52 protein-coding genes and 1 pseudogene (1 of these 53 running past the window's edge) are annotated in these 57,671 nt (G+C 60.8%); 24 read left to right on the top strand and 29 right to left on the bottom strand.

What is annotated here, in order from left to right:
- The first annotated feature begins 66 nt into the window (after window positions 1-66).
- Window positions 67-1,425, top strand: coding sequence for a 3-oxoacid CoA-transferase (locus HDE79_RS22215; protein WP_184601555.1), 1,359 nt, complete (start codon window positions 67-69; stop codon window positions 1,423-1,425).
- Between the two features lie 95 nt (window positions 1,426-1,520).
- On the opposite strand, the gene HDE79_RS08850 is transcribed toward HDE79_RS22215, so the two are convergent.
- From HDE79_RS08850 to HDE79_RS08860, 3 genes are all read right to left on the bottom strand, one after another.
- Window positions 1,521-2,540, bottom strand: a complete 1,020-nt coding sequence (locus tag HDE79_RS08850) for a HAMP domain-containing sensor histidine kinase (protein WP_255488338.1) — start codon at window positions 2,538-2,540, stop codon at window positions 1,521-1,523.
- 21 nt (window positions 2,541-2,561) lie between these two features.
- The gene (locus HDE79_RS08855) at window positions 2,562-3,293 is read right to left on the bottom strand and encodes a response regulator transcription factor (RefSeq protein WP_184601556.1); all 732 of its coding nucleotides are present in this window, start codon (window positions 3,291-3,293) and stop codon (window positions 2,562-2,564) included.
- A gap of 147 nt (window positions 3,294-3,440) precedes the next feature.
- Window positions 3,441-4,076 (bottom strand): arylesterase, encoded by a 636-nt coding sequence (locus HDE79_RS08860; RefSeq protein WP_184601557.1) that lies wholly within the window; start codon window positions 4,074-4,076, stop codon window positions 3,441-3,443.
- On the opposite strand from HDE79_RS08860, the gene HDE79_RS08865 reads away from it, so the two are divergent.
- The 5 genes from HDE79_RS08865 to HDE79_RS08885 all read left to right on the top strand — a co-directional run bounded on the left by HDE79_RS08865 (window position 4,075) and on the right by HDE79_RS08885 (window position 9,517).
- Window positions 4,075-4,791 (top strand): ATP-binding cassette domain-containing protein, encoded by a 717-nt coding sequence (locus HDE79_RS08865; protein ID WP_184601558.1) that lies wholly within the window; start codon window positions 4,075-4,077, stop codon window positions 4,789-4,791. The genes HDE79_RS08860 and HDE79_RS08865 overlap by 2 nt on opposite strands.
- On the top strand, window positions 4,788-7,271 hold the full coding sequence (locus HDE79_RS08870; protein WP_184601559.1) for an FtsX-like permease family protein: 2,484 nt from the start codon (window positions 4,788-4,790) through the stop codon (window positions 7,269-7,271). The genes HDE79_RS08865 and HDE79_RS08870 overlap by 4 nt, the downstream gene beginning before the upstream one ends.
- 69 nt (window positions 7,272-7,340) lie before the next feature.
- Window positions 7,341-7,679 (top strand): hypothetical protein, encoded by a 339-nt coding sequence (locus tag HDE79_RS08875; RefSeq protein ID WP_184601560.1) that lies wholly within the window; start codon window positions 7,341-7,343, stop codon window positions 7,677-7,679.
- A 17-nt stretch (window positions 7,680-7,696) separates the two neighbouring features.
- Complete coding sequence (locus HDE79_RS08880; RefSeq protein ID WP_184601561.1) at window positions 7,697-8,326, top strand: glutathione S-transferase family protein; 630 nt, start codon at window positions 7,697-7,699, stop codon at window positions 8,324-8,326.
- Between the two features lie 48 nt (window positions 8,327-8,374).
- Window positions 8,375-9,517, top strand: coding sequence for an SLC13 family permease (locus tag HDE79_RS08885; RefSeq protein WP_184601562.1), 1,143 nt, complete (start codon window positions 8,375-8,377; stop codon window positions 9,515-9,517).
- A gap of 18 nt (window positions 9,518-9,535) precedes the next feature.
- Here HDE79_RS08885 and HDE79_RS08890 read toward each other — a convergent pair whose 3' ends face one another.
- The 4 genes from HDE79_RS08890 to nudE all read right to left on the bottom strand — a co-directional run bounded on the left by HDE79_RS08890 (window position 9,536) and on the right by nudE (window position 12,652).
- Window positions 9,536-10,309 (bottom strand): DUF4097 family beta strand repeat-containing protein, encoded by a 774-nt coding sequence (locus HDE79_RS08890; protein ID WP_184601563.1) that lies wholly within the window; start codon window positions 10,307-10,309, stop codon window positions 9,536-9,538.
- Window positions 10,310-10,425: 116 nt separating this feature from the next.
- Window positions 10,426-11,235: a nucleoside triphosphate pyrophosphohydrolase gene (mazG, locus tag HDE79_RS08895; RefSeq protein ID WP_184601564.1), complete on the bottom strand. Its 810-nt coding sequence runs from the start codon at window positions 11,233-11,235 to the stop codon at window positions 10,426-10,428.
- Window positions 11,236-11,271: 36 nt separating this feature from the next.
- Complete coding sequence (cysQ, locus tag HDE79_RS08900; RefSeq protein WP_184601565.1) at window positions 11,272-12,087, bottom strand: 3'(2'),5'-bisphosphate nucleotidase CysQ; 816 nt, start codon at window positions 12,085-12,087, stop codon at window positions 11,272-11,274.
- A 7-nt stretch (window positions 12,088-12,094) separates the two neighbouring features.
- Window positions 12,095-12,652, bottom strand: a complete 558-nt coding sequence (gene nudE, locus HDE79_RS08905; protein ID WP_184601566.1) for an ADP compounds hydrolase NudE — start codon at window positions 12,650-12,652, stop codon at window positions 12,095-12,097.
- 321 nt (window positions 12,653-12,973) lie between these two features.
- Here nudE and HDE79_RS08910 point away from each other — a divergent pair, with 321 nt between their 5' ends.
- Together HDE79_RS08910 and HDE79_RS22220 are read left to right on the top strand one after the other, a co-directional pair.
- Window positions 12,974-13,930, top strand: a complete 957-nt coding sequence (locus tag HDE79_RS08910) for a triacylglycerol lipase (protein ID WP_255488339.1) — start codon at window positions 12,974-12,976, stop codon at window positions 13,928-13,930.
- A complete protein-coding gene (locus HDE79_RS22220) occupies window positions 13,927-14,961 on the top strand; it encodes a lipase secretion chaperone (RefSeq protein WP_184601567.1) in 1,035 nt (344 codons plus the stop codon). The genes HDE79_RS08910 and HDE79_RS22220 overlap by 4 nt, the downstream gene beginning before the upstream one ends.
- Before the next feature lie 52 nt (window positions 14,962-15,013).
- On the opposite strand, the gene HDE79_RS08920 is transcribed toward HDE79_RS22220, so the two are convergent.
- From HDE79_RS08920 to HDE79_RS08930, 3 genes are read right to left on the bottom strand one after another with little or no spacing between them, the layout of a single operon-like run.
- Window positions 15,014-15,361: a hypothetical protein gene (locus HDE79_RS08920; RefSeq protein WP_184601568.1), complete on the bottom strand. Its 348-nt coding sequence runs from the start codon at window positions 15,359-15,361 to the stop codon at window positions 15,014-15,016.
- Between the two features lie 2 nt (window positions 15,362-15,363).
- Entirely contained in the window at window positions 15,364-16,161 is a 798-nt protein-coding gene (locus tag HDE79_RS08925; protein ID WP_184601569.1) for an inositol monophosphatase family protein, read from the bottom strand.
- 2 nt (window positions 16,162-16,163) lie between these two features.
- Window positions 16,164-16,961: a type II secretion system protein N gene (locus tag HDE79_RS08930; RefSeq protein WP_184601570.1), complete on the bottom strand. Its 798-nt coding sequence runs from the start codon at window positions 16,959-16,961 to the stop codon at window positions 16,164-16,166.
- 67 nt (window positions 16,962-17,028) lie between these two features.
- Here HDE79_RS08930 and HDE79_RS08935 point away from each other — a divergent pair, with 67 nt between their 5' ends.
- Window positions 17,029-18,399, top strand: a complete 1,371-nt coding sequence (locus HDE79_RS08935) for an adenosylmethionine--8-amino-7-oxononanoate transaminase (RefSeq protein ID WP_184601571.1) — start codon at window positions 17,029-17,031, stop codon at window positions 18,397-18,399.
- 47 nt (window positions 18,400-18,446) lie between these two features.
- Here the strand turns inward: HDE79_RS08935 and HDE79_RS08940 are convergent, their stop codons facing one another.
- Entirely contained in the window at window positions 18,447-18,770 is a 324-nt protein-coding gene (locus tag HDE79_RS08940) for a hypothetical protein (RefSeq protein WP_184601572.1), read from the bottom strand.
- A 212-nt stretch (window positions 18,771-18,982) separates the two neighbouring features.
- Between HDE79_RS08940 and HDE79_RS08945 the strand changes: the two genes are divergently transcribed.
- Window positions 18,983-19,717, top strand: a complete 735-nt coding sequence (locus HDE79_RS08945) for a 16S rRNA (uracil(1498)-N(3))-methyltransferase (protein ID WP_184601573.1) — start codon at window positions 18,983-18,985, stop codon at window positions 19,715-19,717.
- A 45-nt stretch (window positions 19,718-19,762) separates the two neighbouring features.
- Here the strand turns inward: HDE79_RS08945 and HDE79_RS08950 are convergent, their stop codons facing one another.
- The 7 genes from HDE79_RS08950 to pilG form a co-directional block, all read right to left on the bottom strand.
- Window positions 19,763-20,293 carry a chemotaxis protein CheW gene (locus HDE79_RS08950; protein WP_184601574.1) on the bottom strand — a complete coding sequence of 177 codons (531 nt, stop codon included), beginning with the start codon at window positions 20,291-20,293 and terminating at the stop codon, window positions 19,763-19,765.
- Window positions 20,290-22,074, bottom strand: coding sequence for a chemotaxis protein CheB (locus HDE79_RS08955; RefSeq protein ID WP_184601575.1), 1,785 nt, complete (start codon window positions 22,072-22,074; stop codon window positions 20,290-20,292). The genes HDE79_RS08950 and HDE79_RS08955 overlap by 4 nt, the downstream gene beginning before the upstream one ends.
- Window positions 22,071-28,142: an Hpt domain-containing protein gene (locus tag HDE79_RS08960; RefSeq protein WP_184601576.1), complete on the bottom strand. Its 6,072-nt coding sequence runs from the start codon at window positions 28,140-28,142 to the stop codon at window positions 22,071-22,073. The genes HDE79_RS08955 and HDE79_RS08960 overlap by 4 nt, the downstream gene beginning before the upstream one ends.
- Before the next feature lie 107 nt (window positions 28,143-28,249).
- Complete coding sequence (locus HDE79_RS08965; protein WP_184601577.1) at window positions 28,250-30,280, bottom strand: methyl-accepting chemotaxis protein; 2,031 nt, start codon at window positions 30,278-30,280, stop codon at window positions 28,250-28,252.
- 129 nt (window positions 30,281-30,409) lie between these two features.
- Entirely contained in the window at window positions 30,410-30,949 is a 540-nt protein-coding gene (locus tag HDE79_RS08970; protein WP_184601578.1) for a chemotaxis protein CheW, read from the bottom strand.
- Entirely contained in the window at window positions 30,946-31,317 is a 372-nt protein-coding gene (locus tag HDE79_RS08975; protein WP_184601579.1) for a response regulator, read from the bottom strand. The genes HDE79_RS08970 and HDE79_RS08975 overlap by 4 nt, the downstream gene beginning before the upstream one ends.
- 22 nt (window positions 31,318-31,339) lie before the next feature.
- Window positions 31,340-31,753 carry a twitching motility response regulator PilG gene (gene pilG, locus HDE79_RS08980; protein ID WP_343205934.1) on the bottom strand — a complete coding sequence of 138 codons (414 nt, stop codon included), beginning with the start codon at window positions 31,751-31,753 and terminating at the stop codon, window positions 31,340-31,342.
- A gap of 392 nt (window positions 31,754-32,145) precedes the next feature.
- Here pilG and gshB point away from each other — a divergent pair, with 392 nt between their 5' ends.
- From gshB to HDE79_RS09015, 7 genes are all read left to right on the top strand, one after another.
- Complete coding sequence (gshB, locus tag HDE79_RS08985; protein WP_184601580.1) at window positions 32,146-33,123, top strand: glutathione synthase; 978 nt, start codon at window positions 32,146-32,148, stop codon at window positions 33,121-33,123.
- A 38-nt stretch (window positions 33,124-33,161) separates the two neighbouring features.
- A complete protein-coding gene (locus tag HDE79_RS08990; protein ID WP_343205941.1) occupies window positions 33,162-34,019 on the top strand; it encodes an energy transducer TonB in 858 nt (285 codons plus the stop codon).
- A gap of 34 nt (window positions 34,020-34,053) precedes the next feature.
- On the top strand, window positions 34,054-34,623 hold the full coding sequence (locus HDE79_RS08995; RefSeq protein ID WP_184601581.1) for a YqgE/AlgH family protein: 570 nt from the start codon (window positions 34,054-34,056) through the stop codon (window positions 34,621-34,623).
- Window positions 34,620-35,063 carry a Holliday junction resolvase RuvX gene (gene ruvX / locus HDE79_RS09000; RefSeq protein WP_184601582.1) on the top strand — a complete coding sequence of 148 codons (444 nt, stop codon included), beginning with the start codon at window positions 34,620-34,622 and terminating at the stop codon, window positions 35,061-35,063. The genes HDE79_RS08995 and ruvX overlap by 4 nt, the downstream gene beginning before the upstream one ends.
- Before the next feature lie 32 nt (window positions 35,064-35,095).
- Complete coding sequence (locus HDE79_RS09005; protein ID WP_184601583.1) at window positions 35,096-36,022, top strand: aspartate carbamoyltransferase catalytic subunit; 927 nt, start codon at window positions 35,096-35,098, stop codon at window positions 36,020-36,022.
- Between the two features lie 147 nt (window positions 36,023-36,169).
- Window positions 36,170-37,966 (top strand): hypothetical protein, encoded by a 1,797-nt coding sequence (locus tag HDE79_RS09010; protein WP_184601584.1) that lies wholly within the window; start codon window positions 36,170-36,172, stop codon window positions 37,964-37,966.
- Between the two features lie 296 nt (window positions 37,967-38,262).
- Window positions 38,263-38,637, top strand: a complete 375-nt coding sequence (locus HDE79_RS09015) for a BON domain-containing protein (RefSeq protein WP_184601585.1) — start codon at window positions 38,263-38,265, stop codon at window positions 38,635-38,637.
- 88 nt (window positions 38,638-38,725) lie between these two features.
- Here the strand turns inward: HDE79_RS09015 and HDE79_RS09020 are convergent, their stop codons facing one another.
- Both HDE79_RS09020 and HDE79_RS09025 read right to left on the bottom strand, forming a co-directional pair.
- Complete coding sequence (locus tag HDE79_RS09020) at window positions 38,726-39,898, bottom strand: PilT/PilU family type 4a pilus ATPase (RefSeq protein ID WP_184601586.1); 1,173 nt, start codon at window positions 39,896-39,898, stop codon at window positions 38,726-38,728.
- Between the two features lie 111 nt (window positions 39,899-40,009).
- The gene (locus HDE79_RS09025) at window positions 40,010-41,047 is read right to left on the bottom strand and encodes a type IV pilus twitching motility protein PilT (protein WP_184601587.1); all 1,038 of its coding nucleotides are present in this window, start codon (window positions 41,045-41,047) and stop codon (window positions 40,010-40,012) included.
- Between the two features lie 400 nt (window positions 41,048-41,447).
- Between HDE79_RS09025 and proC the strand changes: the two genes are divergently transcribed.
- Together proC and HDE79_RS09035 are read left to right on the top strand one after the other, a co-directional pair.
- On the top strand, window positions 41,448-42,272 hold the full coding sequence (gene proC, locus HDE79_RS09030) for a pyrroline-5-carboxylate reductase (protein ID WP_184601588.1): 825 nt from the start codon (window positions 41,448-41,450) through the stop codon (window positions 42,270-42,272).
- Complete coding sequence (locus tag HDE79_RS09035; RefSeq protein WP_184601589.1) at window positions 42,269-42,844, top strand: YggT family protein; 576 nt, start codon at window positions 42,269-42,271, stop codon at window positions 42,842-42,844. Before proC ends, HDE79_RS09035 begins: the two co-directional genes overlap by 4 nt.
- A 339-nt stretch (window positions 42,845-43,183) precedes the next feature.
- Here the strand turns inward: HDE79_RS09035 and HDE79_RS09040 are convergent, their stop codons facing one another.
- The gene (locus HDE79_RS09040) at window positions 43,184-43,957 is read right to left on the bottom strand and encodes a glucose 1-dehydrogenase (RefSeq protein ID WP_184601590.1); all 774 of its coding nucleotides are present in this window, start codon (window positions 43,955-43,957) and stop codon (window positions 43,184-43,186) included.
- Between the two features lie 479 nt (window positions 43,958-44,436).
- On the opposite strand from HDE79_RS09040, the gene HDE79_RS09045 reads away from it, so the two are divergent.
- Window positions 44,437-46,086, top strand: a complete 1,650-nt coding sequence (locus tag HDE79_RS09045; RefSeq protein WP_184601591.1) for a recombinase family protein — start codon at window positions 44,437-44,439, stop codon at window positions 46,084-46,086.
- Here HDE79_RS09045 and HDE79_RS21810 read toward each other — a convergent pair.
- On the bottom strand, window positions 46,060-46,518 hold the full coding sequence (locus HDE79_RS21810) for a hypothetical protein (RefSeq protein ID WP_221437436.1): 459 nt from the start codon (window positions 46,516-46,518) through the stop codon (window positions 46,060-46,062). The genes HDE79_RS09045 and HDE79_RS21810 overlap by 27 nt on opposite strands.
- 776 nt (window positions 46,519-47,294) lie before the next feature.
- Here HDE79_RS21810 and lexA point away from each other — a divergent pair.
- From lexA to HDE79_RS09070, 4 genes are read left to right on the top strand one after another with little or no spacing between them, the layout of a single operon-like run.
- Window positions 47,295-47,915 (top strand): transcriptional repressor LexA, encoded by a 621-nt coding sequence (lexA, locus tag HDE79_RS09055; protein ID WP_184601663.1) that lies wholly within the window; start codon window positions 47,295-47,297, stop codon window positions 47,913-47,915.
- On the top strand, window positions 47,915-48,538 hold the full coding sequence (gene imuA / locus HDE79_RS09060) for a translesion DNA synthesis-associated protein ImuA (RefSeq protein WP_184601592.1): 624 nt from the start codon (window positions 47,915-47,917) through the stop codon (window positions 48,536-48,538). Before lexA ends, imuA begins: the two co-directional genes overlap by 1 nt.
- A 12-nt stretch (window positions 48,539-48,550) precedes the next feature.
- Window positions 48,551-49,954: a DNA polymerase Y family protein gene (locus HDE79_RS09065; RefSeq protein ID WP_184601593.1), complete on the top strand. Its 1,404-nt coding sequence runs from the start codon at window positions 48,551-48,553 to the stop codon at window positions 49,952-49,954.
- Window positions 49,951-53,022: an error-prone DNA polymerase gene (locus tag HDE79_RS09070; protein WP_184601594.1), complete on the top strand. Its 3,072-nt coding sequence runs from the start codon at window positions 49,951-49,953 to the stop codon at window positions 53,020-53,022. Before HDE79_RS09065 ends, HDE79_RS09070 begins: the two co-directional genes overlap by 4 nt.
- A gap of 296 nt (window positions 53,023-53,318) precedes the next feature.
- Here the strand turns inward: HDE79_RS09070 and HDE79_RS09075 are convergent, their stop codons facing one another.
- The 7 genes and pseudogenes from HDE79_RS09075 to HDE79_RS22230 all read right to left on the bottom strand — a co-directional run.
- Window positions 53,319-53,702: a hypothetical protein gene (locus HDE79_RS09075; RefSeq protein ID WP_184601595.1), complete on the bottom strand. Its 384-nt coding sequence runs from the start codon at window positions 53,700-53,702 to the stop codon at window positions 53,319-53,321.
- Window positions 53,703-54,055: 353 nt separating this feature from the next.
- Entirely contained in the window at window positions 54,056-55,042 is a 987-nt protein-coding gene (locus tag HDE79_RS09080) for an aldo/keto reductase (protein WP_184601596.1), read from the bottom strand.
- A 72-nt stretch (window positions 55,043-55,114) separates the two neighbouring features.
- A complete protein-coding gene (locus HDE79_RS09085) occupies window positions 55,115-55,528 on the bottom strand; it encodes a cupin domain-containing protein (protein ID WP_184601597.1) in 414 nt (137 codons plus the stop codon).
- Between the two features lie 69 nt (window positions 55,529-55,597).
- Window positions 55,598-56,356 (bottom strand): SDR family oxidoreductase, encoded by a 759-nt coding sequence (locus HDE79_RS09090; protein ID WP_184601598.1) that lies wholly within the window; start codon window positions 56,354-56,356, stop codon window positions 55,598-55,600.
- A gap of 107 nt (window positions 56,357-56,463) precedes the next feature.
- A complete protein-coding gene (locus HDE79_RS09095) occupies window positions 56,464-56,838 on the bottom strand; it encodes a DUF2255 family protein (RefSeq protein WP_184601599.1) in 375 nt (124 codons plus the stop codon).
- A 35-nt stretch (window positions 56,839-56,873) separates the two neighbouring features.
- The gene (locus tag HDE79_RS22225) at window positions 56,874-57,479 is read right to left on the bottom strand and encodes a zinc-binding dehydrogenase (protein WP_343205935.1); all 606 of its coding nucleotides are present in this window, start codon (window positions 57,477-57,479) and stop codon (window positions 56,874-56,876) included.
- A 79-nt stretch (window positions 57,480-57,558) separates the two neighbouring features.
- Window positions 57,559-57,671: pseudogene (locus HDE79_RS22230) on the bottom strand (alcohol dehydrogenase catalytic domain-containing protein) (its annotated part continues 412 nt past the right edge of the window); the annotation flags it as partial.

Raw genomic sequence — 57,671 nt, forward strand, 5'->3', positions numbered from 1 at the left:
ACGAGGCGACCGCCGATCAATCCGTCGTATCCTAGGCAGCTGACTCTTTACTGCAGGAACCCGGCAATGGACAAGGTGTTTGCAAGCGCGGCAACCGCTCTCGATGGGCTGCTGGTCGATGGCATGACCATCGCAGCCGGAGGCTTTGGTCTGTGCGGGATTCCCGAAAACCTCATCGGCGCCCTGCTGGCAGCCGGCACCAGAGAGTTGACCATCGTCGGCAACAACGCCGGCGTGGACGACTTTGGTATGGGTCCGCTGCTGAAGACACACCAAGTCAAGCGCGTATACGCCTCGTACGTCGGCGAGAACAAGGAGTTCGAGCGACAGGTGCTGGCCGGCGAACTGGAGCTGCATCTCACACCACAGGGCACGCTGGCGGAAAAGCTTCGCGCCGGCGGCGCCGGTATTCCTGGCTTTTACACGCGCACAGCGTTCGGCACCAAGCTGGCCGAGGGCAAGGAGACCAAGGTCTTCGGCGACAAGGAGTACGTGCTGGAAGAGGCGATTCACGCTGACCTGTCGATCGTCAAGGCATGGAAAGGCGACGCACACGGCAATCTGGTGTTCCGCGAAACCGCGCGCAACTTCAATCCGATGATCGCCACCTGCGGCAAGATATGCGTGGCCGAGGTCGAGCATCTGGTCGCTGTGGGCGAACTGGAGCCAGACAACATCCACGTGCCAGGCATCTATGTCGACCGCATCATCCAGGGCGAGAAATACGAGAAGCGTATCGAGTTCCGCACGATTGCTGGCGCCAATACCGGCAAGGAAAGCCCGGTGCGAACCGCCATGGCGCAGCGCGCCGCGAAGGAACTGCAGGATGGGTTCTACGTCAACCTCGGCATTGGCATCCCGACCCTGGTGGCCAATTTCATTCCCGACGGCATCGACGTGACGCTGCAGTCCGAGAATGGCCTGCTGGGCATTGGTCCGTTTCCGGATGAGGCCAACGTCGACCCGGATCTGATCAATGCCGGCAAGCAAACCATCACCACACTACCGGGATCGAGCTTCTTCTCCAGCGCCGATTCGTTCGCAATGATCCGCGGTGGCCATATCGACCTGTCGATTCTCGGCGGCCTTGAAGTTTCAGCCACCGGTGATCTGGCCAACTGGATGGTGCCTGGCAAGATGGTGAAAGGCCCGGGCGGCGCGATGGATCTGGTCAGCGGGGTGAAGCGCGTGGTTGTGCTGATGGAGCACAACGCCAAAGACGGCACGCCAAAGATCCGTGAGGAATGCGAGTTGCCGTTGACCGGCAAACAGGTGGTCGACCTGATCATCACCGACCTGTGTGTGTTCAAGGTCGAGAAAGGTCAGGGGCTGACGCTGATTGAGCTCAATGAGGGCGTGACTGTCGATGAGGTCAAAGCAAAGACTGGCTGCGGCTTTACTGTTGATGCGACCTTGCAGCACTGACTATTGATAGTCTCGCGCCGGCCACGCCGACGCTAGCGAAGAACAGGTTGAATTCCCGGATTGCTACCGCTTCGAAGCCTTGAATCAGATCAACGTCAAGCTTCGACCGGCCGGGCCGGCAACGGCTTGGGAAAGCGGATGCGGGCGACGTTCTCGTGCCCAGGGCGGGTCTGCAGTTCCAGCGGCCAGGCAAAGCGCTCACTGATGCGCTGAGCGATGGCCAGTTCGAACCCATGGCGATCGGCGCCGAACACTCGCGCCGATTGTGCTGCAGCGTCCACAGGATGGGGGCCAGCGTGATTGCTCACCGTGACCGCGCCAGGCAACACAGTGATCACCACGCGGCCTTGTTCGGTCTGCTGGCAGGCGTTGCGGATCAGCTGCCAGCACAGCACCGAAAACACCCGGCGCGATCCCTGCAGCGCGAAGCGTGCGGGCTCTTCCAGCTCAAGTACGATGGGCCGACCGGCGAGCAGGATACGGGCGGCGTCCAGCTCGTGGACCAATACGTCATTCACCACGAAGCGTTCGGAGTCCATGCCCGTATCGGATTCGCGCGCCAGAATCAGCAGCGCGTCGACCACCGTCTCCATCTCACGGGTGGCACGCTGGATGCGGCGTACCGAACGCTCGCCGAAATCGCTGAGGTTTTCCTCATCGGCCAGCATGTCGACCGACATCTTGATGACGGTGAGTGGACTGCGCAATTCGTGGCTGGCGTCGCGGGTGAAGTTGCGTTCGCGCTGGTTGTAATCGGCAATACGCGTGACGAAACCGTGCAATCCCTTCGACAGCGAAGCAATATCCGCATCCGTGCCGCGCGCAAGAAGCTCGGGGCGCAGTGCATCCGGATTTCCCTGCGACTCGTCCCAGCTGCTGATCATCACGGCGAGCGCGCTCACCGGGCGCCATTCGCGCTTCGTGGCCATCCAGCCGAGAACGATCACGATCACGGCCATCACCGCCGCCAACGGCGCGACGTTGTACGCGCCCATCACGCATGTAATCAGTACAGCCGCCAGCTGCAGCGCGAAGACCCACGCGATGCGCCGCTTGAAGGCGCCGGTGCGAAATGCTGTCACTGGGTCGCCCTTGCTCGTCATCAACTCAACCATGGTGGCATGCCAACATAGGCATCAAGCCGATTGCGTGGACGATGCCACCTCCGACTCGAGTTCGGCGAGGCGATAACCTGCCGAATGAATCGTGTGTAACAGAGGTTGTGCGAAGGGTTTGTCGATAACGCGACGCAGGTTGTACAGATGCGAGCGCAGCGTATCCGAATCAGGCAACGTGTCGCCCCAGATTTCGCGCTCGATATCCCGACGACTGACCACTCGCGGTGACTCGCGCATCAGGATGGCCAGCAGCTTCAGGCCGATCGGCGATACGGTCAGTTCCTGGCCTTCGCGGGTCAGACGCAGTGTGGCGGTATCGAGCGTCATGTCGCCCACGGTCAGCACTTCGGTCGATACCTGACGACGGTCCCGGCGAATCAACGCACGCAGGCGCGCCTCCAGTTCGCGGACTTCGAACGGCTTGACCAGATAGTCATCGGCGCCCGCTTCGAGACCGACCAGCTTGTCATCCAGCGTATCGCGCGCGGTCAGCATCAACACCGGCGTGGACTTCTTCGCCTCCTTGCGCAGCTTGCGGCAGACTTCCAGACCATCGAGGCCGGGCAGCATGAGGTCAAGCACGATCACGTCGTAGCTGTTGGACACCGCCAGATGCAGGCCACTGACGCCATCAGCCGCGTAATCCACCGAATAACCCCGGCGCTCAAGGAATTCACCCACCATTTCGGCGATCTGGCGGTTGTCTTCAACCAGCAGAATCAGGCCGGCTTGATCTTCATGTACGGTCATATCTCGTCCTCGTCGCTCTGGCTTCAACTATGTGGATTTTCACAAATGTGAAGGACGAAGACTAAACGCCCGCACGGTGATCGAAATGTGAAGTACGCCCGGGCGACTCGTCACACCAGTGGCTGAGCGCAAGTCTGGTTTACGCCGTCATTTCAGCAGCGGTTGCAGCTGCGGCCACACCGTATCGAGTACTTTCGGCTCGGCGCTGGCGACGGGATGCAGCCCGTCGTCCTGCATCATGGCGGGATCGAGTGCCACGCTTTCGAGCAGGAACGGCACCAGTCCGGTGCGCTTGGTCTTTGCCAGATCGGCATAGATGGCCCGCAGGCCGTCACGGTACTGCGGACCGTAGTTCACCGGCAGCTCGATACCCAGCAGCAGCACGCGGATTTTCTGCTTCTGCGCCACGTCGATCATCGCGGCGAGATTGTCGCGCAGCGCCGGCAGCGGCAGTCCCTGCAGGCCGTCGTTTGCACCCAGTTCGATCACGAGTACCGACGGATGATATTTCTGCAGCAATGCCGGCAAACGGTTGCGTCCGCTCAGCGACGTTTCACCACTGATGCTGGCATTGATCGCTGCAGCCTTCGGCACCATGTTGGACAGGCGCGCGTTCAGCAGGAACACCCAGCCGGATTCGATCGGTATGTTGTGTGCGGCGGATAGCGAGTCACCCAGCACCAGTACCGTATTCACTGCAGTTTTCGGCGCCGCCGCACCGGCGCTGCCGATACCACCCAGCAACAGCCCGCAACACATCATCAAACCAAGGCATCGACGCATGACTGATTCTTCCCGCGCGCTTCTAGAGACCCGCGATGTTAGCAAGTCGGTCAGCGGTCCCGAGGGAAAGCTCGACATTCTGCACAACGTCAGCCTGCAGATCATGTCCGGCGAAAGTTTCGCCATCGTCGGCGCCTCCGGCTCCGGCAAGACCACCTTGCTCGGCCTGCTGGCCGGGCTGGATACGCCCAACAGCGGCAGCATCCTTCTCGACGGCAATGCGCTTGAACAGATGGACGAGGAAGCGCGCGCGGATCTGCGCCGTCGCCTGGTCGGCTTCGTGTTCCAGTCGTTCCATCTGCTGCCCGCCCTCACCGCCGAGGAAAACGTGATGCTGCCGCTGGAGCTGGAAGGCAGCAGCGACGCCCGCGCACGTGCTCGTGCCGCGCTCGAAGCAGTGGGGCTCAGTGCACGGCGTAAACATTATCCCGCCCAGCTTTCCGGCGGTGAGCAGCAGCGCGTGGCGATTGCCCGCGCCTTTGTGCACAGGCCGCGCGTGCTGTTTGCCGACGAACCCACCGGCAACCTCGACCAACGCACCGGTCACCACATCTGCGACATGCTGTTCGCACTCAATCGCGATCACCACACCACCCTGGTACTGGTCACCCACGACGCTACGCTGGCCGCACGCTGCGATCGACGAATCGAACTGGAAGAGGGCCGCGTGGTGTCCTCGAACGAGGCCACAAAATTCACGAGCGCCCGCGCATGAAGTTGCTGCTGCTCGCCCTACGCACGGTTCGTCGCGAATGGCACCTTCCGGAGCTGCGCACATTGGCCGCGTCTCTGGTGCTGGCGGTGGTTGCGCTCGGCGTGGTCGCCACGCTGTCGACGCGGATCGAACGCGGCATGCTGGCCAGCGCGGCCGAATTGATCGGCGGCGATATCGGCATTGAATCCCCGCAGAACCTGCCCGATACGTTTGCCAATGAAGCCCATCAGCGCGGATTGAACACCACTGTCACCGCCAGCTTTCCCAGCGTTGCGTTTGCCAACCAGAAGACACAACTGCTCGACGTGCAGGCCAGCGATCAGCACTACCCGCTGCGTGGCACGCTGGAGCTGGGCGACGCGACCGGACGCTCGCACAACGGCCAAGCGCCGGCAGCGGGCAGCGTCTATCTCGACCATCGCGCGCTGGTCGCGCTGAACCTCAAGGTTGGCCAGCAACTGCAACTCGGTGGCCGCCAGCTGACCATCACGGCCGAGCTATTGCGCCAGCCCGACGGTGGTGAGCTGTTTGCGCTGGCACCGCGCGCGCTGATGAGCCTCACCGACGCCGAACAGGCCGGACTGCTCGGCGTCGGCAGCCGTGCGCGCCATCGCCTGCTGTTGGCCGGTGATCCGACAGCGGTGCAGAGCTGGCGCGACTGGGTGCAGTCGACAAAACTGCCGCAGGGCGCCGAGTTGGTGACCACCGAACAGACGCAGGAGCGCATGCGCACCGCGTTCGATCGCGCCGGCGCCTTTCTAAGGCTGACCGCGCTGCTGTCGGCACTGCTGGCGGGTGTGGCCATCGCTCTGGCGGCGCAACGCTACGCACGGCGCAAGACAGCCGAAGTCGCCTTGCTGCGCGCGCTGGGCACCTCACGCAAACGCGTGCTGGGCCTGCTGGTTTACACGCTCGCCGCACTAACCATCCCCGCCGCAGCCATTGGGCTCGTGCTGGCATTGGGGCTGTCCCAACTGGCGTGGCTGTTTGCCAGTCAGCTGTTCGGCAGCGTGCCGACCGTGCTGCCGCTGGGGCCATCGTTCGCCGCCGCAGCGATGGGCATTGCCGTGCTGATCGGCTTTGCGCTGCCGCCGCTGGCGAGGCTGGCCGAGGTGCCGCCGGTGGCGGTGTTCCGTCAAAGTATGGAGCGGCGTGTACGGCGCTTCGATGCGCTGTATCTGATCCCGCTGGTGGTGGCGCTGGCCTTGATCTGGACGCAGAGCGGTTCGGTGCAGCTGGCCGGCATTCTCGCAGCAAGCTTGTTCGGCGTTGCCGTTGTCGCGGCGCTGCTGGCCGCGCTGCTGCTGTTCATTGCCCGACGCGTCGCACCCGGCGCGCATCCCGCGCTGCGCCTCGGGCTGGCCGCGCTGGCACGACGGCGCACGCTGAGCCTGATCCAGGCCACCGCGCTGAGCCTCGGACTCTGCGCCCTGCTGCTGCTTGCCATCGTGGCGCCTTCGCTGCTGCAGGGCTGGCGACAGGAGTTGCCGACCGATACACCGAACTGGTTCGCGCTGAACCTGCAGGATGACCAGCGCGCCGGCTTCGAACACGCGCTGGCAGGCATTGGCGGCGAGAAGCTCAACATGGCGCCGCTGGCAGTGGGCAAGCTCACTGCGATCAACGGCAAGCCGATCGATTCGATCAAGTTCGCCGATGAACGCTCGAAGGACTCGGCCGATCGCCAGCTGCGGCTGTCATGGGCCAGCGAGCTGCCGCCGGCCAACCAGATCGTCGCCGGCCAGTGGCCAAATGCACACCCCGCGCAGGCGATGGTGTCGATCGACACGATGTGGCGCGACATGTTTTCGCTGAAATTGGGCGACACGCTGAGCTTCAACGTCGGCGAAGGCAACCTCGACGCGAAGATCGGCAGCATCCGCAAGGTCGACTGGAGTTCATTCCGGGTCAACTTCTTCCTGCTGCTCGATCCCGACCACGCCAGCAGCTTGCCGCATACCTGGCTCGCCAGCTTCTACCTGCCGCGCACGCAAGCGAATCAGCTGGCGCAGCTGTCGCGCGACTACAGCAACCTCAGCCTGATCGACGTCGATTCGTTGCTCGATCGCGTGCGCGAGATCGTCGATCGCGTAGGCAATGCCGTGCGCTGGATCCTTGGTTTCAGCCTGCTCGCCGGCGCGCTGGTGCTGTCGGCGGCGCTCGCTGCCAGCGCCGCCGAACGCCGTCACGAAGCGGCCCTTCTACGCACCCTGGGCGCGCGTCGCAATCAACTGCGTGCGGCCGCCGCTTGTGAATTCGCCTTGCTCGGCCTTGTCGCCGGACTCACCGCAGCACTTGGTGCCGCCGGTGCGGGCTTGTGGATGGGGCATGCTGTCTTCCATATCGATGGCTTCGTGCCTCCGCTATGGCCGCTTGCGCTTGGCGCATTGAGCGCGGCCATCGTGGTGATGCTGCTGGGCCTGGCCGGCACGCGCAAGGTGACTCAAACATCGCCGATGCGGTTGTTGCGGGAAGGCTGATGCATCCATTTCTTGCGAGTCAGCAGTCCAACGTGAGCTAATTCATCACCGTTGCAATGGAAGATCGATGTGACCGATGAGCAGTATGCGAAGCAGTGGCTTCGATATCGTCGCTGGAATCGCTTAGCTATCGGTTTGTTTTTGGGATTTATACCTTTCGTTATTTTTATCGTCTCGGCATCCGACTATTTTTCTACCGCAGGAAAACTAGTGCCGATGGTTGCTGCGGGCTGGCTAGTTGCAATGGGATATTCGATATCCCGCATCTTCTTCTTTCGGTGTCCACAGTGCGGGCATATCTTTGCGTTGGCCTCTTGGCTATACCTCACTAACGGGCAAAAGTGCGCGCACTGCGGCCTGAAACGCTACGAAAACTCCGGCATCGAAAGCGCTTCAAAAATTCACTAAATTGAGCACAGCCATCCATGTATACGCTCTACTACTCCCCCGGCACCGCCAGCATGGTCGTGCACCTCGCACTGCTGGAAATCGGTGCGCCGCATGAGTTGCGGCTAGTCGATTTCGACGCGGGCGAGCAACACGATCCGGACTATTTGAAGCTCAATCCCGGTGGTGTCGTACCGACACTGGTGATAGACGGTCGGGCGTTGACCGAATCTGCTGCGCTGTTGATGATTCTGGCCGAGCGTCACCCTGAAGCGAAGCTGGCACCGTTATCGGGTACGCCTGCGCACGACGCCTGGACACAGTGGATCGTGTATCTCAGCAATACGCTGATGTCGACCTATCGGCTGTGGTTTTATCCAGCCGAACTGGGCAGCGACGAACACGATCCGGCAATACGCGCGGCGCTGCAAAAAAAGATCGAAGGCATATGGGATCGGCTGGATGCGCATCTCGAAGCCAATGGTCCGTACTTGCTGGGCGCCGAATTCACTGGCGCCGACCTGCTGCTGGCGATGCTGATGCGCTGGTCGCGCAATATGCCGCGACCGGTCAGCGAGTGGCCGGCATTGAATCGGTTGGCGGCGCTGATTCGTGCGCGCCCGAGCTGGCAGAGGCTTTACCAGATCGAAGCGCTGAGCGGATGGTGATGGTGATGGTGATGGTGATGGCGGCAGTTTCGACGGATAGGCCACCACATGAGTGATGCAGCCAATCCCGACGCCGCGCCGTTTTCCTGGCGACAAAAGCTGAAGAGCGAATGGTTGCTACTGCTGTTTGGCACACTGACGATTGCATTGGCACTGTTCGATCCGCAACCACTGGCAAACTATCAACACTGGCTGCAGCTGCCGACGCTGGCCGGGTTGATGGGCCTGCTGATTGCGATCCAGGGCATTCGCGACAGCGGACTGGTGCAGCACGCTGCCGTCAGCATCGCCGCACGCGCGCATTCGCTGCGTGGACTCGGCCTGCTACTGGTAGCGGCGACAGCACTGCTGTCGATGGTGCTGACCAACGACGTGAGCTTGTTCCTGATCGTACCGCTGACGGTGGTGATCGGCGGCATATCCAACCTGCCGGTGCTGCGCATGGTGGTGCTGGAAGCGCTGGCGGTGAATGCGGGCTCCACACTGAGTCCGATCGGCAACCCGCAGAACCTGCTGCTGTGGCAGCACGCGCGGTTGCCTTTCCTGCATTTCGTCGTTGCGATGCTGCCTGCAGCTGTCGTGATGTTTGCGCTACTGGTGGCATTCACCCTGCTGTGGCTACCGCGCGACGGCATCCAGCTGAGCATGGACACGATGAGCGGCCAGACGACGTCAAGGCGACTTGGCGCAGCGTCGATGATCGGCCTGGTCGGCATGGTCGTGTTGATGGAGTACGACTACGCGCTGCTGGGTGCTGTACTGCTGCTGGTGCTGTTTGCGCTACTGGCACGCGCAAGCCTGACGCGAATCGACTGGCTGTTGCTGGTGACCTTTGCAGCGATCTTTCTGGGGCTGGGGCATTTCGCCGAACTGCCACTGGTGAAACACGGGCTGGATCAGCTCGACTTCAAGCAGCCACTGACGGTCTTCATCAGCGGCGTTCTTGCCTCACAACTGATCAGCAATGTGCCGGCGACCGTGCTGCTGCTCGATCGTGCGCCTGATGCGATTGCGCTGGCGGTGGCAGTCAATGTGGGTGGTTTTGGTCTGGCGATTGGTTCGCTGGCCAACCTGATCGCCCTGCGGCTTGCCAAACAGCCGCACGGCTTGCGGTTGCTGCACCTGGTCTCGATTCCGTTTTTGCTGGTTAGCGCACCGCTGGTCTATCTTGCGTGGCACTGGCTCGGATGATTCGGTAACACCTGCCGCTCAATCATCATCGCGCGGCAGGCTGAGCTTGCCTTTGACGCGGGCATGGGTGACGTCGCCACTACCCATGGCACCGAGGCTGAAGCTGCCACCGACATCCTTGACGCCAAGATCGCCCGAGCCCAGCGTGTCGGCATGCACGCTACCGCCGACCCTACGTAGCATGACGTCACCCGAGCCGATGCTGCCGATCTTCGCATCACCCTTGATGCCCTCGATCTTGACGTCGCCGGACCCCACCGAACCCAGCTCGAGACTGCCGATATCGCTTGCATCGATATCGCCCGCCCCCAGGCTCGCGGTGAACTTGCCCGACACGTGGCGCACGTGCAGATCGCCCGAGTTGACTCGGCTCTGCAACTGTCTTACGCCGTTGACCGTGGCGTTGCCCGAGCCGACGCTGAGCGTGACCGGCAAACGCGCCGGTAGCTGCATGTTGATATCCAGGTAGGCATACGAACTGCCAAATAGGTTGGAAGGTGCCTGGCTGTCGGCGCCGATATCGATCAGCAGTTGATCGCCCGCCAGCTTCTGGGTGACCTGCAAGCTGTTGAGCACGGCGTTGTCGGATGTACACGCGTGGCCGGTGACGATCACCTTCTGCGCGGCATCAGTCGCGGTGAGATGCAGATTGTGGCTGTGCACGTCGATCTGTACCGCATGCACACCAGTCAGGTTGATTTGCAGATTGCGCGGCGCCTGATATTTGCACGGGGCGGCAGCGAACACGGACGCAGGGGCCAGCAATAAAATGGCGATAAAAAGGCGGCGCATGGTGGAATCCGTGGAAGGTCGACAGCTGTAGGATGCCATTGTCAGCGGAAAGGTTGCACGCCGATGTTTATCGCTGTGCATTGGAGCACGTCAGCGGTGACTTGCCCAACAACCGATCACCCGCGCTCGACGGCCTTCGCACGTTGCCATAGTGCTTCCTGCGCGGGCAGACTCTGCTGCGCAAAGATTTCACCATCAGCCGCCGCCAACTGTTCCATCTGACGAAAACGTCGCTCGAACTTGCGGTTGGCATGCCGCAGCGCACGGGAGAAATCGACTTTTGCATGTCGTGCCAGATTGACCATTACGAACAGCACATCACCGATCTCGTCCTCCAGCCGCGCAGGATCGGCGCCATCGGCGAACTCGGCATGCACCTCGTCCACTTCTTCAGCCAGCTTGGTGAGCACCGACCCCGGCTCGGGCCAGTCAAAACCAACGCTGGCCGCGCGCTCTTGCAGCTTTCGTGCGCGCTGCCATTCCGGCAGGCCCGAAGAAATGCCGGCCAACGCGCTGTCGTCCGCCGACTCGCCTCTGGCCATGCGTTCGGCCGTCTTGCTGTCTTCCCATGCCTGTTTTCGCGAGGCGTCATCGGCAAATTGCGTGTCGCCGAATACGTGCGGATGACGACGGCGCATTTTGTTGCTGATCGCGTCAGCAACGTCGGCAAAGTCGAACAACCCCGCTTCCTTTGCCATCTGCGCATGGAAAACGACCTGCAGCAGCAGATCACCCAGCTCGTCACGCAGATCATCCCAGTGACCGCGATCGATCGCATCGACAACTTCGTAGGCTTCTTCAAGCGTGTACGGTGCGACGGAGGCAAAGTCCTGTTTCACATCCCACGGGCAACCGTGTTCGGTATTGCGCAGGCGTGCCATGATCGCCAGCAGGTCGTCGAGGCTGTAACGTGTGGTATCAGTCATCTATGGCTCTTCCATGGGTGCAGCCGAGTTTGCTGATTACACGTAGCCGGTGGCACGTAAGCGCGCCGCCCAATCCACGCTGGTATCGCCGACGGCGATGAACTCGGGGTTGAGCAGCGACTCGCCGCGGTTGTAGGTGAACGGTTTACCCTGCAAGTCGAGCACTGCGCCGCCCGCTTCCTGCAGCACGCATTGCGCAGCCGCCGTATCCCATTCGCTGGTCAGGCCCAGCCGCAAATAGACGTCCGCCGCACCACGGGCTATCAAACAAAACTTCAACGACGAACCCAGCGGAACGAGTCGATGGTCGTCGCCAAGCAGCGTCTGCAACATGGCGGTCTGTTCGTTGCCGTGCGAACGGCTGCCGGCCAGCACCGGCGGCTGCGCCAGCGCGCGCGCCTGGATGCGCTGCCATTCACCGCCCACCTGCGTCTGCAACCACGCGCCCTCGCCATGTTCGGCGACGTAAAGCTCACCAGTGACCGGCGCCAGCACTACGCCAAGCACCGTCTGCCGATCGTCGATCAGCGCAATGTTGACGGTAAATTCGCCGTTGCGCTTGACGAATTCGCGTGTACCGTCGAGCGGATCGACCAGCCAGTAGCGCGCCCAATGCTGACGCTGCGACCAGGCCAGCGCTTTCGCCTCTTCGGATAAAACCGGCAGCACAGTCTCCAGCGAGGACAGGCCATCCATGATGACCTTCTGCGCCGCGAGATCGGCAGCCGTGAGCGGCGACGCATCGGCCTTGGTCTGCACCGAAAAATCGCTGCGGTAAATCGTCATGATGGCTTCGCCGGCAGCACGTGCAATCTCACCGATGTGCCGGGCGAACTCGGGTACAGAACTCATGAATGGCTTACTGCCGCTCGAAGCGGCCAGCGAGGTATTCGCGGGCCATGAACAGCGCGGCGATCGAGCGCCCTTCGGTTACATCATCGCGACCAATCAGGGTATGCAGCTCGGACATCTTCCACGGCACCACGTCGAGTTCTTCCGGCTCGTCGCCAACCAATCGCTCGGGATACAGGTCTTGTGCCAGCACAACATGCGCCATATGCGTCATGTAGGACGGCGAAAGTGAGAGGTTGTGCAGGATCTTGAGCTTGCGCGCGCCATAGCCAACCTCCTCCTTCAATTCGCGCTCGGCGCCTTGTTCGGCGGTTTCGTCCTGGTCAAGCCGGCCTTTTGGCAAGCCTAGCTCGTAGCGCCCCACACCGGCGCCGTATTCGCGCACCAGCAAGACGGTTTCGTCGTCGAGCATCGGCACGATGATCACCGCACCCAGCCCGCTGCTCTTCAATCGTTCGTAGGTACGACGCTCACCATTGGAGAACTCCAGATCAAGCTGCTCGGCACGCAAAAAATGGCTGTTCTGAATGTCTCGCGTGGCGTGGATGATGGGTGGTTTGCGCATTTCTCCATTCTAGCCTGCCATCGTCAGAATTCGCCGGTAAGTCGCTCGACGTAGACAGATCGAGACACTTGATTATCGAGACCAGGCGTGTGCGTATGCACATCGCTCGGGCAACCTGTATTCATTGAATGGCGCCTTGGTTATTAGCCCTATTCTTTTGCGACGCACAATATAAATGACGGATATTTATGAAGTTTTATTTGACCGCCCTACAGGTCGAATGGATACTCCGGCGTACGGACAGTCACGCTGATACATGCCGGGGGGCAGCGGTGCAGTGGCCGTGAGGTCTAACTGACATCCATCTCAAAGGGGAATTGCATGCGTTCGCTACGATTAGCCTTGCAGGCCATGTTGATCACGCTGCTTATTTCGTTCGCCGCGTCCGTCGGTGCCCGAACCACCACTGCCGCCAGCAGCAGCGGCTACACCCAGACCCGCTATCCGATCGTGCTGGTGCATGGCCTGTTCGGCTTTGATCAGCTATTTGGCACGATCGATTATTTTTACGGCATTACGGATGGCCTGCGCAGTGGCGGCGCCACGGTTTACGCAGTCGAACTCAGCCAGCTGGGTAATGACGTCACCCGCGGCAACCAGCTGATCGCCCAACTGGAAAACCTGCAAGCGGTTTACGGCTACAGCAAGTTCAATCTGATCGGCCACAGCCAGGGTGGCCTGGACGTCCGCTATGCCGCTGCGGTGCGACCTGATCTGGTTGCCTCGGTCAGCACCTTCGGTACGCCGCATACCGGCAGCGCCGTCGCTGACGGCATTGCCACGGTAGCACCGGCGGGCAGTGCACAGCGCGCGCTCGCGGTGGCGTTTGCCACTGCGCTGGGGAATCTGATCGACACGTTCTCAGGCGGCAACAATCCACAAAATGCGCTGGATGCGCTGAGCCAGCTCACGACTAGCGGTACGGCGCAGTTCAACGCGCAGTTCCCAGCAGGCATGCCGACTTCTTCGTGCGGATCAGGTGCCGCGGTAGTCAATGGCATTCGCTATTACTCATCAGGCGGCACTTCGGTGCTGACCAATGTGCTTGATCCGTCTGACCTGCTATTGGGCGCTGGCAGCCTGTTCTTCAGCGGCAGCGCAAACGACGGCCTGGTCGGACAGTGCTCCAGCCACTGGGGTACGGTTATCCGTGACAACTACGACTGGAATCATCTGGACGAGGTCAACCAGTTGCTGGGTCTGCGCGGCGTGTTTTCTTCCGATCCAGTGGCGGTTTACCGTGACCAGGCCAATCGCCTGAAAGGTCTGGGACTGTGAGGTCACGCCGCCAGCTGGGATGGATGCTCGGCCTGGCGGCGCTGGTCTGTGCGGGGTTGTTGCTGCGCAATAGCGCTGAGGAACTACCCGCGACAGGGACTCCCGTCGCGGGGACCACTGCAACAGCAACCCAGCAAGACAACAGTCCACTGCGTGGATCCCGGGCGACAGCCTCTACCAACTCACTTCACGATCCGCACTTCGTGCTGAAGAACGGGTCACTGCGCGGTACGGAGCCCGATGGCAGCGTGAGCGTGGGCTTCGGCGGTCATCTGAAGCCCGACATGGGCTTACGCCGACTGTTCGACTACTACCTCGTGCTCATCGGGGAAACGGATCTGTCGGGAATCCGCACCTTGCTGCACGATGATCTCCTACGCCGTCAACTCGATGCGCCCTTGATCGACGAAGTGATGGCGAGCTTTGATCGATACACGCGCTATCAGCAAGCGGCTGTTGCACTAGCCTCACAGACAGGGTTGTCATTGGATCAGCAACTGGCCCAGATCACTGCGCTGCGCCGTCAGATGCTGGGCGATGATGTCGCCGAGGCGTTCTTCGGCGATGAACAGCGACAACAGCAGCAAACGCTGCAGCGTCTGGCCATTCAATCTGACCCCAGCCTTTCGCCAGCCGAAAAAGCACAACGACTGCAGGCACTGGACGCTGCGCTGCCAGCAGCCGAGCAGGAAGCCCTGGCGCAAACTTCGCTGGGCAACACGGTTCAGAACCAGACCGACGCGTTCGATGCTGCGCAGACAGACGCCGGCACGCGCTACGCTGAGCGTGCGCAAACCTGGGGTGATGCTGCCGCCGACCGGTTGCAGCAGCTGGACCAAAGCCGCGCGCAGTGGCAGGCGCGACTCAACACCTATGCACAACAGAGCCAGGCCATCCAGGCCGATACCTCGCTGGATAGCGGGCAGCAGCAGGCGGCACTGCAGCAGCTGATGACAAGCAGCTTCAACGGCACCGAGCAGTTGCAAGTGCAGGCCATGCAGAGCAACGGTCTACTCGGCAAAGCACGTTGAACAACGCGCACGATTGAATAACCCGTTGCTATCGAAGCTCGGAATGAAACCGCTACAGCGGTCGCGCGGAAGAAGAGCGCCCCGTGGCGACAGCCCAGATCAGCAGTCCATAAACCAGCGCATGCAGTAGGCCGAAACCAAACATGGATATCAGGCCCACGTTCGCAAGAATAGAAACGCCAGTCTCGTGGGTGGCATTCAGTCCGGGCAGGTAGATGCTGTAAAACCAGATCGACGCCACCTGCAACAGCAACTGCAACACGCTGGCAATCATCAGTAGCATGGCGGCACGAGGTGCTCGCGCCCAGATGACACATGCCACCACAATGCCAGCAATGGTGGCCAGCGTCTGAAAGCTTCCACCTGCCATCACACCGAAAATGCGGCTCAAGTCTTCCATCGTCAATACTCCGGCCATGTGGAGGACAAACACAGACGTTCCAGCGCTTGAGCATGAATCGCCGGCGTACCAGCCAGCACGCTGCGCGTATTCAGCGTGATTGGACCACCATCGAGATCAGTGAAAACACCACCGGCCTCGCGCACGATCATCACTAGCGCGGCGATATCGAGGATGTTCACGTCCGATTCGATCACCAGATCGAGGCTGCCACGCGCCAGCAGATGGTAGTGACAGAAATCGCCGTAACCGCGGATGCGGTTGCTGTCGCGAATGAGCTGGCCGAGTGCATCCCATCGCACATCGGCGGTCAGCGTTTTGACGTTGCCCGTGGAGATCGAGGCCTGGCTGATTGCGCTGGTATCCGCAACTTTCACCCGCTCGCCGTCGAGCCATGCGCCGCCACCCACGCTGGCCCACATCGTTTCACCGTAGATCGGCGCGCTGGACACGCCGAGAACCAACTCATCACCATCCATCAAGGCAATCTGGGTCGAGAAGAACGGGGTACGCCGCACAAAACTCTTGGTGCCATCGAGCGGATCGACCAGCCACAGCAGGCCACCTTGCTTGCCCTCGAGTCCAAACTCCTCGCCATAGATCGCCGCCTCCGGCAGCGCGGCCTGCAGGATTTGCCGGATGGCCTGCTCTGCTTCGCGGTCAGCGATGGTCACCGGTGTGGCATCGGATTTCAGCTCGACCTCTACCCCGCGATGCCAGTAGTGCCGAATCACTTCGCCTGCCGCCGCGGCAGCTTCGCGCGCTGCCAGCATGGCCTTGGTTGCGATATCAGATTGCATGATCAGTGGGGTGTCCTGTCGGGTGTCGGTGCGGGCAAGCCCATGGCCATACCTCCGCTGCGTTGAATATGTACGGTGCCGCTGGGATCCGGTCGACCGAATTGGGCCAGCCAGTGGAGTAGCACCGGATCAGTCTGTCGAGCCAGCAGCATCGCGTCCAGTCGCCAGCCCAGCGGACTGAGCTGCAACTCACCGTCGGCTTTTAGCGGACCATGACCATCATCATGCAGCTGCGCCGCGATAACCCCACTCTGCGCCTGTGCCTGCAACTGCAGCACGCCCAAGACGATATCGCCACTGTGCGTTTTCAGGGATGCTTTCGACCACTGGCTATTCGCCTGCAGCTGCAAAGGCCAGCCCGCCTGCAGGAGAGCGTGCTCGACGGTCACCTGCAGCTCGCCGCGTGGCCGACCCAATGGCAGCTTTGCATACGCATCCAGCAAAGAGAGATCGACGCGCGCGTGGACGTCGTGCCACTCGACCTGGCCTGCCGCCAGCTTTTGCATCGCGCCGGAGAAATCCAGCTGTGGTCCGCTGAAATCCAGCTGCAGTTGCGTCTTTCCCAGCAAGGCGAGTCGCGACAATTGCCAGCTCAGCTGTCCGAGTGTATGGCCATCGGCTGTCGTCACCTGCGCCGCCCGCCCGTCCCACAGCAGGCCATCGACCTGCTGCAAACGCAGTCCGTGCAATTGCGGTGCTATCCAGAACATGGCCAGACGCGCGGGCAGAAACCACACCAGCAACAGCGTGGCCAGCAACAACCCACCTACGCCGATCAAGCATTTCCGCAGAGTCTTCAACCGCTAATTCCCGAACCTGTTCATGGATGGACTTGAGCGTCCAGCGCTCAGCGCCGATGATAGCCGGATGACCAACCCCACAAGCAGGAACGCCGCGCTCGCCGCGCGTGACCTCGAACACCTCTGGCATCCCTGCACACAGATGCACGATCACGGCATCGCCGGCGTACCCATGGTGCCGATCGTGCGTGGAGAAGGCGCCTGGCTGATCGATGCCGATGGAAACCGCTATCTCGACGGCATCAGCTCGTGGTGGACCAACCTGTTCGGCCACGCGAACCCGCGCATCGCGGCAGCGCTGGCAGATCAGGCGCGCACGCTGGAACACGTGATCTTTGGTGGCTTTACGCACGAGCCGGCGATTGCCCTGGCCGAGGAGCTGGTGCGCATCACGCCGCCGGGACTTGATCGCGTGTTCCTTGCCGACAACGGCTCGGCTGCGATCGAAGTGGCGCTGAAGATGAGCTTCCATTACTGGCTCAATCAGGGTCACGGCGAAAAGACCCGTTTTATCGCCTTGACTGGCAGCTACCACGGCGAGACGCTGGGCGCGCTCTCGGTGAGTGACGTGGCCTTGTATCGAAAAACCTATGCGCCGTTGTTATTGACGCCCTTTCTGGCGCCGTCACCGGATGCTTATGAAGGCGAGCCCGGCGAAAGTCCCGAGCAGATCGCCACACGCAGGCTGCAGGAACTGCGCGTGCTGCTCGAACGTCACGCGCATGAAACCTGTGCGGTCATCGTCGAGCCACTGGTGCAATGCGCCGGCGGCATGCGCATGTATCACCCCCATTACTTGAGTGGCCTACGCGCGCTGTGCGACGAGTTCGCGGTACATTTTATCGCTGACGAAATCGCGGTCGGCTTCGGCCGCACCGGCACGTTGTTCGCCTGCGAGCAGGCGGATACGACACCGGATTTTCTATGCCTGTCGAAAGGGCTCACTGGCGGCTTTTTGCCGCTGTCCGCCGTGCTCACTACGGACGCGATCTATCAGGCGTTTTACGCCGAATACAATGCCGGCAAGGCATTCCTGCATTCACACAGCTATACCGGCAATCCGCTGGCCTGCCGCGTCGCACTGGAGACGCTGGCGATCTTTCGCGACGAACCGATACTGGAACGCAATCGCCAGCTTGCGACTCATCTGGCGAAGCGACTGGAACCGTTGCGCGACCACTCCCATGTCGCCGACGTACGACAGACCGGCATGATCGCGGCGATTGAAATGGTCGCGGACAAGACCAGCCGGCGGCCTTTCCCTGCCGAAGAACGGCGCGGTTTACGCGTATATCTTGATGGGCTGAAGCACGGCGTGTTGCTGAGGCCGCTGGGCAATGTTATTTATTTCATGCCGCCGTACATCGTCACTGAGTCGGATATCGATCAACTGGTCGACGCAGCGATTGCCGGCATCGAACTCACCGTCACCGGCTGAGCGTTATTCACGTCGCCACATGCGACGTGAATAACCACTCGCCTTTCTCAGTGGCCGAGGCTGATGCTGGGATCGAGCATCTGCAAGGCATGCGCATTGTCGATAGCGCCGGTATTACGTAACTCATCGCCACCGTAACTACGCCCCGCCACCGGTAGGCAGTCGCCTTTCTTCGGTGGAATCAGGCTACCGGTATGACGCAGGCAAGTCCGGTCTCCCGGTTTGATCAGGCGATGATCGGTCGATGACGCCGTTGAATTCGCCGGCGTTTCATTCGTCTGGGATGCCGCTGGAGACGTCTGCGGCGAACTCTGAGCAACGGCTACCGCCCTGATCCCCGAGCCGGCCATCAGGGCGAAGGCGAAGATCATCCGCTTTGATCGGGGTGACTTTGAAGAGAATAATGTGGACATGGGCAAGCCCTCGGCAGCTCCCACAGGGAGCGACATGTCAGATGCTGCGCCGGTAACCGATAACTGGCAATGAGACGCGCCCACCCATCTCGCTGACATTCAGTTTTCATGGGCATTCGGCTAGCGTGCGGCGGCTCGGTTATGCTGCTTTTTTGCCGCGCGAACGCTCCATGCGAAACATCCGACTCCATATTGCCCAACCCCTGAGTGTAGGCGCCGAGCTTGCCCTGCCTGCACAAGCCGGTGAGCACGCCGTGCGCGTGCTACGGCTGGTCGCCGGTGATCCGATTACACTTTTCAACGGCGATGGCGGCGATTACGCCGCAACGATTCTTGTTGTTGGCAAGCGCGAGGTGACCGTCAGTATCGCTGAAAAGCTCGCTCTATCGAACGAGTCACCGCTACCGCTGACCCTGGCGCAAGGGGTGGCGCGCGGCGACAAGATGGATCTCATCGTGCAGAAGGCGACCGAGCTTGGCGTGGTACGCATCGTGCCGCTGCTGACCGAACGCTCCGAGGTAAAGCTGGACGCAGCACGGTCCGAAAAACGTCTGGCCCATTGGCGCGCGGTGGCCGCCAGCGCGTGCGAACAAAGCGGCCGGGCGCGGTTACCGGAAATCAGCGCGGCCGTGCCACTATCAAAATGGCTGGACGACCTGACTGCCGATGGCGCACTGCGTCTCGCCCTGCTTCCCGAGGCTGTCAGGTCGTCGCGCGAGCTGCGCTTTACGAATGCCGGCGGCCTGCTCGTGGTGGGCCCGGAGGGCGGATTGGGCGAACGTGATATCAGCGCGCTGAAAGTGGCGAACTTCGAGGGACTGCGGCTTGGACCGCGCATTCTTCGCACCGAAACCGCCGGGCTCGCCGCTCTGGCGGCACTGCAGGCCATCCACGGCGACGGCTGATATTTCCGAACCAATTTAGCTTTGCAAGAGGATAAGCTCGGCTTTTCAGCCGCCGGTACCCGACCACTCCGTCGCGTCATGCGGCGCAGGTGCTTCCGTCAGGTCGGCATCGTCGAGCAGACCCAGTAGTTCGGCTTCGATCCACTCCAGATCGGGAATCATCGCGACATCGTCGCGCACCAGTACCTGCGCTCGAACCCCAGGCGGCAGCGGGCTGCCGTCGTGGGTGGGAATGATCAGTTCGGCATTCAACGTGGTCAGGCGCGGAAAACCCTGCGTCAGCATCGCGATAAACGGAAGCTTGGGATTGCCACCCAGCGCCTTGAGCACCGCCACGCGGACGCTGGATTCGCCATCGCCAGCTTCGCTACCGGTCAACTGTGCGAATGACACCAGCGGCACGCGCCAGCCGCGCCAGGCAATGCGGCCCAGCAGCCACTCCGGCGCGGCGGTCACCGGCTCGGGTTTGCTGTAGGTGATCACTTCGGCGACGGTGGCGTTGGGCAACAGCAAACGCAGGTTGCTTACCGGCACCAGGACGCAGCGGATTTCACGCGGTAACGGCTCATCACTCATGGAAACACCTCGATCAGATGCGCCGCCAGCTCATGGGGCGTACCGGAAAAACTGACTAGCCGTTCGGCGGATATGCCACTGACCATATCGGCGTAATGCTCACCGGCCGACGACTCAACCCAAACCTTGCCGCCACGATCGTGTACCGCCTGCGATCCAGCGACGGCATCGGTACCGCGTCCGGAAAACACGATGGCCAACGCATCGCGACCGAACACATTGGCCGCCATGCTGAAACTGGCATCGATGGATGGCCCATGTGATGCATTGGCACCGCTGGGCATAAGCTCGACGCTGCCGTCGCGAACAAGCAGCAACTGCTGCCCGGCCGGTACGACCAGTACTTCGCCAACGCGCGCACGGCTGCCGTGCTTGGCAACCCGCACTGGCAACACAGAATGCGCTGCAAGCGTTTCCACCAGGGTGTCGACCGGCGTTTCACCGAGATGCTGGGTATGCACGAAAGCCAGCTTGGTGATCGCCGGCAACGCTGCCAGAAAGCCGCAGACGGACTCGCTACTTCCGGCGGCTGCACCGAGCAGCACGATCTGGCCCAGGCTATTGGCCCGAACCTCATCGGGGTCTTCATAGGTCTTTGGCGCAATGGCCTCTTCGATCGAAAGAAGCTGAAGATTCATCACCAGCTCGTCGTCCGGCTCGGCCTGGTCAGCCTCTGGCGCCAGGAAATCGGCAGCACTTACTTTATGGATACCGAAGTCTTCCGCAGCGGATTTTTCAGCCGGAGCGTTTGTGGGGGTGGCTGCTTCGTCTTCGTCCAGCAACGCCCAACTATCCGATACGCGCGCAGTGTTGGCCACGAGGGCATCAACCGGAATCTGCTCCGCAGCGGCGGCATGGATCGTTGCCACCAATGTATCAGTGCGCGGTGCCAGCTCCAGATGGTCAAGCTGGAAAACAGGCGGCGTCACGCTGATCGGACCTGCATCGTTCTCTGCCGTTGCAACTGCGGCGAAAACGCGGGTAGCTTCCGACGACCCGGACTTGTCAGTTTCGATTTCCTCGCCCGCTGGCGGGCCAAAATGGCCATCATGCAGAGGCGGCAAATCCTCGTCGCCGGTGAAACGCAGACCCGAGCCGGTCGGTGCCTCGTCCTCATCCGACAGGTCGCCCGATGCCAGCAACGCTTCCAGTTCAGCCGCGAGATTTTCCGACTCCTCACTCGCCGCCTGCACGTGCTGTTCTTCGGCATAGGTCTGCACCGACCGCTCGGACTCGAACGATGGCGACTCCAGAATCAGTGAGGAAGTCTGACTTTCCGACATCTGGCTTTCAGCAGCGGGAGTATTGGCTTCTGCTGCAATTTCCGGCTCAGGCGATGGTGCGGGAACAGCATCAGCAGCGGATTCTTTGGCAATAAGCGCCTCGAGTGTCTCGCTGGTCACCACCTCGACACCACGGGCATGCTCGGGACGCGGAGGATCGATATCGCCCATCTCCAGCACCTTGACCGCGAGATGGCGAGCCCAGCGGGCACGGTCCCAGCCGCTCAGTTCGCGACTGGCCTGAGCATCGTTGAAGACCACGCGAGGGGTGTCGCCATCGATTACTTCGTAAAGATGGTCGAGCGCATCGTCGGCCGAATCGTCCAGGTTCACGACCAGCACTTCGGCGCCTACTTTCTCCAGCAGCTCGCGCGTGAGCGTGGACATACCGCCCTCGTGCACAATGCGCGCACCGCGCTCGTTCAGAGCGTCACGCAGCTGCGCGCCCAGCTCGACGTCATCAAACAGCAGTGCAACCGCTGGTGCGGCATGACTCATGACTCGGCTCCGACACGCTGCTCAAGCACCTCACTGATCTGCACCAATAGCTCGGCCTCCTGATAGGGCTTGCCCAAATAACGGTCGACGCCGATATCGAAAGCTCGCTGACGATGTTTATCGCCGCTGCGCGAAGTGATCATGATGATGGGCACATCGCGCAGTCGCGGATCGGCCTTCATGTGCATGGCGAGCTCGTAGCCGTCCATACGCGGCATCTCGATATCGAGCAGCATCAGATCCGGCACGCGCTCGTGCAGTTTCTCCACTGCATCGACACCGTCCTTGGCTGTGCTGACGTCGTATTCGTGGCGCTCCAGCACGCGGCTGGTGACCTTGCGCATGGTGATCGAATCATCGACCACCATCACCAGCGGCCGCACCCGCACTTCCTCGATCACCGGCGCCTGCACGGCGCTCAGCCCATCGGCCAGACGATGCTGACGACGCGTGATGCCGTGGCGGACCAGCGGAGCGAGATCAAGAATGATCAACACCGAGCCATCGCCCATGATGGTGGCGCCGAGCAGACCGGGGACCGAGCTGATCTGCGGGCCGACCGACTTCACCACGATTTCGCGCGAACCGAGCACTGCGTCGATACGGATCGCCGCGCGCAGATCGCCAGCGCGGGTCAGCAGCAACGGCTGCTGTTCGCCTTCGGCCGGCAAACCGGGCGGCAAGCCCAGCAGTTCAGCCAGATCGTGGATGCCGTATTCCTCGTTACCGTACTGGAACGTCGGCTCGTCCTCGGCAAGCCGCACGGCCAGGTCGTCAGGACTCACCCGCGCCACACCCTGGACGGACGTCATCGGAATCGCGAAGGTCGCCTCACCGATGCGCACGAGAATGGCCTGGGTCACCGCGAGAGTGAATGGCAGGCGCAGCACAAACACGCTGCCTTTACCCGTTTCGGATTCGATCGACAGCGACCCACCAAGCTGCTTGATCTCGTTGGCAACCACGTCCATGCCTACGCCGCGGCCAGCCAGCTGGGTCACGGTGCTAGCGGTGGAGAAACCTGGCTGGGTGATCAGCGAAAGCAGTTGGTTGTCGGTCGGCTTGGTGTCCGCACGCAACAGTCCGCGTTCAATACCACGCTTGAGAATGGCCTCGCGATCAAGGCCGCGGCCGTCATCGCTGACGCGGATCACCACCTCGGTGGCTTCGCGCGCGACCCGGATATGCACGGCGCCTTCGTTCGGCTTGCCCGCCTTGCGGCGTTCATCGGGTGACTCGATGCCGTGCGCGATGGCATTGCGCAGCATGTGTTCGAACGGCGCCTTGATGCGATCGAGCAGGTTGCGATCCATTTCACCGTGTGCGCCGTCGACATAAAGCTGCGCACTCTTGCCGTCTTCCTGTGCAGCCTGACGCAGGGTACGGCGAAGGTTCGGCACCATCGTGTCGAACGGCAGCATGCGCGTGCGCAGCAGACCATCCTGCAATTCGGTACTGACGCGCGACTGCTGGATCAGCAGAGTTTCGGCCTGACGGGTGAGTTCATCCAGCAAGGTCTGAATGGACACCAGATCGGAGACCGACTCGGCCAGCGCACGCGAGTACTGCTGCAACTGCGAGTAACGATCGAGCTCGAGCGGATCGAACACGGTGAGGCCCGCCTCGCGATGCTCACGCTGGAAGCGCGCGATGATCTGCGCTTCGGTCTCGATTTCCAGCATGCGCAGCTGGCTGCGCAGACGGGAGACGGTCTGTTCCAACTCGACCAGGTTGAAGCGGTAGCCGGCAACCTGCTGCTCCAGACGCGAACGGTAGATCGCCACTTCGCCGGCGTGGTTGACGAGGCTGTCGAGCAGATCGGCGCGAACGCGGATCTGTTCCTGCGACGAGCGAACCTCTTCTTCCATTTCCGGCAACAGATCGGGAAGCTCGGGCAGATCCTGTGGAATGACGGCTGCGACAGGTGTCGCCGGAAGCACCAACGCGCTGGCTGTTCTTGCATGCGGCGCGGCATCGGCAATCGATATGGCATCGTCGGCAAGATTCGTTTCACCGGCCAGGGCCAGCAACTGATCGATCATGCCCTGTGGATAGTCGATGGCCTGGCCCAGCGAGACCGACTGCACCTGTTTGTGTAACTGATCGAAGCTGGCTTCCAGTGCCGCGATCAGCGGACCCGTCTTGGCCGGATCGCGAATGGGCTTTTCGAGCAGGGTTTCCACCGCATGGGTAAGATCACCCACGCCCATCAGGCCGGCGATTCGCGCGCCACCCTTGAGCGTATGCAGATCGCGCTGCAACTCGGGCACGTACGACAGCTCGGTCGGGGCATCGTGCCACTGCGCCATCACACCGTCGGCGTGATCAAGAATTTCGCGCGCCTCATCGATAAACACTTCCAGCAGATCGGCGTCGATATAGCCGGATCCAGCCAGTGCATAAACGTCGTCCTGGGCTACTGCGGACTCATCGGATGCCGGACTACCCTCAACATGTTCGGCAGCGGCATGCTCGGTAGTGGCATCTGTGGTCTGATTCGTAAGAGCTGCCTGTTCGGCGGCACGCTTCTCGGCATCGAGCTTTTCGGAAGCCAGGAGTTCGGCAGCAATCTCATCAGCCGCCTGCTGCGCTGCCAGTTCGGCGGCGTGCTCGGCCGCGAGTTTATCGATGGCGGCCTGCTCGGCGGCCGCTTGTTCGGCCACAAGCTGCTCGGCAGCGGCCCTTTCTGCGGCGGCCTTTTCGGCAATCAGCTGTTCGGCGGCAGCACGTTCAGCGGCAGCCACTTCCGGCTCGAATGCACCCAGCGCAGCGACCATCTCGGCGGCGAGCGCCGCGTGGTGCGCATCGTCGGGGTGAACTTCCGCCGGAGCTTCTGCCTCAGATGTTGCATCAAACTCGGCATCGTTGATCGGTGTATCGGCGTGCGCCGATTCCGACACGACATCGGCTTTGACCCGATCGTCTGTTGTCTGATCGTTTGTCGTATCGACTTCAGAGGCATCCGCGATGGGTTCCTCATCGGCCTGCCGCTCGTAAACAACGTGTGCGACCTGCGATTCCGGATAGCGGTCACGCAGTGCCGTGATCTGCGCAGTGAGCGCATCGGCGTTGGGCAAGTGTGGCTGGATGGCATCGAACTGGTCCATCACGTGATCGACCAGATCGACCGATTGCTCGAGCATGCGCACACCGTCGGACGACAGCGCGATGTTCAAGGCACGCAGGCGCTTGAACAGACTTTCCAGCGGGGACAGCAGTTGGGTCAGCAGTGGAATGTCGACCATCGCGATCGCGCCGTGCAGCGTATGTACGGCACGCAGAAGATCTTCGCCGATCGGCAACTCGATATCGCTGCGCTGAATGGCAGCGCGAATCGTATGCAGATACTGCGCGACTTCGCTACGCAGGATTTCGAGCAGCACCGGATCGACCGGCGGCATCACCGGCATGGCCAGCATCGATTCGGACGGCGACTCCGGCTCAAACGCCACCAGGTTAACCGCCGCGGTATGACTGTCGGTGAGGCTGGCTTCCGGCACGGCATCCGCCGCGATCTGCGATCGGGGAATGCGTCGAACCACAACGCGACGAACCATTTCCGTGGCCGTCGACAGATGATCTTCCACTCGCGTGTGCTGACCGCTGGCCACTTCTTCGGCGGTCTGCATTATCGCGCCCAGCGGCGCTGTCGGCGTGCCTTCACCTTTCAGCGCGGCAAGCAGTTCCGGCAGCGCGGTAATCGCATGGCGAACCACGGCCTGCACGCCTTCGTGCGGCTCGATGGTGCTGTCGAGTACACGGTTGAGCATGTCCTCCACTTTCCAGGCGAACTCGCCAAGCACACCGGCACCGACCAGTCGGCCCGAACCCTTCAGCGTGTGGAAGGAACGACGCAACGTGATCAGCGAGGAAAGATGGGCAGGATCAGCCAGCCAGACTTTCTCGCCGTTGCGCAGACTGTCGATTTCTTCCTGCATTTCCTCCAGGAAGATCTCGCGGATATCGTCGTCGATACCTTCCGCGTTGAGATTGAAGGCGGTGTTGGCTGCCAGCGCGTCGCGCACCGGCACCTCTTCGAATTCCTCTTCCTCGATCTCGATCCAGTCGTTGTCCGGATCATCTGATCCGAGATTCTCGGACACGGGCGGAGCCGTGGTTTCGGTTTCTGCCAGCCGCATGCCGTCGATGTCATGCACCGTGGCCGTTTGCTGTTCGCTCTCACCGATAAACAGGTGCGCCAGATCGTCGCCCGGCAACATGCTGACCGATTCGCTCAGCTCGGGGTGCGACTCATGCACGAAGCCCTTGTGCTCAAGATCCTCGTTGGCGAGCCCGGCATCGTGCTCGGCGCTATCAGACGCCGGCTCGATAACCGATGGTGCCGGCAACTCCCGTGCGACAGGCAACGGCCAGTAGCCGAGCAAGCCCAGGCTGTGCTCGGCTACATCGAGAATATGTTCCAGACCGCCGCGGTGTTCTCGCGCGGCCTCGAGGTAGTACTCGAGCGCCGCCAGTGCGTCAGCGAGGTGATCCATCTGCACGCCGGATGGCACGCGCCGATCGATCAGCAGCTCTTCGGCGACGAAACGGCCGACGCCTTCGGCCAGCTCTGCCGGACGTGGTGCGGAAAGCATCCGCAGTGCACCGGCAACCTCGCCCATCAAGGCCGGAGCAACGACCAGATGGCTGTGCTCCCAACCCGATTCGACGAAGGCAATGATTGCGTTCTTGACGTTACCGGTATTGGTGATCGCTTCTTGCATCAGCGCGGTAACGACACCGAGCGCCTCGCTGCGCGGCAGACCATGCACTGCTTCGCCAGTTTCCGCTTCCTCTTCGGAACCCAGGCTTTCGATATGGTCGTCCAGCGACGACTCGACGTAGAGCAGCGCACCGGCGACGTCCAGCAGGGTCTCTTCGTCCGGCTGACGCATGCGGTTGGCAATTTCGTCGAGCACTCGACGCTGTTCGATGATGACCCGGCGTGGCACGTTCAGCGCCAGCATGCCCAACGTGTCACCGACGCGCTCGAGCATTTCACTCTGCGAGGCCAGCTGCGACGGATCGGCACCCTCCTGGCGCAGGAACAGATCGAGCGCTTCCTTGACGCGAAGCAGGTCGTCCTTGATGGCACGCGATACCGAATCGAGCAGCGCACGGTTGTGACCCGCCATCGAACCGCGAGCGTGTTCCAGTTCGGCGGCATCCGGCAACAGGCTGTCGAGCGCATAAGTGCTGCGCAACAGCTCCATCTGCGGACTGCGCTCTTTGGCCTGCGCCACGATGTAGAGCATCTTGCAGGCAACATCGTCGGCATCGCCTCCACGAAGGCTGATTTCACCCTGCTCGATGAGCTGGCGAATGCTGCGATCGACCTTGCCGATCAGCTGACGTATTTCACCGGCAAAGCTTTTCAGCATGCCCTGCTCAAGGCCTTCGAGCACACCGGCGGAAATCCACCACAGGCGGCGACCGTGTACGTGATAGCAGCGCGATGCAATGGCGAGCAACGTGGTGCGCATGCCAACCAGCTGATGCTCGGCATCCTGACCACGGAACCAGCTGAGCAGCTGCTGCTGAAAACGCAGGCGCAGATCCACCAGCTCGCCGCGATGCGCTTCGGCATACGCTTCGCTCATCGCCGCTGGCGCCTGCTCGGGCAGGAACGCATCGAGGTTGGGATGGAACATCGCCGACTCGGTCAGCGGCGGTTGCTCGCGACTGGCGCGCAGATCGTTCAACAGCGGCAGCAATACCACGGGTACATCGCGATGACCGCTGGACAGCCGCTCGAGGTAGTCGGGCAGCTGCATCAGGCCTCGCATCAACGACGCGTACGCTTCCTCACGATGAGTTATTTGATCCTGAAGTAGCGCGCCAGCCAGCGTCTCCATCTCCGCGGTGATCTGGGCGGCGCCGTACAGCTCGACCATCTGCAGGGTGCCGCGCACTTGATGCAGATGCTCGGCGCACGAACGCATGGCATCGCGATTGGTCGGATGCTCAACGTACGTTGCCAAGGCCTCGCGGGCGGTCGACAAGGTTTCGTCGAGCTCCGGCTTGACCCACTGCAGCGTGGTGAAATCGATGTGGTCTTGAAGTCTCATGTGCCTCTCTCGACGATTGCCCAACAGCACGTTACGCAACCAACGAGAATGCCCCCCGTCTTGTGCTTGTATTCATCGGTCTGCCATCAGCCCGACGGATAGTTCAATCAACCCGGCAACTTGAAATGCGCCACCGAGCGGCGCAGGTCACTCGCCAGCTGCGCCAACGTACCGATCGAGTCGGCCGTCTGGCTCGCGCCCTGCGAGGTCTGCGAAGTAATTTCCTGAATCGCGTTCATTGATACCGAGACATCCGTTGCCGCTGCCGACTGCGCGCGCGCCGCGGTGGAGATGCTCTGAATCAGCGCCGACAAATCGTGCGAAACGCGTTCGATATCGCCCAGCGCGCTACCGGCATCTTCCGCCAGGCGCGCACCCGCGACCACCTCGGCGGTGGTCTGCTCCATCGAGTTCACCGCTTCGTTGGTATCGGACTGAATCGTCTGCACCAGCGTTTCGATACGTTTGGTCGCACTGGTCGAGCGTTCGGCCAGTCGCTGCACTTCGTCCGCCACCACTGCGAAACCGCGACCGGCCTCACCGGCCGAGGCCGCCTGGATGGCGGCATTCAACGCCAGGATGTTGGTCTGCTCGGCAATGTCGTTGATCAGCTCCACGATCGAGCCGATCTCCTGCGAGGATTCGCCCAGCCGCTTGATGCGCTTGGATGTTTCCTGGATCTGGTCGCGAATCGAGTCCATGCCGGAGATCGTTTCGCGCACCACTTCGGCGCCGTGCGAAGCGATCTTCACCGAGCGCTCGGCCACGTCGGCCGACTCGGCAGAATCCTTCGACACGATGTCCATCGAGCTCACGATCTGGTTGATCGCCGAGGTCGCCGAGCTGATCTGCTGCGCCTGTTGTTCGGCCGCGTCGGCCAGATGACGCGCCGTGGTCTGTGTTTCCTGCGCCGACGACGACACCTGCTCGGAGGTCTCGTTGATGGTAGTTACCAGGGAGCGCAGCTCGTCGATGGCGTAGTTCACCGAGTCGGCGATGGCGCCGGTGATGTCCTCCGACACGGTGGTCTTTACGGTCAGGTCGCCCTCGGCGAGCGAACCCATTTCGTCCAGCAGGCGCATGATCGCCTCCTGGTTGCGCTGGTTGAGCTCGGCACTGCTGGCGAAGCGGCGGCGCTGATCGCCGACCAGGGTGATAACCAGCGCGACGGCGAAAACCACCGCGGCGATCGCACCGAACAAACCCCACCACACATTCGGGAACAGGCGACGCAGCGGCAGCTTGCCGACCTGCTCGGACAAATCGTTCGCGCGCAACAGCACCGTCTGCGAATCCAGTGAAGCCTGGTTACCGGCGTGCTTCACGTCGGCAAGGTTGCCGGCCGCTGCAACCAGCTTGGCCACAGGATCGGCCAGCTTGTTCCAGCTATCCGTCATATCGGTGAGGATCTTTTTGGCGTTGGCGTCGCCAATGGGCTTCACGCCACTTTCCGAATTGCCCTCGAGCAGACCCTTCAATACGTTGCCGTACAACTGCGCATCGCGGGACAGGCCATCGGCCGCCGACTGCGCGTTGTCGCCACCCTGTAACACTTCCTGCACGCGACGGATAATTCGGTCACCGGACAGCATCTGGCGGGACGTGCCGAGCATCTGATCGGAGCTGCCGTTGTGCTGCTGCAGAATGTTGACCACCTGCTCCATGCTCGAGTTGAGCAGGGGCATCTGCTGCGCCAGCGTATTGGCGCGCACGCCGGAGTCGGTCACCACCGCCTTGTTGGAAAGGATCTTGCCGATGTCGTCGTCGAGCTGCTTCCACGAATCATTCAGCGCGATCACGGCGCGACCGGTCAATGTGGTGCTTTTATCGTCGTAGCCCGGCATATCCGTATGCGTATCGCCCTTGATCAGACGCTGCACTGCCGAATCAATGGAATTGCGATTGGCTGCGAGTTCATTGAAGGACTCGGCATTGCCGTTCGCCGCTTCCAACGCGGATTTTGCCGTCTGCTGCGACAGCACCTGAATCTGTGTCGTCAGCGCGATAGCCTGTCGATCCTCGCTGTTCTTCTGGTTCAGCAAACCGAAATCGAGCGCCGCAAAACCAATCGAAACCACAAGCAGGACAATGTAAACGGCATAACCCCGTTCCCTGCTAACGCCCCCGGTAGTGCTCATGTTCACCTCGTCCGTCTGACCTGACCTGATCGGCTCCGCTTTGTTGAGCGGGTACCGGCCTGGGACTTGCTAACCAAAATCCGGCCACGATGGGCGCCGGCCCTTCTTGTCTAAAGCGCGATCGGATGATCAGGCCGCGGCCTGACGAAAATCCGGTGCGCGTACCAATCGATGCATGCTGAAAATCGCCAACTGCTGCTCGCCGACGCGATTTTCGACGAAGCGCGTCAACCGCGGATCATCCTCGCGCCCGGCATCGCGCCGTTGCTCCTCGTCTACCGTACGCTGGCCGAATACTTCGTCGACCAGCAGCGCCACGCTGCCATTGCCCTGGCGCACGATCAGCAGGCGGGTGCGATCGGAGTGCTGCGTGCGCTCGCCGAACAGGAAGCGCGCAAAATCGACTACCGGCACCAGATTGCCGCGCACATTGGCCACACCGAGCAACCAGGGCTGGGTACCCGGCACCGGCGTGAGCGTCGGTACGGCCAGCAGCTCGTTGATCTCGTCGATGCCGCTGACCAGCAAACGTGAACCGACGCGAAAACCGATGCCGCGCCACAGCCCTGGCGCTTCCAGCTTGTCCTGCGTGTCGGAGGCGTGTGCCAGCGACAGCCGCTCGTAGCGGGCCAGAATCTCAAAAGGCGTGCGGTTGACGGACTGGTTCATGCCACACCCGGTAACAGATCGTTGATACAGGCCAGCAGCTCTTTTTCATTCACCGGCTTGGTGATGAACGCGCGGGCACCCTGACGCAAACCCCACACCCGGTCGGTTTCCATCGACTTGGTCGTGATCATCACGATCGGCACGCCCGCCGTGATCGGATCACGGCTCAGCGTGCGCGTGGCCTGAAACCCGTTCATGCCAGGCATGATCACGTCCATGATGACCAGACTGGGCAAATCAGCACGCGCCCGCTCGATGCCTTCTTCAGCACTGTTGACGGCGACAACCTCATGCCCGGCACGCTCAAGCAGCGTGGTGAACACGCGCACGTCGGTCGGTGAGTCATCGATGATGAGAATATTGGCCACAGGCTCCCCTCAGAATCTGCAGTCAGCGGCTCGCAGGCACGGTGCTGACATGGCGGTGGATGGCACCAAGCAGTTCGTCACGCGTGAACGGCTTGGTCAGATATTGTTCGGCACCCACGATACGACCACGCGCCTTGTCGAACAGGCCGTCTTTCGAACTGAGCATGATCACCGGCGTCGCACGAAACTGCGGGTTGTTCTTGATCAGCGCGCAGGTCTGATAACCATCCAGCCGCGGCATCATGATGTCGACGAAAATGATCGCCGGTTTCTGGTCGGAGATCTTGGCGAGCGCCTCGAACCCGTCAACTGCTGTCACCACGTCACAGCCTTCCTTCGTCAGCAAGGTTTCCGCTGTGCGCCGGATGGTTTTTGAGTCGTCGATCACCATGACCTTGAGACCGGTCAAGTCATTAGCACTAACGTTCAAATTCACTACTCCCCCTGGGGCCCGCGCGAGCTCAGGTCAATCACGAAGACAAGCAACTTGTGTGCCGTCGTTCGTACGTGTAAAAAATCACGAAACAAAATCAGGCGAAGCCCGCTCTGCGCCGGCGCTCAATAAGCTTTAGTTGTGTACCGCCTGCCCGCCAAGACTGTCAAGCAATAATCGCGCAGACTCAACAAGCAACACGCACAACGTGACCTATATTGGCACCATCGGGCTCATGGCGACAGCTCCGGCCAAGCCGAGCTTGTCGCCATCGACCATCTGGACGACCATCGCACCCGATGATGTCAATCTGACGAATTCAAGAGGCCTTCGTGGCCGCGAGCTTGTCCGGCGCTGGGTTGAATACCGCATTTGAATAACAACGGAGAATCGCCATGACCCTTTCGGTCGCCGTGCTGATGGACCCCATCGGCGCGATCAAGGTAGCCAAGGACACCAGCCTGGCCATGCTGCTGGAAGCCCAGCGTCGCGGGCACACGCTGCATTATTTCGAGCAGGGCGATCTGGCGCTGCGCGATGGCGCTCCGTGGGCGCGGATCGCTACGCTCAGCGTGCGCGACGATCCGAAAAACTGGTACACGCTGGGCGAGGCGCATTGGCAGGATCTGCGCGAGATCGACGTGGTGCTGATGCGCAAGGATCCACCGGTCGACGCCCAGTTCATCTACGACAGCATGGTGCTGGAAGTCGCCCAGCGCGGTGGCGTGGCCGTCATCAACGATCCGCAGTCGTTGCGCGACTGCAACGAGAAGCTGTTCGCGCTGCAGTTTCCGCAGTGCATCGTGCCGACGCTGGTAGCGCGCGACGCGACGGAACTGCGCCGTTTCACCGCCGAACATGGCGAGGTAGTGCTGAAACCACTGGACGGGATGGGTGGGCGCGGCATCTTTCGGGTCAAGGCCGGCGACAGCAATCTCAACTCGATGCTGGAAACCCTGCTGGCCGGCGGCACCCACGGTGAAGGCCGTCAGCTCACCATCGCGCAGAAATACATTCCCGAAATCACCGCCGGCGACAAACGCATCCTGGTGATCGACGGCGAGCCGGTGCCATACGCGCTGGCACGTATTCCGCAGGGCAACGAATTTCGCGGCAATCTCGCGGCCGGCGGTCGCGGCGAAGGCCTGCCGCTGTCCGAACGCGATCGCTGGATTGTGACCCAGGTCGCGCCTGAGCTACGCCGACGCGGCCTGCTGTTCGTCGGCCTGGACGTGATCGGGGATTACCTGACCGAGATCAACGTCACATCACCGACCTGCGTGCGCGAACTGGACGCGCAGTTCGGGCTTAATATTGCCGGCCAGCTGTTCGACGTCATCGAGCAGCGCGTTTCCGGAAATCGCGCCGCGTGAGTCAACTTGCAACTGATCCCCTCAAGCCGACCCTCTCGATAAAAGCGGCCGGCGAAGCACCCAACCCGATCAGCGCCACCTTGCTGTTTTCACTATTGCTGCACGGGGTGCTGTTGCTCGGCATTACCTTCCACTTTGCGAAGCTGAAACCCAGCCTTCCCACGCTGGACGTTACCTTGGTCAACGTCGCCAATCAGGAAGCACCGGACAAAGCGGACTTTCTGGCCCAGGCCAACAACAGCGGTGGCGGACAGAACGACCGCGCCGCAAGGCCCTCGGATCTTTTTTCCGGCCCGCTTCCGCAGCCGAACCCTGGTACGGCGCCGACTCCGGTCGAAGCAGCTATTGCGCAACCCACCGATGCCACGCCAACCCGGATGGTGACTACCAGCGGCACCAGCAACTTCACCGTCGATAGCGATACCGCGAAAAAGCAGGTCGACCCGCAGAATCAGGCCACCACCACGGAAGCGCAGACTGAGCAGGCCATCGCGAAGCTCACCGCCGAGGTGAATCGTAAAAAGGTGGCCTACGCCAAGCGCCCTAAGATCAAATTCCTCACCGCCAGCACGAAGGAATACGCTTACGCCGCCTATATGCGCGGATGGTCCGACCGCGTCGAACGAGTCGGCAATCTGAACTATCCGGACGAAGCGCGCAGGCGTGGCGTGCATGGCGACGTGCTGCTTACTGTCGTGCTCAATCTTGACGGTAGCATCAAGAGCATTGACGTGATCCACAGCTCCGGAGAAAAGCTGCTTGATGCCGCAGCTGAACGGATCGTGCGACTGGCCGCGCCGTTCCCACCGGCACCGCAAAGCGGCGAAAAGATCGATGAACTCAATATCACCCGCACTTGGCAGTTCCAGCCGAACAACGTGCTGCAAACCCGCTGAAGCGCAACGCGCGTGACGTGCTTACAATGGTGCCATGAACACCGTCGTACCCAATATCCTCACCGGCCATTTCCTGATCGCCATGCCTAGTCTGGCCGATCCGCCGTTTTCGCGCGGCGTGGCGCTGCTCTGCCAGCACGACGAGGATGGGGCGGTCGGCCTGCTGGTAAATCAGTTATCCGAGTATCGCTTCGGTGACGTGCTGGCACAGATGAAACTCGAATGCCTCGACAGTGATCTGGCCGACGCGCCGGTGCTGATCGGCGGGCCGGTGCAGCAGGAGCGCGGCTTCGTGCTGCACCGCGAGCACGGCTACTGGGAATCGAGCTACCGCATCAACGCCGAGTGGTCTGTCACCACTTCGCGCGACATCCTGGTGGCAATGGCCGCCGGTGAAGGCCCTAGCCAGGCCGTAATGGCGCTCGGCTACGCCGGCTGGGACGCCGGCCAGCTGGAGCAGGAACTGATGGCGAACGCATGGCTGACCGCCGAAGCCAGCGGTAGCATCGTGTTCGACACACCACTGGAAGATCGCTGGAGCGCCGCCGCCGGGCTGGTCGGCGTCGACCCACGGCAGCTGTCCAGCTACGCGGGCCACGCATGAGCTGTGTGCTCGGTTTCGATGTCGGCAGCAAACTCACTGGCGTGGCGGTCGGCAATCGCTTTACCACCAGCGCCAGGGCACTCACCACGATTGCCGTGCGTGATGGCGAGCCAGACTGGCATCGTCTGGACGCCCTGCACAAGGAATGGCTGCCGGATACCCTGATCGTCGGCCTGCCGTTGACCCTCGATGGCGGTGAACAGCCAGCCAGTCGCGCAGCCCGCCGTTTTGCCGGACAACTGCAAAAACGGTACGGGCTGCCGGTCGCCTTTGTCGATGAACGGCATAGTTCGCAGGACGCTGCCGAAAGGTTTGCCGAAGCGCGCGCCGCCGGCCTCAAGCGGCGGCGTGATGCTGTAACAATCGATGCCGAGGCCGCCGCTGTCATCGTGGAACGCTGGCTGCTTGAAACACCAGCAGCGCCTGCCGCCGATCACTGAACACTCCATACCCCACTTTCAGAACCGATGCCATGAGCCCACGCCTGCGCCACCTCACCACGCTGGAAAACCTGCCGCGCGACACCATCGAGCGCCTGCTCGATCGCGCCGAAGCACTGCGAGACGCCTGTGCCCACGGTACGCGCAAGCTCAGCGTACTGGCTGGTCGCACGGTACTGAACCTGTTCTTCGAACCTTCCACGCGCACACGCACCTCGTTTGAATTGGCCGCGCGGCGACTCGGTGCAGACGTCGTCAACTTCGATATCGGTTTCTCGTCGACCAGCAAGGGCGAGGAGTTGTTCGACACGCTGCACACCCTCGAGGCGATGCATCTCGATGCAATCATTGTGCGCCACAAGCAGTCGGGCACACCGGACGAGCTGGTGGGACACGCGATGAGCGGTGTGTCGGTGATCAACGCCGGCGACGGCAACCGGGCGCATCCCACGCAGGGCCTGCTCGATGTCTTGACCATCCGCCAGCACCGGCCGGATTTCGAGAATCTGATCGTGGTGATCTGCGGCGACATCAAGCATTCGCGCGTGGCGCGTTCGGACATCCACGCGCTGACCGCGCTGGGCACCAAGGAAATTCGCGTGTGCGGCCCGTCCACGCTGATGCCGTCAGCGGAGGAATTTCCCAAGGTTCACTACGTCGAGAATTTCGACGAGGCGATCCGCGGCGCCGACGCGGTGATTACCCTGCGCCTGCAGAAAGAGCGCATGGCCGCTATCGACCTGCCGGACGAAGCCGCCTACTTCAGCCATTACGGCCTGGATCAGCGCCGCCTCGCGCTTGCCGCCAAGGGCTGCCTGGTGATGCACCCTGGCCCGATCAACCGTGGTATCGAGATTGCTTCCGACGTGGCTGACGGTGCGCAGTCGCGCATTCTCGAACAGGTCGGCAACGGCGTGTTTGTACGCATGGCCGTGCTGAACGAGCTGCTGGCGCGCTGACGAACCAGGCTCCCGCCTAGCGGCAACCAAAGCGGACGTTCTTTGATCTTTGGCCGGATACGCAAAGTTATCGTTAATTTGCCGCACCGCGACAACCCGCAAAGCGGCATAATATCCCCGCAGCACTCATAAACTCTGGGGATCATCATGCGATCGACGACGCGCTTCATGGCGCTGGGCTTGACTAGCTTCGTGCTGGCAGCTTGCGGACACAAGGATAAGGACGCTCCGCTGGCTTTCGTGCCGGCCGATACGCCTTACGTGGTAGCCAATCTGGATCTGCTGGACGACGACACGCGCAAGGCACTGCTGACCCAGGCCGATACGCAGCTGCCTTCGCAGCTGGCTCAGCTCAATGCCACGGCCGACCAGATGGCCCAGAAAGATCCGGATGGCGCGCGCCTGATGCACGCGCTGGTCGCCGAATTCAACGGCAAGACGATCGAAACCTTCGCCCAGAATGCCGGCCTCGACCTGAAGGGTTATTCCGCTCTGTATGGCCTGGGCCTGGCGCCGGTATTGCGCATCGGCCTGAGCGATCCGAAAGCCTTCGATGGCTTTATCGGACGACTGGAAACCGCGTACGGCAAGAAGCTCGATATCGTCAACCTCGGTGCGCAGAGCTATCGCAAATACACCTTTGCGGCCTCAGGCACGCAGGCCATTATCGCGATGGTCGGCAAGCAGGCCGTGCTCTCACTGCTGCCGGCGGATGCATCGCCAGCGCTGCTGCGTCAGGCGCTTGGCCTCGATCGACCGGAGAAGAGCCTGCAGGATGACGGCCGACTGGCGACCCTGGCCAAGGCCAAGGGTTATCAGAACTGGGTGGTCGGCGACCTCGACCTGACCCGCGCACTGCCGATGGCGATCAGCGGCACCGATCCATTGTTCGCCTCGATCATCAAGGCACACGCCGCTGCTGAATCGGCCAAAACCGGCGAGCCGGTGGCCAACCAGCTGCAGACCTCACCCAGCTGCGCACCCGAAGCAGCCCGCATCGCCGCACGCGTGCCAGCCATCAGCTTCGGATACACCCAGCTGGATACCGGACATCAGAACGTGCGCTTCGATATCGCGCTGGCTGACGACATCAGCAAGGCGTTCTCCGGATTGAAGGTGGAGCTACCTGGTCTGGGCAGCGCCGGGACCGCGCCATTCGACGTCAGCATTGCACTGCCGATCGCACAATTGCGCACATTCTGGTCGGCTCAGGCCGACGCGGTCACGACTCATCCATTCACCTGTCCCGCGCTAACCGATCTCAATGACGGTTTCGCCAAGCTCGGCCCGGCCATGCAGAAGGCGGCGATTCCACCGTTCGGCGACATGCTCGGCCTGCGCATCGTGCTGGACACACTGGTGCCGGCCAAGGACGGTACTGGCATGCCGACCTTCACCGGCCGTGTCGTGCTGGGCAGCAATAATCCCACCGGTCTGCTGGCAATGAGCCAGATGATGGTGCCGGCGCTAGCCCAGCTCAAACTCACACCCAACGGACCGCCAGTACCGCTGCCCAAGGATATGGCCAGCATGCTGGGACAGCCGATGTGGATTGCACTCGGCGACAAGGCCATCGCGATTGGCGTGGGTGCGGGTGAAGATGCACAGCTTGCCGACACACTCAAAGCGCCCACGGGCGACACCGGGCGCACCGGCCGCATGCATCTTAGCGGCGCGATGTACATGACCTGGCTACAGCTGATGGAAGCGAAGGCGGACAGCCTTTCCGCCACTGCAGCTGCGCTGGGCAAGAGCGATGATCCGTCAATCGATGCCGCAGACAGCAGCCCCGAGGACGCCACTCAGATAGCCGCCGATGCCGCACGTTCAAAAGCGCAGTTCGCCGCAATGAAGGCACAGGCCGCTCGCGTCAACAGCATCGATGCGGAAACGCACGTTGAGGCCGACGGCATGGTGATCACCAGCCAGACCACGTTGAAGTAAAAGCCGCATCCTCTTGCGGCCATCTACATTGGTGGCCGCAGGGTGCAACACCGCTCATAAAACCGGAGTGCCGACGCGCTCCGGTTTTTTTTGAACCCGAGATTGACTCACGGAAGCCGTCTGCAAATCTGCCAGGCCCCAATGAGTCCGCCTCGCGCATCGTCACTTGCTGAACCGAATCACCGGATCGCCACACAATTTTCACGCATCGGCTGTTGCCATATGCAGCACGGAAGCCGGCAGTAACGGCATCCAACTGTCGCTACCGACAGCTTTCCATCACCAAGGAGATAGCCATGCGTACACGTTCACTGATTCGCAACAGCGTCATTGCCGCCGGCCTGATGGTCGCCTTCGCAGCTGTTCCGTTTAGCCAAGTCATGGCCCAGGATTCAGCGACTTCCAACCAGACCGTTCCGGAAAAGGCAGCTGATGGCTTGATCACCACCAAGATCAAGTCCGTACTGGCCACCACCAAGGGCATCAAGTCCACCGATATCTCGGTTACCACGGTAGAAGGCGCCGTTACTTTGACTGGCACGGCTACCAACGCCCACGAGAAGTCCCACGTGATTCGCGTGACCAAGAAAGTGAAGGGCGTCAAGAGTGTTGATGCTTCCGGCCTGACCGTCAGCGCTGCACCGGCATCGGGTTCCAGCTCCGGCATGTAACAGGCTGATCCCGCATTGCTCGTAATGCGATAGCAAAGAAAAAGGAGCCTTCCGGCTCCTTTTTCTTTGCTTGAACGCCAAGGCGAAATCAGCGATTGAGCAGATTGCTTCCACCGCCGAATCCGTGTGAATCACGCGTTTCTTCCAACTCGACGCCGTCAAGTCCCTGCGACAGGGTATGTGCATCGCCACCCTGCGCCAGCTTGATGCGCAGGCGCACTTCGTTGGAGCTGTCGGCGTAACGCAGCGCGTCTTCGTAGGAAATCTCGCCAGCGTGATACAGCTCGACCAGGCTTTGATCGAACGTTTTCATGCCGAGCAAAGTCGACTCCTTCATCACTTCTTTGAGCTTGTGGATATCGCCCTGACGGATGTAATCCTGCACCAGCGGCGTGCCTAGCAATACTTCCACCGCAACCCGGCGCGCCTTGCCATCCGGTGTGGGAATCAGCATCTGCGCCACGATGCCCTTCAGGTTCAGCGAGAGATCCATCAGGAGCTGCTCGCGACGATCCTCGGGGAAGAAGTGCAGGATTCGGTCCATCGCCTGGTTGGCATTGTTCGCATGCAACGTACACAGACAAAGATGGCCGGTCTCGGAAAAGTTGATCGCGTGTTCCATCGTCTCGCGCGTGCGCACCTCGCCGATCATGATCACGTCGGGTGCCTGGCGCAGGGTATTCTTCAGCGCGTTTTCCCAGCTGTCGGTGTCGATGCCGAGTTCGCGCTGCGTGATGATGCAGCCCTCGTGCTTGTGCACGTACTCGATCGGATCCTCGATGGTGATGATATGGCCGGTCGAATTCTGATTGCGGTAACCGATCATCGATGCCAGCGACGTCGATTTGCCGCTGCCGGTGGCGCCAACGAAGATGATGATGCCGCGCTTGGTCATTGCCAGCTGCTTGATCACCGGCGGCAGGGTCAGCTCTTCCGGCGTTGGAATTTTCGACTCGATCCGGCGCAGCACCATGCCCACGCAGTTGCGCTGGTAGAAGCACGACACGCGGAAACGCCCCACGCCTTGCGCGGAAATCGCAAACTGGCACTCGTGGGTTTTCTCGAATTCCTCACGCTGTGCGGGCGTCATGACGTTCAGCACCATATCGCGCGACTGTTGCACGCTGAGCGGGCTCTGGGTGATCGGCACGATACGGCCCTGCACTTTCATCGACGGCGCCACACCAGCCGTGATGAAGAGATCGGATGCCTTCTTGTGCACCATCAACTTCAGAAACGAGGTGAAATCAAAATCGCTCATGGCGAGACTCCGCAGAAAAGGAAACGGGATACAAGGAGCCGAAAACAACAGCCAAAGCCGGAACCCGGTCTATTTCAGCCGATCCATGCTTACTATTCCCTGCTCCCGCTCTCACTTGAAAGAATCCTTGTTCTTGGCATACGTCGATGCTTCCTGGCGCGTTACCAGTCCACGCTTGACCAGGTCCAGCAGCGTCTGATCCAGCGTCTGCATGCCGAACTGCTGACCCGTCTGGATCGCCGAATACATCTGCGCAACCTTATCCTCGCGGATCAGGTTGCGGATGGCCGGAATGCCAACCATGATTTCGTGCGCCGCGATGCGACCGCCGCCGACCTTCTTCAGCAGCGACTGCGAAACCACCGCGCGCAGGGATTCGGACAGCATCGAGCGCACCATCGGCTTTTCACCTGCCGGAAAGACGTCGATGATGCGGTCGATGGTTTTGGCCGCTGAGCTGGTATGCACAGTACCGAACACCAGATGGCCGGTTTCCGCCGCCGTCAGCGCCAGTCGAATGGTTTCCAGATCGCGCAACTCGCCGACCAGGATGTAGTCGGGATCCTCGCGCAGCGCCGAACGCAGCGCCTCGTTGAAGCCCAGCGTGTCGCGATGCACCTCGCGCTGGTTGACCAGACACTTCTGCGAGGTGTGCACGAATTCGATCGGGTCCTCGACCGTCAGCATATGACCGTATTCGTTCTTGTTGATGTGATCGACCATCGCGGCCAGCGTGGTCGACTTGCCTGAACCGGTCGGGCCGGTCACCAGGATCAGGCCCTGTGGCTGCTCGATCAGCTCCTTGAAAATGCGCGGGCAACCTAGGTCTTCCAGCGTCAGCACTTCCGACGGAATGGTACGGAACACCGCACCGGCGCCGCGGTTCTGGTTGAACGCGTTGACGCGGAAACGCGCCAGCCCCGGAATCTCGAACGAGAAGTCGGTCTCGTAGAATTCCTCGTAATCACGGCGCTGCTTGTCCGACATGATGTCATAGACCAGCGCATGCACCTGCTTGTGTTCCAGCGCGGGAATGTTGATGCGGCGCACGTCGCCATCGACGCGGATCATCGGTGGCAGCCCGGCGGACAAATGCAAGTCCGAGGCCTTGTTCTTTACCGAGAAGGCAAGCAGTTCGGCAATATCCATCTATGTTTTCCCCTGAACCCATCGTCTGGATGGCTTGAGTTTTATGGCGTGAATGCAGATATGGCATCGCGAATGCCGACGATAATCGCACGGATAAGGTGCTGTCGCGCGTTGCGCGCGCCCCCCTTGCATCTGTAAGCGAAGAACCCCGAATCCCCCTGCAGTCGCTTCGATACTACTCGTGCAACAGGCTGTGCAGCCAGTCTTTTCCCACCGCAAAAGCATAAAATCCCGGCAGCCTGTGCGCTGCCTCGCAAAACAGGAGTCACCGCCATAAGCGAGGCAAGGTCGACCTGCTGGCAGCCTCCATTTTGTGTGGCTGTGACGACAAGACAGCATCGCCGAACCCCCGCCTCCGGTAAGGTAGCGGCCTCGACATTCGCCCTTTGAGGAACCTTGCATGGCACGACTTGCCTTTATCGGCGGTGGCAACATGGCGCGCAGCCTGATCGGCGGCCTGCTGAAAACCGGTATGCCCGCAGCGACCATCAGCGTGGCTGAACCGCTGGCCGAAGCGCGCCACGCACTGGGCCGCGAATTCGGCGTCGCCTGCTACGCCGAAAACCGCCTCGCCGCGGCCGATGCCGAAGTCATCGTGCTGGCCGTGAAGCCGCAGATCATGCCTGCGATCCACACCGAGCTGCGCGACACCCTGCAACGCAACCGACCGCTGCTGATCTCGATCGCCGCGGGCGTGCGGCTGGATCAGCTTGAGCGCTGGTTCGGTGCTGGCCTCCCGATCGTGCGCTGCATGCCCAACACCCCTGCTTTGATCGGTGCCGGTGCCACCGGACTGTGCGCCAACCACCGGGTGAGCCCGGCACAAAAAGCGCAGGCACAGCACATTCTCGACGCTGCCGGTCTCACTCGCTGGATCGACGATGAAACGCTGATGGATACCGTCACCGCGCTATCGGGCTCCGGCCCGGCGTATTTTTTCATGCTGGTCGAAGCGCTCGAAGCCGCTGCCGTTGCACAAGGCCTGCCGCGCGATACCGCCCGCGCCCTCGCCGCACAAACCTGCCTGGGCGCCGGCCGCATGCTGGTCGAAGGTGGCGAAGATCCCGGCGTGCTGCGTCAACGCGTCACCTCACCCAATGGCACGACGCAAGCTGCGCTCGAAAGCTTCAGCGCTGACGAACTCCCACGCATCGTTGCGCGCGCCGTTGCAGCCGCCACCCATCGCGGCGTCGAACTCGCCGCCAGTCTGGATACCATCTCGTGAGCTATCTGCTAAATGCCATATCTCTGCTGATCGAACTTGCTTTCGATGCCGTCATCACCCTATTGATCGTGCGCCTGCTCGCCGAAGCCTCCCGCGCCGATTTCAACAACCCATTGAGCCAGTTCGTCTACCGCTACACCAATCCTGTGCTGGCACCCGTGCGGCGGGTACTGCCCAACTGGCGCCGCATCAATCTGGCGGCACTGCTGCTCGCATGGCTGGTCATGCTGCTGAAACGACTGGTGCTGTTTCTGCTGATCGGCGTGATGCCGCATGCTCTCGGCCTGGTGGTATTGGCCTTCGCCGAACTGCTCGATTTCCTGCTGCTGTTTTATCTGGTGTTGATTTTTGCGTGGTCGCTGATGAGCATGCTGGCCGTGGATCGGCGACAGCCGGTACTGCGTCTGGCGGGCTCTATCGTTGAGCCGCTGCTGCGGCCATTGCGTGGGAAGCTCACGGTGGGAAATATTGATTTTTCGCCGACGGTGGTGATGGTGGGGTTGTTGCTGGCGCGCATTTTGATAGCGGCGCCGTTGTTGGATTTGGGGACTAGGTTGGCCTTGACTGGCTGATTTTTCGATGTTTTAGAAACAGAGCTTTCGTCCTCCTTCGGAGGGCGAGTTACTTCTCTTTGCGTGGCCAAAGAGAAGTAACCAAGAGAAAGGCCACCCCATTTGGCGCTTGCCGGGCTCCGCCCGCCAAGTCCGTGAGGCGTGGCCGGGCTTTTCGACAGGACTCCTGTCCTGACGAAAAGGAATCGACGTCCATGTCGATTCCCCTTACGGGCCTATCGACCTCGCCTCACCGCCGCATAGGGGAGTTGGAAAAGCAGAAGCAACCTCCCGATGCCCACTCTGACGATCCACATTTGCGGCTGTATAAGATCAAACGCTCTTTTAGGAATAGCTAGATCACGCCGAAAGTCCGCCGTCTATCACCAGACTATGACCAACGACGTACGACGAAACAGGTGAACTCAGCCAAAGAATCGCATTGGCAATTTCTTCGGCCGTCGCCAATCTCCCAATAGGAATATCCGAGGCTAATGCAGCCTTGTGCCTTACACGTTCGACTTCGCTAAGGTGAGCAATCCGCCGGTCTTGCCGGGGTGTATCTGTTATTCCCGGGCAAACCGAATTGATACGGATACCATCGGATATGTATTCCTTTGCTGCTGATCGAGTGAGTCCAATTACAGCGTGCTTTCCAGCGCTATAAAGAGCTGCAGATGGCGTTCCAGAAAGGCCCGTAATGGATGCTACGTTGACGATTGTGCCACCGCCATTTGGAAGCATCGCCGCGATCTCGGCACGCATGCAGCTAAAGACACCTTGAACATCGACTGCCAATTGATCAGCAACCTCTTGATCCTTCACTTCATGGGTTCTTGAAAGCTTGAATTCGTAGGCAGCGCTATTGACTGCACAGTCAAGTCTGCCGAAATGATCAACAGTTGAGCGCAATAAATTATTTACTGAGGAAGAGTCGCTGACATCACACTCGAAAAAAGTGGCCTCGTCACCAACGGATCTCAATAAATCCGTTGCAGTTTTGCCTTTTTCGCGATTCCTAGACGAAAGAACTATCCGCGCGCCAGATGCCGCGAACGCTCTAGCGACAGCTAGTCCAATGCCGGAAGTACCGCCCACGATCAGAGCGACCTTCGATGTAAGTGCGTAATCCATGCTCGCCTTTGGTGCCTATTAGACCCGGCACCCGGGCGATGTTCTTGATCGTTTAGCAAAGCGCAGTATCGGTCAAGTGCACTTATGATTGGAGAAATTTAGTCATAATATTTGCCTGGATAAATTCAAGAATATCCGACATTCCAATCTGTAAATCGGTAGCGCCTCAACGCATCAAATAAAAACATTTGCCACAGCTTTACAGACATAGCGCAGGATGCGCGCTGCTTTTAAACGGGGCCCCTGTGCGGCGGTGAGATGGGGTCGACAGGCCCGGAGGGGGATCGACAGGGATGTCGATTCCTTTTCGTCAGGACAGGAGTCCTGTCGAAAAGCCCGGACCCAACTCACGGACTTGCCGGGCAAGGATGCCCGGCAAGCGCCAAACGGGGTGGCCTTCTCTTTTGGTTACTTTTCTCTTGGCCAGCCAATAGATATTAAATATATACAATAGGCTTGTTCATGCCAGGAGCGCCAACTTGAGTGCAAATGTTAGGGTGTATAGCTATTTACGTTTCAGCGATGCGCGCCAATCAGCGGGCAGCAGCGCCGATCGACAAACCCAGTACGCCGTGCAATGGGCCAATAAACGTGGGTTACAGCTCGATGAGTCGCTATCACTTCGCGACGAGGGGCTAAGCGCTTTTCATCAACGCCACGTCAAACAAGGCGCGCTCGGTACTTTCTTGCGCGCGGTGGAAGAAGGCAGGATCACGGCCGGCTCCGTGCTGGTCGTGGAAGGGTTAGACCGCCTTAGCCGCGCCGAACCTATTCATGCTCAGGCTCAACTAGCCCAAATCATCAGTGCGGGCATCACGGTAGTTACCGCCAGCGACGGCCGCGAGTACAACCGTGAGGGTCTTAAGGCAAATCCCATGGACCTGGTCTACAGCTTGCTCGTGATGATCAGGGCGCATGAAGAAAGCGACACAAAGAGCAAAAGAGTCAAGGCCGCCATTCGACGCCAGTGCGAACAATGGATCGCAGGCACCTATCGAGGGCTCATTCGAAGTGGCAGAGACCCGCAATGGTTGAGATGGGAAGATGGCGCGTGGCACACAGTCCCCGAACGCGTAGAGGCCGTCCGGATGGCCATCAACCTCTTCCGTGCCGGGCATGGCTCTCTTGCGATTGTCGACCGATTGAACGCGGCCGGTCTCTTCCTAGCCCCCACGGGTAATATCGCTATACGCCTTTATAAAGTCTTTCGACTTCCAGCGCTCGTCGGGACAAAAAGGCTCGCCATCGATGACACGGCGTATTCGCTACCGGACTATTACCCTGCCATTCTGAGTCGTGATGAGTTTGACGAACTGCAGGTTGTTGTACAGCAGCGAGGAAGGCGCAAGGGCAAAGGTGAAATTCCGGGCATCGTCACCGGCATGCGGATCGCCTACTGCGGTTATTGCGGCTCAGCCATGGCCGCACAAAACCTGATGAGTCGCCGTCGCGACAAGGAAGGTAGGGTCCAGGATAGCCACAGACGTCTGTCCTGTTGCTTCGGTCGAACCAGTCGCCGATGTCCCGTCTCCGGTAGCCTAAGCGTCGTCCCCGTCGAGCGGGCCCTACTGAGCTATTGCTCGGATCAGTTCAACCTGAGCGCATTGCTTGATTGCACCTCAGCGGACCAACCCATCAAGCAAAAGCTGAGTGAAGCACGAACACGCTGCGCTAAAATTGACGCGCAGATCGAACGACTGACGAACGCCTTATTACATGACGATGGCGCCGTACCGATGGCCATCATGAGCAAAATACGGGAGCTAGAAACCGCGCTTGATCAGTCCAAACGTGAGGTGACCAGCGCTGAGGCGGAACTTGCCAACCTGACGCGGAAGACTCCAGCGACCGCTGATGCATGGGCATCGCTCGTTACCGGAATAGCCGCCCAGAACTACGACGCACGACTCAAGGCACGCGAATTGGTCGCTGACACCTTCTCACGCATCGTGATTTACAGGAGAGGAGTGACGCCAAGTGAAAGTGGCGAGCAGTCGTTGGAAATGATGCTCATCCCGCATGGGGGACAACCGCGAACCCTCAGAATTCACCGGAAAACAGGTGATTGGATCGCCGGTGAAGATGTCCTCATGGCGGAAACTTCAATCTTTAACGCGCCGGCTCAATAGAGCTTGCCCGGGTGGCGACGCCTGCACGCGCAGGTGTCCCATTCCCTGCAGAAAGTTTTTATAGCAGGCCAGTGTGACGTTCCAAACCTCCCGCGCGACGGTCGACCCTGACTCAATAATTTTTCCGTCTTCATCGATGATGGCCAACTTGGCCTGTTTGCCGTCGGTGGTGGTCACCGTCAAACCTTCGAAGCAGACGGCACTGATGGCCGCATTCGACAGATCGCCTGTCTTAGGGATGCCGATCATATTTCCTCCCCTACTGGCTTTACCCGTCGTACAGCGCGCGAAATGAGTGGTGCTTGTTTCATGTGCAAACCTTGATGCGTTGCGCAGCAATAATAACCAAGCCATCGTCAGCACCACTCGCCGTCTGAGCAAGAGGGCAAAGATGTACCAGCGATCTGGCACATCCACACAAACGACATTCATTCCCGCGTGGGCTCGACCGCCGGCGTGTCGATGGCTGATGGCTAGTCCGCAGGTTGTCAGACTTCGGCTATGGCTAGGCTGCCGAAGTACATCAGATTGGCCATGGAAGCCAACATCCGGCGATCTGGTCGCGCTTAGCGATGGCCACCGCTGTATAGCTGTGAAAATGTTCGGGTCGTTCGGTAAAAGGTAATCAAGGTAACCACGACGGCGAAACCGAATGAAAATCAATACAAATCAATACTATACAATGAATGTCAAAAGGTAATTTTTTGATAACCACAAGGTAATTGATTACCTTGACAAAAAGTAATCGGAGTCAAACATAAAAGCCTTATGAATCAATCATATGAAAAATGATTACCTTTTTGATTACCTAAAATTACCTTAGAAAGGTAATTAATTTATTCTTCGCAATCAGTTAGTTAGGTCAGTTTTAGCCCGATATCACCGTGATTACCTTTTTCCGAACCCCGCCCCGATATCCTGACCTCAGTGGCGCCGCCAAAGCCCCTGAAACGACTTCGCGTGCGTCGATCTGCGTCAACCATCTTCCTTCCCTGACGTATTGAGCGCCGCACGCCGCCGCCCTTTCTAGCCTGTGGATCGTTGCGTCGAAATCCCTGTGCAAAGGGAGCGCGGGTGCGGCGGGGGAAACCGCGCAGCCTGGGTGCCGCGTCGGCGTCAGACCCAAATTGAGTAGCACAAGCGTTTTACAGGCCGAGCCTGCGTATCAGTGCTTTATTTTCACCTAAAAAGGTGAAAACATGGCGGCCATGACCCTACAGCTCACCAGTCGCCAATCCAACATCCTTGAGTTCATCCGGAACCGATTAGAGAGCGGTCGAGAAGCACCCACGCTCGAAGAAATTGGGCACGAACTGGGCATTGGCCACGTCAGTGCCGTACTCAAACATGTGCGTTCGCTCGAAGCCAAAGGCCGGTTGGTGATTGAGCCCAACCGCGCGCGCGGCATTCGTCTGGTCCACACCGCCGATCCCATGGACAGCGATACCCTGGAACTGCCGTTGGTCGGTCGCATCGCCGCAGGCGAGCCGATGTTTTCGGAGTCACGCGTCGAGCGTGTGCTGCGGGTGTCGCCGTGGCTGTTCCGCCTGCGTCCGGACTATCTCGTGCGCGTGGTGGGTGATTCGATGCGCGACGAAGGCATTCTCGATCAGGACATCGTGGGGGTGCATGCCACGCCGGTGGCCCGTCACGGCCAGGTGGTTGCCGCGCGTGTGGATGGCGATCGTTTCACGATCAAACGCCTTCACTGGAAGGGCGATGTGATTCGCTTGCTGCCCAACAGTCCTGGCTTCCATCCGATTGACCCCGATCCCACCGAAGACTTCGCCATCGAAGGTCTGTTTGCAGGCTTGCTGCGGGGCAGCTGATGAACGCTGTGGTCCCACTCTCTGCCTTGCTCGATGCACGTCAGGTCTGGCGTGGTCGTGCCTCCGAGGTGCCGGTCGGTGACCAGCCCACCGGATGGCGCGCGCTCGATGCGGTGCTGCCCGCAGGCGGTTGGCCCGAGGCTTCACTGTCCGAGATCCTGTTGCCCGTCGATGGCGTGGGCGAGCTTCGTCTCGTGCTCCCCACGCTTGCAAGATTGACCCAAGGCCAGCGCCACGTGGTGATCGTATCGCCGCCGTATGCGCCGTGTGTTGCTGGATGGCGCCAGCAAGGCGTCGACATGCGCCGGGTGGAATTCGTCGATGCCGGCGAGAAGGATGTGCTCTGGGCCACCGAACAGTGCTTGCGATCAGGAAGCTGCGCCGCCGTGCTGGCGTGGCCGCATCACGCCGACGATCGCGCCTTGCGTCGTCTGCAGGTGGCCGCCGTCACCGGGCAGGCGATCGCTTTCGTGTTTCGCGATCGCTCCCGCCTTTCCAACGCATCACCTGCCGCGTTGCGTCTGGAACTGGAAGCACCACCGCGCCCGCAGATATGGGTGCGCAAATGTCGAGGCGGTGCCGTGCCCGCGCAGGCTATTCCCTTGCCGCGTTCTGTCCATTGATGGCAGCCAGATATGCTTTGGGCCTGCATCAACCTGCCACATCTGGCCTTGGATGGCATTCTCCGACGCCGTCCCACGGAGGGACCGTTGGTCCTGGTCGACGGGCCGATCAACGCACGCACGATCGTTTCGGCCAATGAAACCGCGCGAGCGGCAGGTTTGCATGTCGGGCAGCGACTGAGCGCTGCGCAAGCGCTGCTGTCGCAATTCGAAGCGATTCCTTATGACCGCGAATCGGTGGATCGATGGCACCGATTCCTGGCTGCCGCGGCTTACCGCTATAGCTCGGAAGTCAGTTTGTTGCCGCATGCGATCGTGCTGGAAGTTAGCAAGAGCATGGGCCTCTTCGGACCGTGGCCACGGCTTGAATCCATGTTGCGTGCCAACTTCACCGACTTGGGATTCCGTCATCGCATGGCGGCGGCGCCGACGGCTCATGCCGCGCACGTGCTGACCACGGTTTCGGATGGGCAAGCGGTGCTCTCCATCGACACGCTGCGCAACGCCTTGCAGCGGTTGCCGATCGCGAAGAGTCGATTGCCAGCGAATGCCATGGCGGCGCTGCCAAGCATGGGCATCCACACGTTGGGCCAAGTGCTGGCGCTGCCGCGCGATGGGCTACGTCGACGCTTCGGTGTGGAACTGTTGGCGTCATTGGATCGTCTGATCGGCGACCTGCCTTCTGGCTTGGCGTTGTATCGCCCACCGGATACGTTCGATCTGCGCATCGAGCTGCATCATGAAGTGGAAAATCAGTCGGCGTTGATTTTTCCCGTACGGCGCATGGTCGATGATCTTGCGGCTTATCTCGCGGGCCGCGATGGCGGTGTTCAACGGTTTCTGTTGCGCCTTGAACATCGCGATGGTCGATATACCGATGTGTCCATAGGGCTGCTGGCGTCGGAGCGCGATGGTGCGATGTTGTTTGAATTCGCACGGGGCCGACTGGAACACGTCGTGCTTCCCGAGCCAGTGCTTGCGCTGCGTCTGATCGCACGTGACCTGCCGGCGTTTGTACCGGCGGGGCGGGATCTCTTCGATGAGCGACCGGCGAATGCATTGCCGATCGAACAACTGCGCGAGCGATTGCGTGCGCGGCTGGGCGATGGTGCGGTCTATCGATTGGGCAGCACGCAGGATCCAAGGCCCGAGCGTGCTCAGCGCGAAGCCACGCATGATGAAGTGCCGATCGAGCCACACCCACGCCCCACATGGCTACTTCAACGACCCCTTCCGTTACGCGGTGGGCAGCCGATCATTCTGGCCGGTCCTGAGCGCGTCGAAACCGGTTGGTGGGATGGCGGTGAAGTCTGTCGCGACTACTACGTCATCGAGACCTCACTGGGACAGGAGGCCTGGGCGTTCTGCGCACCCGACGAGCAGACCGGCTGGATGATCCACGGGTGGTTTGCATGACGGCCTACGCGGAGCTCCATTGCCTCTCGAACTTCTCCTTCGGCCGTGGCGCATCCAGCGCACGCGAGTTGTTCGAGCGTGCGAAGACATGTGGCTATGCTGCACTGGCGATCACCGATGAGTGCTCACTCGCCGGTATCGTCCGCGCACTGGAAGCCTCGCGCGACACGGGCGTGCCGTTGATCGTCGGTTCGGAAATCCAGCTCGACGATGGCCCGAAGATTGTCGTGTTGTGCGAAACGAAAGAAGGGTACACGTCGCTGTGTGGCCTCATCACCACGGGACGGCGCGCCTCGGAGAAAGGGTCCTATCGCCTGACGCGCGCCGACGTGGCTACCGGTCTGCCGGGCACGTTGGTTCTGTGGGCTCCCGATCTGATCGTCGACGTGGCTCACGGTCGCTGGGTGCGACAAACGTTCGGCGATCGCGCATGGTTGGCCGTTGAGCTGCATCGTGGACCGAACGATGCGCGAAGGATGCGCGAGCTTGAAGCGATCGGCCGCGAGATCGGCCTGCCGCTGGTCGCGGCGGGTGACGTGCATATGCACGTCCGGCACCGACTGGCCTTGCAGCACACGCTCACAGCGATCCGGCACCGCGTGCCCGTCGCCGAAGCAGGCGGATTGATCGCACGCAACGGCGAACGGCACCTGCGTCGCCGCCACAAGCTCGCCAAGCTCTACCCCGAGGCGTTGCTCGAAGAAAGCGCCCGGATCGCCGCCCGGTGCACCTTTACGCTCGGCGAGCTGCGTTACCGCTATCCGGCCGAACTCGTGCCGAAAGGCCACACCGCCACCAGCTGGTTGCGTCAACTGGCGGAAGAGGGTGCGCGATGGCGATGGCCCGAGGGTGTACCGGAGAAAGTGCACAAGCAGATCGAGCACGAGCTGGGACTGATCGAAGCACTGCGTTTCGAGTCCTATTTCCTTACCGTGCACGACATCGTGCGCTTCGCGCGCAGCCAGGGCATCCTTTGCCAGGGCCGAGGGTCCGCGGCCAATTCATCGGTGTGCTTCGCACTCGGCGTGACCGAGGTCGACCCGATGAAGATGAGTCTGCTGGTCGAGCGATTCATCTCCAAGGAGCGCAACGAGCCACCCGACATCGACATCGACTTCGAACACGAGCGCCGTGAGGAAGTCATCCAGTACATCTATCGGAAATATGGACGCGAGCGTGCCGCTCTGGCGGCGACCGTCATCTGTTACCGCGGCAAGAGCGCCGTGCGGGACGTAGCCAAGGCCATGGGACTGCCACTCGATCAGGTCGACCAACTGAGCCAAGTGTTCGCATGGTGGAACGGAGATGAGTCACTCGCCGAGCGACTGCGCGAGCGTGGGTTCGATCCCGAGAGCGCGGTCATCCGGCGCATCGTCAAGCTGACGGCGGAGATCCTGGATATGCCGCGGCACCTGTCGCAGCACGTGGGTGGTTTCGTGATCGCTAATGCACCACTGAGCGAGTTGGTACCCGTGGAGAACGCGGCGATGCCCGATCGCACGATCATCCAGTGGGACAAGGATGACCTCGACACGATGAACCTGCTGAAGGTCGACTGCCTGGCCCTAGGCATGCTCACGTGCGTGCGGAAGTGCTTGGACATGCTGCGCCACCAGCGCGGACAGGATTACTCGATGGCCACGTTGCCCTCGGAGGATCCAGATACCTACGCCATGATCCAGCACGCGGACACGGTGGGTGTGTTCCAGATCGAGTCACGCGCACAGATGGCCATGTTGCCGCGGCACCGACCGGAGAACTTCTTCGATCTGGTGGTGCAAGTCGCGATCGTTCGGCCCGGTCCTATCCAGGGTGACATGGTGCACCCGTATCTGCGACGGCGAAGGGGCGAGGAACCCGTCGACTACCCCTCGGAAGAATTGAAGGAAGTGTTCGAGCGCACGCTCGGTGTACCGCTGTTCCAGGAGCAGGTGATGAAGCTGGCCATGGTTGCCGCTGGTTATACGGCAGGCGAAGCGGACGGGCTTCGGCGTGACATGGCCGCGTGGAAGCGCCGGGGTGGCCTGGAGAAGCATCGCGAACGCATCCTGACCGGCATGACCGATCGGGGTTACACCACCGCCTTTGCCGAGAGGCTGTTCGAGCAGATGAAGGGCTTCGGATCGTATGGGTTTCCCGAATCACACGCGGCCAGTTTCGCCGGCATCGTCTATGCGAGCTGCTGGTTGAAGTGTCACGAGCCCGCGGCCTTCACCTGCGCGCTGTTGAACAGCCAGCCCATGGGTTTCTATGCCCCGAGTCAGATCGTGCAGGACGCCCGACGCCACGACATCGATGTTTTCCCCATTGATGTCCAGTACAGCGATTGGGACAACACGCTCATCACCCGTGAGGAAGAACCTCCCGCGATCCAGCTGGGATTGCGCCAGGTGCGCGGATTCAGCGAAGAGGCTGCTCGGCGGATCATGGCAGCACGTGCCCATCGCCTGTTCGCCGACATCGCGGATCTCTGTGCGCGTGCGGTCGTGGACAAGCGTCATCAGGACTTGCTGGCACAGGCCAGCGCCTTGCGGGGTCTGTCACGGCACCGGCACCACGCGCATTGGGAAGTCGCTGGTGTAGAAAAGCAGCTGCTGCTCTTCGGCAACGTTAGTCCGGCAGAGATCGCAGTGGTGTTGCCGAAGCCGACGCAGGCCGAGGACACACTGGCGGACTACGCGCGAACCGGTTTGACGTTGGGGGTGCACCCCATGGCGCAGATCAGGGACCGATTGCGCGCAGCCCGGTGCACCGACTCACGAACACTGCGCAAACGACCGCACAACACCTATGTGCGTGTTGCTGGAATAGTCACGATGCGTCAGCGACCGCAGACCGCCAGCGGTGTGACGTTCTTGACGATGGAGGACGAACATGGCCTGGTCAACGTCGTCGTCTGGCGCGATGTCGCCGAAACTCACCGGCGAGTGTTGCTAGAATCAGAACTGCTGGGAATCGACGGACGCTGGGAGGCGGTCGATGGGGTATGCCATTTAATCGCCAGTCGCTTGCTCAACATGAGCGAACTGCTCGTTGGTCTGGATGTGCGGTCGCGAGATTTTCATTGAGACATCGCGGGCATCGCGGGTGATAACAGCCAAAAGCGATGCGCCGCCGTTGCGTGCGTCCGAGCGAATGCATCACACGACCGATCTACAGTCACCAGGCCGCCGACCACTGTGATTCGCTGAAGCCGATGTCGATCGGCGAAAACCGACCCATTTGAGCCGGTCGCGAACGTCCGCTTTGGGGGCGTCCATTTTTCCGGGAGTGGCGGGAAATATCGGCCGTGCGAGCAGACCCGATGCGATAGCTGCGTTTCCCGGGGGCCTGCCGGCGCGAGCCCCTGGCGTGGCGTTCACTGTCAGCCGAGATGAAGCTGGCGAGCAGCAGCCTCGGCAGTGTCTTCCGGGCGCGTGTTGAATGCGATGACGGCGCCCGGCGCTGCCTTATGGACAATGTTCACCACCGTCTCAAACAGCACCAGGCTCTTCGGCGGAATTCTGAGGCCACCACCGATCACCACACAGTCATAAGTTGCGCTCTTCAGTTGTTTTTCGAGCGTGACGCTGCCGGCCTCGTCGGGCGTGATCATGCACGTGTCGCCCTGCCATCCGCGCTCCTGGATCTTGGTGACGGCAACGGCGATACCCGCATTGATCTTGTCGGCATCAAAACCCGGAGGAAGCGATGGGTCGGAAAAATCCACGGTCTCCGGCTTCTGGCCGACAAACAGGATGCGGGTCATTCGGTTTTCTCCATGTAGCTGGGAATTGGAAAGCTCTGACCACGGACTCGGCAAGCACTATCTTGCCGTAAATGGCCAACGCGCCAAGCGTACAGCAGGATCATGTTCGTCCAAAGAAATGAACCAGTCCACACCTGTCATGGCGGCGCTCCTGACCAAGCATCGGCCACGCAGTCCTGGGTCAACTGTGCCGACATCTCACTCTTTACCTAATATTTAATCGAAAACGAAGAGCACTTCTAAAAGCTCAAGCCTGCGTATTCTGCTGAAACCCGCCACCCGTTACGGCCGCAAACCCACCACGGACTTTGGTGTCCGTAGATTTGCCCCGATCAGAACGACCGCAAGGAACGTTACCAAGCATAGGCCTTGGGCGCTTCTCCGCCCGGTCCTGGCCAGATCTTGTCGAGTTGCTCGAGCACGTCATCCGAAAGAACCACATCGACGGCGCGAAGGTTCTCCTTGAGCTGTTCAACCGTACGCGGACCGATGATGGGAGCGGTGACTGCCGGGTTACGCAGCAGCCACGCCAGCGCGACGTCCGAAGGCTTTTCTCCAATGTCACGGCAGAGCGACTCATAGGCTTCGAGCTGCGGCCTAAGTCGCTCGATTTGCTGCGTGACTTTTGGCTTTGCCCGCCGACCTTCTGCCGCCTTCCGCAACATTCCACCCAGCAGGCCACCGCCGATTGGACTCCACGGTACAAGGCCAAGGCCGAAATGCCGACAGGCCGGAATGACCTCTAACTCAATAGTGCGTGCCGTCAAGTTGTAGAGACTTTGCTCAGATGCCAGCCCCATGAACGAACGCGCTATAGCCGTCGACTGAGCCGTAGCAATGTCCCAGCCAGCGAAGTTGCTGCTGCCAACGTAGATGACTTTACCCTGTCGCACGAGCACCTCCATCGCCTGCCAGATCTCCTCCCAAGGCGTGCTGCGATCGATGTGGTGCATCTGGTACAGGTCGATGTGGTCTGTCTGCAGCCGACGCAGGCTTTCCTCACAGGCTTTTCGGATGTGGTAAGCCGAGAGATGACGGTCATTCGGGCCAGTTTCCATCGGCTGATAGACCTTTGTGGCAAGGACAATCCGCTCTCGACGACCGCCTTGAGCTAGCCATCGCCCGATATATTCTTCGGAAATCCCGTAGCCTTTCTCCATGTCTGGAGAATTGGGGCCGCCGTAGACATCCGCCGTATCAAAGTAGTTGATGCCAGCGTCCAGCGCCGCATCCATGATCTCAAAGCTCGTCGACTCGTTCGTCAATTCGCCAAAATTCATTGTGCCCAGGCAAAGCCGACTCACTTTCAGTCCGGTACGGCCAAGATGTTTGTAGTGCATAGGTACCTGTCCTCGAAAGCTTCTCGCTTAGCTTAGAAACGGGTTATCACAATCCCTGTAGCGCTGGGTTGATTAGGGCTTGGGAGATGGCCCGACCGAATATTCTTCGTCGGTAACCTTTTCAAGCCATACAACGTTCACGCCATCCAGGGCCTCCTGGACCGCAATATGCGTCATCGATGTGCTTGGCGAAGCGCCGTGCCAGTGCTTGTGGCCTGGCGGACAGATAAGGATGTCGCCCGCGTTGATCTCGACGATCGCGCCACCTTCGCACTGCGTCCAGCCCTTACCCGCGGTAACAAGTAACACCTGCCCCAAAGGATGGGTGTGCCACGCGGATCGAGCGCCCGGTTCGAACGTAACCGTAGCTCCCGTTATGCGCGCGTCACCCGCTCCCTTGAAGGGCGCGTCGATACGCACGGTGCCCGTGAAGTAATCGCTCGGCCCCTTAGCGGACGGCACAGAGCCATTGCGGATGATGTCCATAGTGTTCTCCTGCGAATGAAGGCGAAGCGCGGCGGCTACCCAAGTAGCTGCCGCGAAGCGAAACAATAATCAGTGGGCGACGAACCCACCGTCGACGGGCAGAGCGACACCGAGAATGAGGCTAGCGGCAGGGCTGCAAAGCCAAAGCACAGCGGCAGCGACCTCTTCAGGACGGCCCATGCGGCCAATCGGCTGCTGCTTCAGGAATTCCTTCATCGCAGCGGGGTCAATCGCGTCCCCCATGGGCGTGTCAATGCAACCAGGGCATACCGCATTCACGCGGATGCCCTTGGCAGCGTAGTCCAGGGCCGCCGCCTTGGTGATGCCGATAACGCCGTGCTTGCTGCCGTGATAAGCCGCACGCCCAGCAAGACCAACGAGACCGCCAAGCGACGAGCAGTTGACGATCGCGCCGCTTCCCTGCTTGCGCATTTGCAGGAGCTCATGCTTCATGCAGGTCCATACGCCGCGTAAATTGACGGCGTTGACCTGGTCGAAACCTTCGCCGGTTTCATCGGTGATGTCGCCCATGGGACCGAGGATGCCCGCGTTGTTGTAGGCCATATCAAGGCGGCCAAACTCAGCGACTGTGCGCTCGACCATCGCGGCCGCCTGCGCTTCGTCAGTGACGTCGCATACGATGGCGATGACTTTGTGACCCGCTTTCTCTAGCGTATCGGTGGCCGTCCGCAATGCGTCGACGTTGATGTCTGCCAGCGCAACGGCAGCTCCGGATTCCGCGAATGCCTTGGCCGCCGCGAAGCCCATGCCGGTGCTCGCGCCCGTGACGAGCGCAACTTGTCCGTTAAAGTCGTAGGTGGGATTCATGTTTAAGTCCTTTGTAGATTTGGGGAAATTCATGTGCACGATCGTCCGCTTTTGGGTGGTCGGCCGCTGTCATATGTTCACGTTGGTACCGTTCGTTAGATTGCCGCTTAGCCAGCGGGGCGAATTCGTACGGTCGCGGACCGGCTTTCATTCCGGATCATCGGCGCGAGATAGGTGTGACCCGCATATTTCGCTTGATAGGCCGCATCGATCTGGTTGTTGAGCGCGTCCTGCACCAACTCGAAAGTCACGGGAAGGTCCATGTCTACGATGGTGATGCGGCCGGCACCCTGTGCGAGCGCCGCCTGGAACCACCGCGAGGCGCGCCCGTGATAAGCACGCGCATAGAGCTCATCGCCGACGACAACCGACCAGATCCACGTCGGCGTTCCCGGTGTCGTACCGTCTTGCCGAAACGGCGCGACATGCAAATCGTCTGATTGTTTAATGCGTTCGAGTTGTTCGTGGCTCCAGGTATTCATTGCCAACCTCTGTGTTCTTATCGTTTATTTGCCTGTCAGCCGGCGCGCTTGGATGACGCGAAATCGATCACGTAGCGGTAGCGCACGCTTTTGTCGATCACGCCCTCGAAAGCTGTGTTGATCTCATCCGGCCGGATGAGCTGTACCTGGGCCTTGATGTTCCGCGCAGCGCAGTAATCGACCACCTCCTGTGTTTCGGCAATGCCGCCGATAATCGATCCGGCCAGTGCGCGCCGGCCTATCGCTAGGTGCAGGCCCTTGACTTCTTTCAATGGCTCCATGGCACCGACGTTCACCAGCGTACCGTTCAACTTCAGCAGGTCGATGAAAGCCTGCATCGGATAGCCGTTAGGTACGGTCGAGATGATCAGATCGAACTTGCCAGCGTGTGCCTTCATGGCCGCGGCATCCGTGGAGAGCACCGCATCCGTTGCGCCTAGACGCTTGGCATCCCCGAGTTTCGATGATGTGGTCGTAAACACGGTGACCTCGGCATGGCGGGCCGCAGCAAGTTGCACGGCCACATGGCCAAGTCCGCCCATGCCCACGACACCCACGCGCTGACCACGTTCGAGTTTCCAGTGCTGCATCGGCGAGAAGGTCGTGACACCTGCGCAGAGCAAATGGCGCCATGGCGGCAAGGTCCGCACCCGGGGGGATGCGGATGACAAAATGATCCTTAACGACAACGCGGTCCGAATACCCACCGAAGGTGTAGCCACCGGTATGCGCATCCGGCGAGCCATACGTCTGAGTCATGCCCTTTTCGCAGTACTGCTCTAGATCGTCCTGACAAGGCTCACACACGCCGCAGGAGTCCACGATGCAGCCCA

Origin of the sequence: Rhodanobacter sp. MP1X3 (assembly GCF_014207165.1) — a bacterium.
In the GTDB taxonomy this organism is placed as follows: domain Bacteria; phylum Pseudomonadota; class Gammaproteobacteria; order Xanthomonadales; family Rhodanobacteraceae; genus Rhodanobacter.

Excerpts from the sequence above, each read along its gene's own strand:
- HDE79_RS22215 (WP_184601555.1), top strand. The coding sequence starts at position 67 with ATGGACAAGGTGTTTGCAAGCGCGGCAACCGCTCTCGATGGGCTGCTG.
- HDE79_RS08850 (WP_255488338.1), bottom strand. The coding sequence starts at position 2,540 with ATGGTTGAGTTGATGACGAGCAAGGGCGACCCAGTGACAGCATTTCGC.
- HDE79_RS08855 (WP_184601556.1), bottom strand. The coding sequence starts at position 3,293 with ATGACCGTACATGAAGATCAAGCCGGCCTGATTCTGCTGGTTGAAGAC.
- HDE79_RS08865 (WP_184601558.1), top strand. The coding sequence starts at position 4,075 with ATGACTGATTCTTCCCGCGCGCTTCTAGAGACCCGCGATGTTAGCAAG.
- HDE79_RS08860 (WP_184601557.1), bottom strand. The coding sequence starts at position 4,076 with ATGCGTCGATGCCTTGGTTTGATGATGTGTTGCGGGCTGTTGCTGGGT.
- HDE79_RS08870 (WP_184601559.1), top strand. The coding sequence starts at position 4,788 with ATGAAGTTGCTGCTGCTCGCCCTACGCACGGTTCGTCGCGAATGGCAC.
- HDE79_RS08880 (WP_184601561.1), top strand. The coding sequence starts at position 7,697 with ATGTATACGCTCTACTACTCCCCCGGCACCGCCAGCATGGTCGTGCAC.
- HDE79_RS08885 (WP_184601562.1), top strand. The coding sequence starts at position 8,375 with ATGAGTGATGCAGCCAATCCCGACGCCGCGCCGTTTTCCTGGCGACAA.
- HDE79_RS08890 (WP_184601563.1), bottom strand. The coding sequence starts at position 10,309 with ATGCGCCGCCTTTTTATCGCCATTTTATTGCTGGCCCCTGCGTCCGTG.
- mazG (WP_184601564.1), bottom strand. The coding sequence starts at position 11,235 with ATGACTGATACCACACGTTACAGCCTCGACGACCTGCTGGCGATCATG.
- cysQ (WP_184601565.1), bottom strand. The coding sequence starts at position 12,087 with ATGAGTTCTGTACCCGAGTTCGCCCGGCACATCGGTGAGATTGCACGT.
- nudE (WP_184601566.1), bottom strand. The coding sequence starts at position 12,652 with ATGCGCAAACCACCCATCATCCACGCCACGCGAGACATTCAGAACAGC.
- HDE79_RS08910 (WP_255488339.1), top strand. The coding sequence starts at position 12,974 with ATGCGTTCGCTACGATTAGCCTTGCAGGCCATGTTGATCACGCTGCTT.
- HDE79_RS08920 (WP_184601568.1), bottom strand. The coding sequence starts at position 15,361 with ATGGAAGACTTGAGCCGCATTTTCGGTGTGATGGCAGGTGGAAGCTTT.
- HDE79_RS08925 (WP_184601569.1), bottom strand. The coding sequence starts at position 16,161 with ATGCAATCTGATATCGCAACCAAGGCCATGCTGGCAGCGCGCGAAGCT.
- HDE79_RS08935 (WP_184601571.1), top strand. The coding sequence starts at position 17,029 with ATGACCAACCCCACAAGCAGGAACGCCGCGCTCGCCGCGCGTGACCTC.
- HDE79_RS08940 (WP_184601572.1), bottom strand. The coding sequence starts at position 18,770 with ATGATCTTCGCCTTCGCCCTGATGGCCGGCTCGGGGATCAGGGCGGTA.
- HDE79_RS08945 (WP_184601573.1), top strand. The coding sequence starts at position 18,983 with ATGCGAAACATCCGACTCCATATTGCCCAACCCCTGAGTGTAGGCGCC.
- HDE79_RS08950 (WP_184601574.1), bottom strand. The coding sequence starts at position 20,293 with ATGAGTGATGAGCCGTTACCGCGTGAAATCCGCTGCGTCCTGGTGCCG.
- HDE79_RS08955 (WP_184601575.1), bottom strand. The coding sequence starts at position 22,074 with ATGAGTCATGCCGCACCAGCGGTTGCACTGCTGTTTGATGACGTCGAG.
- HDE79_RS08960 (WP_184601576.1), bottom strand. The coding sequence starts at position 28,142 with ATGAGACTTCAAGACCACATCGATTTCACCACGCTGCAGTGGGTCAAG.
- HDE79_RS08965 (WP_184601577.1), bottom strand. The coding sequence starts at position 30,280 with ATGAGCACTACCGGGGGCGTTAGCAGGGAACGGGGTTATGCCGTTTAC.
- HDE79_RS08970 (WP_184601578.1), bottom strand. The coding sequence starts at position 30,949 with ATGAACCAGTCCGTCAACCGCACGCCTTTTGAGATTCTGGCCCGCTAC.
- gshB (WP_184601580.1), top strand. The coding sequence starts at position 32,146 with ATGACCCTTTCGGTCGCCGTGCTGATGGACCCCATCGGCGCGATCAAG.
- HDE79_RS08995 (WP_184601581.1), top strand. The coding sequence starts at position 34,054 with ATGAACACCGTCGTACCCAATATCCTCACCGGCCATTTCCTGATCGCC.
- ruvX (WP_184601582.1), top strand. The coding sequence starts at position 34,620 with ATGAGCTGTGTGCTCGGTTTCGATGTCGGCAGCAAACTCACTGGCGTG.
- HDE79_RS09005 (WP_184601583.1), top strand. The coding sequence starts at position 35,096 with ATGAGCCCACGCCTGCGCCACCTCACCACGCTGGAAAACCTGCCGCGC.
- HDE79_RS09010 (WP_184601584.1), top strand. The coding sequence starts at position 36,170 with ATGCGATCGACGACGCGCTTCATGGCGCTGGGCTTGACTAGCTTCGTG.
- HDE79_RS09015 (WP_184601585.1), top strand. The coding sequence starts at position 38,263 with ATGCGTACACGTTCACTGATTCGCAACAGCGTCATTGCCGCCGGCCTG.
- HDE79_RS09020 (WP_184601586.1), bottom strand. The coding sequence starts at position 39,898 with ATGAGCGATTTTGATTTCACCTCGTTTCTGAAGTTGATGGTGCACAAG.
- HDE79_RS09025 (WP_184601587.1), bottom strand. The coding sequence starts at position 41,047 with ATGGATATTGCCGAACTGCTTGCCTTCTCGGTAAAGAACAAGGCCTCG.
- proC (WP_184601588.1), top strand. The coding sequence starts at position 41,448 with ATGGCACGACTTGCCTTTATCGGCGGTGGCAACATGGCGCGCAGCCTG.
- HDE79_RS09040 (WP_184601590.1), bottom strand. The coding sequence starts at position 43,957 with ATGGATTACGCACTTACATCGAAGGTCGCTCTGATCGTGGGCGGTACT.
- HDE79_RS21810 (WP_221437436.1), bottom strand. The coding sequence starts at position 46,518 with ATGAATGTCGTTTGTGTGGATGTGCCAGATCGCTGGTACATCTTTGCC.
- lexA (WP_184601663.1), top strand. The coding sequence starts at position 47,295 with ATGACCCTACAGCTCACCAGTCGCCAATCCAACATCCTTGAGTTCATC.
- imuA (WP_184601592.1), top strand. The coding sequence starts at position 47,915 with ATGAACGCTGTGGTCCCACTCTCTGCCTTGCTCGATGCACGTCAGGTC.
- HDE79_RS09065 (WP_184601593.1), top strand. The coding sequence starts at position 48,551 with ATGCTTTGGGCCTGCATCAACCTGCCACATCTGGCCTTGGATGGCATT.
- HDE79_RS09070 (WP_184601594.1), top strand. The coding sequence starts at position 49,951 with ATGACGGCCTACGCGGAGCTCCATTGCCTCTCGAACTTCTCCTTCGGC.
- HDE79_RS09075 (WP_184601595.1), bottom strand. The coding sequence starts at position 53,702 with ATGACCCGCATCCTGTTTGTCGGCCAGAAGCCGGAGACCGTGGATTTT.
- HDE79_RS09080 (WP_184601596.1), bottom strand. The coding sequence starts at position 55,042 with ATGCACTACAAACATCTTGGCCGTACCGGACTGAAAGTGAGTCGGCTT.
- HDE79_RS09085 (WP_184601597.1), bottom strand. The coding sequence starts at position 55,528 with ATGGACATCATCCGCAATGGCTCTGTGCCGTCCGCTAAGGGGCCGAGC.
- HDE79_RS09090 (WP_184601598.1), bottom strand. The coding sequence starts at position 56,356 with ATGAATCCCACCTACGACTTTAACGGACAAGTTGCGCTCGTCACGGGC.
- HDE79_RS09095 (WP_184601599.1), bottom strand. The coding sequence starts at position 56,838 with ATGAATACCTGGAGCCACGAACAACTCGAACGCATTAAACAATCAGAC.